Source organism: Lysinibacillus sp. RU7, from assembly GCF_057837305.1.
Window position 1 is genome coordinate 54,708 of record NZ_JBYQFK010000013.1, and the last position, 57,671, is coordinate 112,378.

General features: G+C 39.7%; 58 protein-coding genes and 1 pseudogene (2 of these 59 cut by a window edge). 55 read left to right on the top strand and 4 right to left on the bottom strand.

Annotation, left to right across the window (positions count from 1 at the left end; translation table 11 throughout):
* On the top strand, positions 1-20 hold the end of the coding sequence (locus AC3II9_RS11165; protein ID WP_489155466.1) for a hypothetical protein. 865 nt of this gene lie to the left of the window's left edge; only the last 20 of its 885 coding nucleotides appear in the window; its start codon lies beyond the left edge, outside the window; its stop codon occupies positions 18-20.
* A gap of 39 nt (positions 21-59) precedes the next feature.
* Here AC3II9_RS11165 and AC3II9_RS11170 read toward each other — a convergent pair whose 3' ends face one another.
* Positions 60-947: a DUF1385 domain-containing protein gene (locus tag AC3II9_RS11170; RefSeq protein ID WP_489155548.1), complete on the bottom strand. Its 888-nt coding sequence runs from the start codon at positions 945-947 to the stop codon at positions 60-62.
* A gap of 183 nt (positions 948-1,130) precedes the next feature.
* Here AC3II9_RS11170 and AC3II9_RS11175 point away from each other — a divergent pair, with 183 nt between their 5' ends.
* From AC3II9_RS11175 to glpK, 28 genes are all read left to right on the top strand, one after another.
* On the top strand, positions 1,131-1,574 hold the full coding sequence (locus AC3II9_RS11175) for a DNA helicase (RefSeq protein ID WP_489155467.1): 444 nt from the start codon (positions 1,131-1,133) through the stop codon (positions 1,572-1,574).
* Between the two features lie 29 nt (positions 1,575-1,603).
* A complete protein-coding gene (aroQ, locus tag AC3II9_RS11180) occupies positions 1,604-2,035 on the top strand; it encodes a type II 3-dehydroquinate dehydratase (RefSeq protein ID WP_489155469.1) in 432 nt (143 codons plus the stop codon).
* Between the two features lie 15 nt (positions 2,036-2,050).
* A complete protein-coding gene (locus AC3II9_RS11185) occupies positions 2,051-3,109 on the top strand; it encodes a M24 family metallopeptidase (protein ID WP_489155471.1) in 1,059 nt (352 codons plus the stop codon).
* Between the two features lie 17 nt (positions 3,110-3,126).
* Positions 3,127-3,684 (top strand): elongation factor P, encoded by a 558-nt coding sequence (efp, locus tag AC3II9_RS11190; RefSeq protein ID WP_431029850.1) that lies wholly within the window; start codon positions 3,127-3,129, stop codon positions 3,682-3,684.
* A 769-nt stretch (positions 3,685-4,453) separates the two neighbouring features.
* Positions 4,454-6,829 carry a DUF8725 domain-containing protein gene (locus AC3II9_RS11195; protein WP_489155472.1) on the top strand — a complete coding sequence of 792 codons (2,376 nt, stop codon included), beginning with the start codon at positions 4,454-4,456 and terminating at the stop codon, positions 6,827-6,829.
* Positions 6,826-7,776, top strand: a complete 951-nt coding sequence (locus tag AC3II9_RS11200; protein WP_489155474.1) for an ABC transporter ATP-binding protein — start codon at positions 6,826-6,828, stop codon at positions 7,774-7,776. The genes AC3II9_RS11195 and AC3II9_RS11200 overlap by 4 nt, the downstream gene beginning before the upstream one ends.
* Entirely contained in the window at positions 7,757-8,617 is an 861-nt protein-coding gene (locus AC3II9_RS11205) for an ABC transporter permease (protein WP_391371855.1), read from the top strand. Before AC3II9_RS11200 ends, AC3II9_RS11205 begins: the two co-directional genes overlap by 20 nt.
* Before the next feature lie 12 nt (positions 8,618-8,629).
* On the top strand, positions 8,630-10,036 hold the full coding sequence (locus AC3II9_RS11210; protein ID WP_489155476.1) for a DUF8809 domain-containing protein: 1,407 nt from the start codon (positions 8,630-8,632) through the stop codon (positions 10,034-10,036).
* A 10-nt stretch (positions 10,037-10,046) separates the two neighbouring features.
* The gene (locus tag AC3II9_RS11215; protein ID WP_489155477.1) at positions 10,047-11,042 is read left to right on the top strand and encodes an AAA family ATPase; all 996 of its coding nucleotides are present in this window, start codon (positions 10,047-10,049) and stop codon (positions 11,040-11,042) included.
* Positions 11,039-11,914 carry a DUF58 domain-containing protein gene (locus AC3II9_RS11220; RefSeq protein ID WP_489155479.1) on the top strand — a complete coding sequence of 292 codons (876 nt, stop codon included), beginning with the start codon at positions 11,039-11,041 and terminating at the stop codon, positions 11,912-11,914. Before AC3II9_RS11215 ends, AC3II9_RS11220 begins: the two co-directional genes overlap by 4 nt.
* A gap of 11 nt (positions 11,915-11,925) precedes the next feature.
* Complete coding sequence (locus AC3II9_RS11225) at positions 11,926-13,671, top strand: vWA domain-containing protein (RefSeq protein ID WP_489155480.1); 1,746 nt, start codon at positions 11,926-11,928, stop codon at positions 13,669-13,671.
* Positions 13,655-16,237, top strand: coding sequence for a VWA domain-containing protein (locus AC3II9_RS11230; RefSeq protein WP_489155482.1), 2,583 nt, complete (start codon positions 13,655-13,657; stop codon positions 16,235-16,237). The genes AC3II9_RS11225 and AC3II9_RS11230 overlap by 17 nt, the downstream gene beginning before the upstream one ends.
* Positions 16,238-16,290: 53 nt before the next feature.
* The gene (locus AC3II9_RS11235) at positions 16,291-16,623 is read left to right on the top strand and encodes a hypothetical protein (RefSeq protein WP_489155483.1); all 333 of its coding nucleotides are present in this window, start codon (positions 16,291-16,293) and stop codon (positions 16,621-16,623) included.
* A 341-nt stretch (positions 16,624-16,964) separates the two neighbouring features.
* Entirely contained in the window at positions 16,965-17,516 is a 552-nt protein-coding gene (locus AC3II9_RS11240; RefSeq protein WP_489155485.1) for a type II toxin-antitoxin system HicB family antitoxin, read from the top strand.
* 169 nt (positions 17,517-17,685) lie between these two features.
* Positions 17,686-18,690, top strand: a complete 1,005-nt coding sequence (locus tag AC3II9_RS11245) for an NAD(P)H-dependent flavin oxidoreductase (RefSeq protein ID WP_489155487.1) — start codon at positions 17,686-17,688, stop codon at positions 18,688-18,690.
* Positions 18,691-18,802: 112 nt separating this feature from the next.
* Positions 18,803-19,474: a DNA alkylation repair protein gene (locus AC3II9_RS11250; RefSeq protein WP_489155488.1), complete on the top strand. Its 672-nt coding sequence runs from the start codon at positions 18,803-18,805 to the stop codon at positions 19,472-19,474.
* Positions 19,475-20,605, top strand: a complete 1,131-nt coding sequence (locus tag AC3II9_RS11255) for a DUF4085 family protein (RefSeq protein ID WP_489155489.1) — start codon at positions 19,475-19,477, stop codon at positions 20,603-20,605.
* Position 20,606: 1 nt separating this feature from the next.
* Positions 20,607-21,098, top strand: a complete 492-nt coding sequence (locus AC3II9_RS11260; protein ID WP_489155490.1) for an HXXEE domain-containing protein — start codon at positions 20,607-20,609, stop codon at positions 21,096-21,098.
* 191 nt (positions 21,099-21,289) lie between these two features.
* Positions 21,290-21,499: a stage III sporulation protein AC gene (locus tag AC3II9_RS11265; protein WP_391371884.1), complete on the top strand. Its 210-nt coding sequence runs from the start codon at positions 21,290-21,292 to the stop codon at positions 21,497-21,499.
* Positions 21,496-21,873 carry a hypothetical protein gene (locus AC3II9_RS11270; protein ID WP_489155492.1) on the top strand — a complete coding sequence of 126 codons (378 nt, stop codon included), beginning with the start codon at positions 21,496-21,498 and terminating at the stop codon, positions 21,871-21,873. Before AC3II9_RS11265 ends, AC3II9_RS11270 begins: the two co-directional genes overlap by 4 nt.
* A gap of 10 nt (positions 21,874-21,883) precedes the next feature.
* Complete coding sequence (locus AC3II9_RS11275; protein ID WP_489155494.1) at positions 21,884-22,783, top strand: stage III sporulation protein AE; 900 nt, start codon at positions 21,884-21,886, stop codon at positions 22,781-22,783.
* Positions 22,780-22,941: a hypothetical protein gene (locus AC3II9_RS11280; protein ID WP_431029865.1), complete on the top strand. Its 162-nt coding sequence runs from the start codon at positions 22,780-22,782 to the stop codon at positions 22,939-22,941. The genes AC3II9_RS11275 and AC3II9_RS11280 overlap by 4 nt, the downstream gene beginning before the upstream one ends.
* Before the next feature lie 27 nt (positions 22,942-22,968).
* On the top strand, positions 22,969-23,343 hold the full coding sequence (locus tag AC3II9_RS11285) for a hypothetical protein (protein WP_391371895.1): 375 nt from the start codon (positions 22,969-22,971) through the stop codon (positions 23,341-23,343).
* A complete protein-coding gene (locus AC3II9_RS11290) occupies positions 23,333-23,869 on the top strand; it encodes a SpoIIIAH-like family protein (RefSeq protein WP_391371899.1) in 537 nt (178 codons plus the stop codon). Before AC3II9_RS11285 ends, AC3II9_RS11290 begins: the two co-directional genes overlap by 11 nt.
* 181 nt (positions 23,870-24,050) lie before the next feature.
* On the top strand, positions 24,051-24,545 hold the full coding sequence (gene accB / locus AC3II9_RS11295) for an acetyl-CoA carboxylase biotin carboxyl carrier protein (RefSeq protein WP_489155495.1): 495 nt from the start codon (positions 24,051-24,053) through the stop codon (positions 24,543-24,545).
* 14 nt (positions 24,546-24,559) lie between these two features.
* Entirely contained in the window at positions 24,560-25,927 is a 1,368-nt protein-coding gene (gene accC / locus AC3II9_RS11300; protein WP_489155497.1) for an acetyl-CoA carboxylase biotin carboxylase subunit, read from the top strand.
* Between the two features lie 367 nt (positions 25,928-26,294).
* On the top strand, positions 26,295-26,699 hold the full coding sequence (locus AC3II9_RS11305; RefSeq protein WP_391371908.1) for an Asp23/Gls24 family envelope stress response protein: 405 nt from the start codon (positions 26,295-26,297) through the stop codon (positions 26,697-26,699).
* A 144-nt stretch (positions 26,700-26,843) separates the two neighbouring features.
* Entirely contained in the window at positions 26,844-28,334 is a 1,491-nt protein-coding gene (glpK, locus tag AC3II9_RS11310; RefSeq protein ID WP_489155499.1) for a glycerol kinase GlpK, read from the top strand.
* 114 nt (positions 28,335-28,448) lie between these two features.
* Here the strand turns inward: glpK and AC3II9_RS11315 are convergent, their stop codons facing one another.
* Positions 28,449-29,102 carry a hypothetical protein gene (locus AC3II9_RS11315; RefSeq protein ID WP_489155501.1) on the bottom strand — a complete coding sequence of 218 codons (654 nt, stop codon included), beginning with the start codon at positions 29,100-29,102 and terminating at the stop codon, positions 28,449-28,451.
* Between the two features lie 194 nt (positions 29,103-29,296).
* On the opposite strand from AC3II9_RS11315, the gene nusB reads away from it, so the two are divergent.
* The 14 genes from nusB (at position 29,297) to AC3II9_RS11385 (ending at position 43,963) form a co-directional block, all read left to right on the top strand.
* Positions 29,297-29,680, top strand: coding sequence for a transcription antitermination factor NusB (nusB, locus tag AC3II9_RS11320; RefSeq protein WP_489155503.1), 384 nt, complete (start codon positions 29,297-29,299; stop codon positions 29,678-29,680).
* Between the two features lie 27 nt (positions 29,681-29,707).
* A complete protein-coding gene (folD, locus tag AC3II9_RS11325; protein ID WP_489155505.1) occupies positions 29,708-30,583 on the top strand; it encodes a bifunctional methylenetetrahydrofolate dehydrogenase/methenyltetrahydrofolate cyclohydrolase FolD in 876 nt (291 codons plus the stop codon).
* A 478-nt stretch (positions 30,584-31,061) separates the two neighbouring features.
* The gene (gene xseA, locus AC3II9_RS11330; RefSeq protein ID WP_489155507.1) at positions 31,062-32,411 is read left to right on the top strand and encodes an exodeoxyribonuclease VII large subunit; all 1,350 of its coding nucleotides are present in this window, start codon (positions 31,062-31,064) and stop codon (positions 32,409-32,411) included.
* Positions 32,411-32,638 carry an exodeoxyribonuclease VII small subunit gene (gene xseB / locus AC3II9_RS11335; RefSeq protein ID WP_489155509.1) on the top strand — a complete coding sequence of 76 codons (228 nt, stop codon included), beginning with the start codon at positions 32,411-32,413 and terminating at the stop codon, positions 32,636-32,638. Before xseA ends, xseB begins: the two co-directional genes overlap by 1 nt.
* 1 nt (position 32,639) lies before the next feature.
* On the top strand, positions 32,640-33,524 hold the full coding sequence (locus AC3II9_RS11340) for a polyprenyl synthetase family protein (protein ID WP_489155511.1): 885 nt from the start codon (positions 32,640-32,642) through the stop codon (positions 33,522-33,524).
* Between the two features lie 93 nt (positions 33,525-33,617).
* Positions 33,618-35,507: a 1-deoxy-D-xylulose-5-phosphate synthase gene (dxs, locus tag AC3II9_RS11345; RefSeq protein ID WP_489155513.1), complete on the top strand. Its 1,890-nt coding sequence runs from the start codon at positions 33,618-33,620 to the stop codon at positions 35,505-35,507.
* Positions 35,504-36,325 (top strand): TlyA family RNA methyltransferase, encoded by an 822-nt coding sequence (locus AC3II9_RS11350; protein ID WP_489155515.1) that lies wholly within the window; start codon positions 35,504-35,506, stop codon positions 36,323-36,325. Before dxs ends, AC3II9_RS11350 begins: the two co-directional genes overlap by 4 nt.
* A 224-nt stretch (positions 36,326-36,549) precedes the next feature.
* Positions 36,550-36,999: a transcriptional regulator AhrC/ArgR gene (gene ahrC / locus AC3II9_RS11355; protein WP_391371936.1), complete on the top strand. Its 450-nt coding sequence runs from the start codon at positions 36,550-36,552 to the stop codon at positions 36,997-36,999.
* 15 nt (positions 37,000-37,014) lie between these two features.
* Positions 37,015-38,706 carry a DNA repair protein RecN gene (recN, locus tag AC3II9_RS11360; protein WP_489155516.1) on the top strand — a complete coding sequence of 564 codons (1,692 nt, stop codon included), beginning with the start codon at positions 37,015-37,017 and terminating at the stop codon, positions 38,704-38,706.
* Between the two features lie 342 nt (positions 38,707-39,048).
* Positions 39,049-39,984: a SpoIVB peptidase S55 domain-containing protein gene (locus AC3II9_RS11365; RefSeq protein WP_489155518.1), complete on the top strand. Its 936-nt coding sequence runs from the start codon at positions 39,049-39,051 to the stop codon at positions 39,982-39,984.
* A gap of 243 nt (positions 39,985-40,227) precedes the next feature.
* A complete protein-coding gene (gene spo0A, locus AC3II9_RS11370; RefSeq protein ID WP_489155520.1) occupies positions 40,228-41,019 on the top strand; it encodes a sporulation transcription factor Spo0A in 792 nt (263 codons plus the stop codon).
* A 124-nt stretch (positions 41,020-41,143) separates the two neighbouring features.
* A complete protein-coding gene (locus tag AC3II9_RS11375) occupies positions 41,144-41,386 on the top strand; it encodes a hypothetical protein (protein ID WP_391371947.1) in 243 nt (80 codons plus the stop codon).
* Between the two features lie 289 nt (positions 41,387-41,675).
* On the top strand, positions 41,676-43,247 hold the full coding sequence (locus AC3II9_RS11380; RefSeq protein ID WP_489155522.1) for a flagellar assembly protein A: 1,572 nt from the start codon (positions 41,676-41,678) through the stop codon (positions 43,245-43,247).
* Entirely contained in the window at positions 43,247-43,963 is a 717-nt protein-coding gene (locus tag AC3II9_RS11385; RefSeq protein ID WP_489155523.1) for a glycerophosphodiester phosphodiesterase, read from the top strand. The genes AC3II9_RS11380 and AC3II9_RS11385 overlap by 1 nt, the downstream gene beginning before the upstream one ends.
* A 71-nt stretch (positions 43,964-44,034) precedes the next feature.
* Here AC3II9_RS11385 and AC3II9_RS11390 read toward each other — a convergent pair whose 3' ends face one another.
* A complete protein-coding gene (locus AC3II9_RS11390; RefSeq protein WP_391371955.1) occupies positions 44,035-44,286 on the bottom strand; it encodes a DUF2627 domain-containing protein in 252 nt (83 codons plus the stop codon).
* Between the two features lie 288 nt (positions 44,287-44,574).
* Here AC3II9_RS11390 and AC3II9_RS11395 point away from each other — a divergent pair, with 288 nt between their 5' ends.
* The 11 genes and pseudogenes from AC3II9_RS11395 to AC3II9_RS11445 all read left to right on the top strand — a co-directional run bounded on the left by AC3II9_RS11395 (position 44,575) and on the right by AC3II9_RS11445 (position 57,076).
* The gene (locus AC3II9_RS11395; RefSeq protein WP_489155524.1) at positions 44,575-45,669 is read left to right on the top strand and encodes a Glu/Leu/Phe/Val family dehydrogenase; all 1,095 of its coding nucleotides are present in this window, start codon (positions 44,575-44,577) and stop codon (positions 45,667-45,669) included.
* 53 nt (positions 45,670-45,722) lie between these two features.
* On the top strand, positions 45,723-47,138 hold the full coding sequence (lpdA, locus tag AC3II9_RS11400; RefSeq protein WP_489155526.1) for a dihydrolipoyl dehydrogenase: 1,416 nt from the start codon (positions 45,723-45,725) through the stop codon (positions 47,136-47,138).
* A gap of 29 nt (positions 47,139-47,167) precedes the next feature.
* Positions 47,168-48,166 carry a thiamine pyrophosphate-dependent dehydrogenase E1 component subunit alpha gene (locus tag AC3II9_RS11405; protein WP_489155550.1) on the top strand — a complete coding sequence of 333 codons (999 nt, stop codon included), beginning with the start codon at positions 47,168-47,170 and terminating at the stop codon, positions 48,164-48,166.
* Positions 48,166-49,149 (top strand): alpha-ketoacid dehydrogenase subunit beta, encoded by a 984-nt coding sequence (locus AC3II9_RS11410; RefSeq protein ID WP_489155527.1) that lies wholly within the window; start codon positions 48,166-48,168, stop codon positions 49,147-49,149. The genes AC3II9_RS11405 and AC3II9_RS11410 overlap by 1 nt, the downstream gene beginning before the upstream one ends.
* A 12-nt stretch (positions 49,150-49,161) precedes the next feature.
* Positions 49,162-49,648, top strand: a pseudogene (locus AC3II9_RS11415) (biotin/lipoyl-containing protein); the annotation flags it as partial.
* Entirely contained in the window at positions 49,627-50,469 is an 843-nt protein-coding gene (locus tag AC3II9_RS11420) for a dihydrolipoamide acetyltransferase family protein (protein ID WP_489155552.1), read from the top strand. The pseudogene AC3II9_RS11415 and the gene AC3II9_RS11420, both read left to right, overlap by 22 nt.
* 131 nt (positions 50,470-50,600) lie before the next feature.
* Positions 50,601-52,283, top strand: a complete 1,683-nt coding sequence (locus AC3II9_RS11425) for a methylmalonyl-CoA mutase family protein (protein ID WP_489155529.1) — start codon at positions 50,601-50,603, stop codon at positions 52,281-52,283.
* Positions 52,280-54,427, top strand: a complete 2,148-nt coding sequence (scpA, locus tag AC3II9_RS11430; RefSeq protein WP_489155531.1) for a methylmalonyl-CoA mutase — start codon at positions 52,280-52,282, stop codon at positions 54,425-54,427. Before AC3II9_RS11425 ends, scpA begins: the two co-directional genes overlap by 4 nt.
* Complete coding sequence (gene meaB / locus AC3II9_RS11435; RefSeq protein ID WP_489155532.1) at positions 54,427-55,512, top strand: methylmalonyl Co-A mutase-associated GTPase MeaB; 1,086 nt, start codon at positions 54,427-54,429, stop codon at positions 55,510-55,512. Before scpA ends, meaB begins: the two co-directional genes overlap by 1 nt.
* A gap of 103 nt (positions 55,513-55,615) precedes the next feature.
* Complete coding sequence (locus AC3II9_RS11440; protein WP_391371981.1) at positions 55,616-56,056, top strand: BrxA/BrxB family bacilliredoxin; 441 nt, start codon at positions 55,616-55,618, stop codon at positions 56,054-56,056.
* 66 nt (positions 56,057-56,122) lie between these two features.
* Complete coding sequence (locus AC3II9_RS11445) at positions 56,123-57,076, top strand: aromatic acid exporter family protein (RefSeq protein WP_489155534.1); 954 nt, start codon at positions 56,123-56,125, stop codon at positions 57,074-57,076.
* Between the two features lie 31 nt (positions 57,077-57,107).
* Here AC3II9_RS11445 and prli42 read toward each other — a convergent pair whose 3' ends face one another.
* A complete protein-coding gene (prli42, locus tag AC3II9_RS11450) occupies positions 57,108-57,203 on the bottom strand; it encodes a stressosome-associated protein Prli42 (protein ID WP_391371987.1) in 96 nt (31 codons plus the stop codon).
* 115 nt (positions 57,204-57,318) lie between these two features.
* Here prli42 and mce point away from each other — a divergent pair, with 115 nt between their 5' ends.
* Positions 57,319-57,671 carry the 5' portion of a methylmalonyl-CoA epimerase gene (gene mce / locus AC3II9_RS11455; protein WP_391371990.1) on the top strand. The gene runs 64 nt beyond the window's last position, so the window shows 353 of its 417 coding nt (coding positions 1-353); the start codon lies at positions 57,319-57,321; its stop codon lies off the right edge, out of view.

A 57,671-nucleotide genomic window follows, 5' to 3' on the forward strand; every position in this document is an offset into this window, starting at 1 on the left:
TGATCTTTTATTATCGATAATGCAAAAACAGGCCACCGCCTTGCGGTTAGCCTGTTTTATTAGTCATGATGCAATGTTGCTGCAATTTCTGGGTTTGTTTCAACTTCATGTAATTTACTGAAAGAAGCGATTGCGACTTCTACTTGGTCGTCTTTTGGCTCTTTTGTCGTTAATAGTTGTAGCCATAAGCCAGGATAGCCTAAATAGCGCAGTATAGGCACATTACGCACTTTATTTGTTGCTTGTAGTACTTCAAACGAAATCCCAATGACCACTGGAATTAATAAAATACGCGATACAAGACGTACCCAAAGCGGATCTGTTGGGACTAAGAAATAGACGAATAAACCAACGATGACTGTAAATAAAATAAAGCTTGAACCACAGCGATAGTGAAGGCGTGATTGCTTTTGGACATTTTCCACTGTTAATGGAAGACCTGCTTCGTAACAATTGATTACTTTATGCTCAGCCCCGTGATATTGGAAGACACGTTTAATAATAGGTGCCATCGAAATAATGTATAGGTAAGCAAGTAGTAAAGTTAACTTAAAGCCTGTCTCCAGTAAAATTTGAATGGTTTTTCCTGGGAACCACGGTTTTAATAATTCGGCCATAAACATGGGCACGAGCGTAAAAATGAATTTACCGAATAAGAAGGAGAGTACACCTACAACGGCAACACCAAGCCACATTTGTAGCTTGCTCATTTCTTCCTCTTCACCTTCATCCTCTTCACCAGGATTGACGTCATAGCGGGAGCTGGCAAACTCTAAATGGCGTGAACCAAATCCAGCAGATTCTATTAATGCTACAACGCCTCGAACGAATGGTATCTTCTTTAGTTTTTGATAAATCGGTTTTTTCTCTTTTTTCAAATGATAATAGTCGATTGAATCATCATTTCGTCGAATCGCCGTTACCATATGATCTTGCCCAGCAAACATCACGCCTTCAAGAAGTGCTTGTCCGCCGTAAACAGGTGTTTCTTTACTCAATATCGACACCACTCTCTACTAATCTCAAAATTTCTACCTTTCCATTGTACTAAATTTTTCGGAAAATCACTACCTGTCTGCATAGTTATGTGAAATAACGGATACGCTGAACACAGAAAGAGGTGATTTTTTATGATGAAAATTGCAGTGTCCACAAGTCTGATGAGCGCTTTTTATGTGACGGTCATGCTGAGGATATTAGACTTATTTAAATGGATTCATTGGAAGCCTACAAAATTTTTAAATACTATTATTTCGGATGGTTTAACACGTTGGATTGCGTTATTTGTGATTTTGTTTATTGTAGGCATCATTTTATTTATGATATTGCAATTTGTACAGTTGCTGCCTCCCGTTGTATGGGCCATCATCATTGGTTTACTAATTGCCTTTTTAACCGAGTGGCTCATTTATGATTTACCTATGGAGAGAGCATCTTTTAAACGTTTATCCATTCCTTTCTTTGTCGTTGTATTAACAGCATTTGTCTTTCTTACAGAGACCGCGGCATTCCATCGTAAAAGCTTAGAAAATCGAAATAAGTTGCCGTATGATACGTCTGCTATGGTAGAATAGTATGAGAATGAAAAAAGGGAGAATGACGAATGAAGCTTTTCGTATTAAACGGTCCAAATTTAAATCGTTTAGGTAAACGGGAGCCGGAAATTTACGGCTCCGAAACCTTAAACGATGTAAAAAATAACTGTATAGCATTAGCCCAACAATTTAATGCTACCATCGATTTTCGTCAATCTAATCATGAAGGCGAACTGATTGATTGGGTTCATGAAGCTGAGGATACTGGGATTGATGGGATTGTTTTTAATCCAGGTGCTTATACACATACGAGTATAGCGTTGCGCGATGCGATTGCAGCAGTGAATGTACCCGTCATTGAAGTACATATTTCTAATATCCATGCACGTGAATCATTCCGCCATGAATCAAAGCTTGCTGCAGAATGTGTTGGTCAAATTTGTGGCTTAGGTACGTTTGGTTATGAACTTGCACTGCGTAAGTTTTTACAAATGTCATAAGGGGGAATAATAAGCATGAAGTTAGCCAAATTAAGACAGCAATTAATTGATAAAAATATAGACGCTTTGCTCATTACGAATGAATTTAATCGTCGTTATATGACCGGTTTTACAGGTACAGCAGGGGTAGCGGTTGTTTCGCAAAGTGATGCGGTGTTTATTACGGATTTCCGCTATACAGCGCAAGCAACTGCCCAAGTAAAGGATTTTCGCGTTGTGCAACATAAGGGAACGATTTTTGAAGAAGTCGCAAACCAAGTCGCACAAATGAACATTAAAACGCTTGGTTTTGAAAAAGACGCTATGACTTATGGCATGTATGAATTATATAATAAGAGCGTAAAAGTGGATTTAGTGCCGATTTCAGGATTAATTGAAAAAATTCGCTTGATAAAGACTACTGAAGAGATTAATATTATTAAGGTTGCATGTGAAATTTCAGATCATGCATTTACACATATTTTAGATTTCATCAAGCCTGGTAAAACAGAGCTTGAGGTGTCGAATGAACTTGAATTTTTCATGCGTAAACAAGGTGCTACAAGCTCATCTTTTGACATCATTGTAGCGAGTGGCGTGCGATCAGCATTACCACACGGTGTTGCGACAGATAAGTTAATCGAAAAAGGTGATTTTGTAACGCTTGATTTCGGTGCATTATATAATGGTTATATTTCAGACATTACACGTACCATTGCTGTTGGCCAGCCTTCAGAAAAACTTGTGGAAATGTACAATGTTGTATTAGAATCGCAAATTTTAGCGCTCGAAAAAGTAGGGCCGGGCATGAACGGGATTGAAGCCGATGCCGTAGCGCGTGATTATTTAACAGCAAAAGGCTACGGTGAAGCATTCGGTCATTCCACAGGACACGGCATTGGCTTAGAAGTGCACGAAGGACCAGGGCTTTCGTTCCGCTCTGAAACGGTATTAGAACCGGGTATGACGGTAACAATTGAACCGGGTGTTTACTTACCTGGCATTGGTGGCGTTCGTATCGAGGATGATATTTTAATCACAGAAACGGGTAATGAAAGATTAACGCATTCGACGAAGGAATTAATTATTTTATAATATTTGGAGGAATAAAAATGATTTCAGTAAATGATTTCCGTACAGGCTTAACAATTATCGTTGATGGTAACTTATACCGCGTGTTAGATTTCCAACACGTAAAACCAGGTAAAGGTGCTGCGTTTGTACGCTCTAAATTACGTAACTTACGTAATGGTAACGTACAAGAAAAAACATTCCGCGCTGGTGAAAAAGTTGAAAAAGCGATGATTGAAAACCGTAAAATGCAATATCTTTATGCACAAGGTGACGAGCATGTATTCATGGATATGGAATCTTACGATCAAACAACGTTAGCTGCTTCTCAAATTGAAGAAGAGTTAAAATATTTACTTGAAAACATGGAAGTACACATTCAATCTTATCAAGGTGAAATGTTAGGTATCGAGTTACCGAACACTGTAACATTAACAGTTGCTGAAACGGAGCCAGGTATTAAAGGTGATACAGCTTCAGGTGGTTCTAAACCAGCAAAAATGGAAACAGGCTTAATCGTTAACGTACCATTCTTCGTCAACGAAGGCGACAAGTTAATTATCAACACAAGTGAAGGCTCTTACGTTTCACGTGCTTAATATAATACTCACACCCATTCTTTTTGAATGGGTGTTTTTTCTTTATGGAGATTTTAAATGGTATGCTAGATTTGATGGAGTAATTTTTAATAATAACTTGTAATGAGCAAAAATGTATCCTAAAAATACTAGTTGGATAGTGAAAGGTATGTATCATAGCCTCCGCGCTTTGCCACAGCCTACACAGGAGCTAAAACATTTGGATCTCCTGTTCCGGCTCCTGTGGCTATGGCGCGCTACGGCAAAGGTGAGTGCTTCTCTATGTTCTAAAAAGTATTTTTCTTAGTAGAAGTAATTATTTTCTTTAAGTTTATACATATTCTGCATAAGCCACCTTAGAATGGTTGTTCTCCAACATATTCTATCCTTGACTTATAGCAAAAATATTTTTAAAGCGAATAATTTATGTAGAAGTAGGTAGCACACGGAACGGAGAGCGGTGACTCCAGCGGGGCAGGCGAGCAAAGGCTAAAGTCGCCACGTCCTGTGGCAACGCCTTTGTGAGCAACATCATGTTGCCCCGAGCTGAAGGCCCCGCAGGAAATTTATTTGCGACGAAAGCGCAGCGTCAGGAGCACTGAGGTACGAACGACGAGGAGACTGAAGCCATGCCCGCGGAAAGCATCCGCTTGGAGTGTAGTGTGCCATGTATATAAGGCAACCCCGACTTTTGGTGATGAACCCACCATTTTCAAAAATACCAATTTTTTCAGGAACTTCTTGAAGCTGTATTCGTACTAATTATAGAGAGGGAAAAGGAGATGAGATTGTGAATAAGAAAATTGCGCTATTGTTTAGCTTACTTATGTTTTTCATTATAAGCTTTCCGTACAGTGAAGCATTTGCTAGTGCACAGCTAGATGTACAAGCAGAAATTGGCATAAACAATAAAATTAAACAAGAACGGGCAACCCCGCTCACTGTCACGATTACAAATAACGGAGATAGCTTTTCCGGTGACTTTGTGATTGACGCGGAAGTGAGCTATAGTTTAGGGTCTGCACTCGTTTTTCCATTAGACATCGGGAGTGGGGAAAGTAAAACATTCCAAATTTATTTAGATGGCTATTCGGATAACTTAATGTATACAATGCCGAGGGAAGATTATTTCCACTTCTATGAGGGTGGCATTGAAAAAGGTAAGAAAATAGACTACTCCGGTGATCATTATGTGACACCAAGAATGTTAGACTATGATTCTAAATTGTTATTTGTCGTGACAAACAATGAGGATCGACTTAGCGGCGTGAAACGGCTCAATCAGTTTACGGCTATGAATACGGAAATCATCTTTATTAATAATCCGAGTAATGTGTATTTAGCTGAAGAGCCACGTGCACTTCAAATGGTCGATTACATTTTATTTGATGAGATGGCCATTAGTGATCTAAGCGATAAGCAACAGCAAGCGTTATATAGCTGGGTGCAACAAGGTGGTACGGTATTAGTCGGTGCAAATGATTTTGGCGCGGGCGCAGCAGGCGTATTTGAAGAGAGCTTACCGCTTGTTTTAGGCAATACAACGGCCACTATAACAGCAGATGAATTGGCTGGAATCACAAACAACGGTGTGTTTACAGCAGATATAGAAGTAAACAATGCTACATTAAAGGATGATGCCGCGAATCACCTCCTAGTAAATGGTAAAATGTTGATGGCCGAAACACAAATTGGTAAAGGTCGTATTATGCAAACGACATTTTCTTTAGGAGATGAACCGCTTTCGAGTATGGCAGGTTATGGTAAATTGTTGGCGGAAATATTAGCGTTAACAAATTACAATCATCAATTTAACGGATATCAAAGTGCTGCTGGCTATGGAGCGAACTGGACGTACGTAAATGAATTATTCCCATCATTCAAATTTACTTCGGGTTGGGTTATTGCGATTATTATTATTTATATTATAGTTATTGGTCCTGTTCTTTACTTTATATTAAAGCGTTTTGATAAACGTGAAAAAATGTGGATATACGTCCCTATTGCAGCAGTAGTAACATCGCTATTGTTCTTCGTATTCGGTGCAAAAGACCGGCTATTAAACCCTCAAATACAGCAAATGGCCCTTTACGAAGTCCAAGAAGATGGCACGTTAATCGGCTCTTATACCAATGCCCTTTTATCTAACAAAGGCGGTGATTTTGTATTTGAAACCGATGCACAAACGACAGCGGTCGCTTATGGTGCTCACAGTAATCTAACATCTAGTGAACTACACAAAAAATCATACATTCAACAAACAGCTAATGGACAACGATTAACGTTAAATAATATGGATTATTGGTCTGTTCAATCAATTGTTGGGAAAACCACGATTAGCCAAGCAGGAAAGCTCGATGTAAAACTGACATTATCGAACGGTATTTTATCTGGTACAGTCACGAATAACTTACCGGTGGATTTAAAGCAAGTGAAAGTATTAAGCGGCGTAAAGGAATATGAACTCGGGGATATTAAAGCAAATGAAACGCTTGAGGTGAAGGAAGATATTAAATCTCAAACGTTATCAACACCCATTCATAACTACTCGTATCAACACAATTTTTCTTCGGATGAAGAACTATTCAATACAAAGTTAGACAATATGAAAGGGTCTGCAATCGAATCTGTGTTGAATCAAAACAAACCTGTGATTGTTGGTTGGTCCGATGTCTCGCTAGTCCCAGTGCAGCTAGTAGGAAATGCTGAAACGACAGCGATGAGCTATTTTGTACAATCGATTTCCCCTGAGGTGATTTTAGACGGGAATGTAACGTTTACAGTAGATGATACGATGGCAAATCTTGAACCGCTTGGTATGGCGCAACACGGCTATATTGAAAACAATGATATTTACAATGCGTATATAAGTGACGGCGAGTTCCGCGTAATATATGAGTTACTAGCAGATATTGATTTAGCAAATATTGCATGGGATTCATTGCAAATCAAATATAAAGACAGTGTGCTTTATACAGAAATTTATAATCATACAACGGATTCTTATGAGCCACTTGATAGCGCTAAAGTGACGTTAACGGAAAATGTACAAAACTACATCAATGCTGAACGTCAACTTATATTAAAGGTGTCACGCGTCGGTATGGATGATGGCATGCCCGTACAGCTTCCTACGTTTGAACTGAAGGGAGTAGTGAAAAAATGATTGAAATTAAAGGACTCACAAAGAAATATGGACAGTTTACTGCGCTCGATCAGTTAGATTTGGTCATTCCAGAAGGCGTTGTGTTCGGCTTTGTTGGGGCAAACGGGGCAGGGAAATCCACAACATTTTCGATTCTTTCTACCCTTTTAGCCCCGACGAGTGGAACGGCACATGTAAATGGGATCAATGTCGTGGAAAATCCAGTCGAAGTGCGGAGACAGCTCGGGTATATGCCAGACTTTTTCGGTGTTTATGACCAATTAAAAGCTGAGGAATATTTAGATTTTTACGGTGCAAGCTACGGGCTTTCTGCAAAAGAGCGAGAAAAGCTAATTCCAGAACTATTGGAACTTGTCAATTTAACCGATAAACGGTACGACTATGTGGATTTATTGTCCCGAGGGATGAAACAACGATTGTGTTTAGCTCGGACGCTTATTCATGACCCAAAAGTGCTCATATTAGATGAGCCAGCATCTGGTTTAGACCCACGAGCTCGCAGTGAAATGCGTGATATTTTAAAGCATTTAAAAACACTCGGCAAAACGATTTTAATTTCGTCGCATATTTTACCTGAACTGGCGGAGATGTGTGATGAGCTCGGTGTGCTGGATAAAGGACGTTTAATTGCGCAGGGAAATGTAGCAACGATTCACGCGCAGTTAACAGGGGATAAAGAAATGACCATTAAAGTGATGGGCGATGTAGCATGTGCAGTTCGACATTTCGAAGAGGACCCGAATATTAGTGCGATTGAAGCAAATGCAGAAGAAGGTATCATTACGTTTTTATACCGTGGTACGAAAGAAGAACAGGTGGAAATGTTGAAAAAGGCGCTGTTATCGGATATTGCTATTTATAGTGCCAATGAAGTCGAAAAAGATTTAGAGGACATTTTTATGGCGATTACGAAGGAGGCGCAAAACAATGATGCAAAAACTGTATAATCCTGTATTAATGAAGGAATTGAAATTGCGCTTTCGTTTCTTTAAAAGTATTACGGGTCTCATGTTTTATTTATTGGCGCTATGTATCGTAGTCATTGGCTTTTTCATGATTGTGACACAATTTTCAGGCACGGGTTATTTTAGACCGTCTGAAAGTCTTTACTTATTTATGATGATTTCTGTGTTACAAATGGGGCTCGTGATGTTTATCACGCCTGGTTTAACAGCTGGTGCAATTAGTACAGAGCGTGAAAAGCAGACATTGAATATGTTACTCATGACAACACAAAGCTCGTGGCAAATTATTTTTGGGAAATTAACATCTTCTATTGCCTTTTTAGGGTTATTGTTAATGGCGGGTTTACCGATTTATAGTATCGTCTTTTTATTCGGTGGTGTTTCACCGACACAGCTATTAACAATTTTCTTCTTTTATTTTGTCACAATGGTAGCAATCGGCAGTATCGGGATCTTTTTCTCGACAGTGATTAAACGTACGATTACGTCGATGATTGCCACATATGGCGCGATGATTTTTTTAGGCGGCTTTACAGCATTTTTCTTCTTTATTGGTATCGTCATTGATCAGTCGGCGATGGCAACAATGAGCTCAAGTCAAACTTACACACCGTTCTCACCGATTACGTATTTTTGGGCGAGTATTAATCCAGGCGCACTCATGTTAACGATTTTATCGAGTGATATGCAAGAAGGTCTTTATTCGACTGTCGGTGTTCGACTTCCTATTTGGATTCCGTATTTAATTTTCTATGTAGGTGTAACCGTGACAATGCTTGTGCTGTCAGTGAAAAAACTTCGTGTCAATATGAAACGAGGATAAGGAGGAGCTAGCATGGAGGAAAAGAACAGGCTATGGCAAGCTGTATTTGCTGCGCGCCGTAGTCTACTCCTTGAAAAATTGATACTGGGTGCTCAAAAAGGACTGCTTTACGCGGTCCTTTCGGCTACTATCGTGTATATCATTTCACGTCTATTTGTTTTACCGTATTATAGCCGTGTAGCGATAGGTGCGGCGGTCCTCGCGTTTTTATGGCAACTGATGCGTGTTATGACGAATCGGCTGACGAAGAAAGATGCGTTAATTTTATTGGATGCCTATTTTACGCATAATGAGCTACTGACGGCTTTAACAGCGAAAGAAGAAAATGGGCTCGTTCAATCTTTAGTGAAACAAGCGTCTATGCAAAAAGAGCAAGCGTTACAGGCGTTTAAAAAGCGACCAAAAAAATTGTTTCAATCAAAAGTACTTGCGACGACATTTGGTCTGTTCGTTTTACTGCTCGGCTTAATTGCATTACCTGCTAATACACAGCAAGAAGCAAAAGTAGTAGAAGCGGATCGGACGATTACGGAAAAAATCGACAAAGAGGTCGAGGAACAGTTAAAGAAAGAGTTGTCAGAGAAGACGAAGAAAGAATTGGAAGAACTAAAGCAAGCGTTGGAGGAAGTTGAAACGAGCGAGCAGGCGCTAAAAGAGCTCGTCAAAAAGCAAAAAGAATTGATGAAGCAAGAACAACAACTTGCTGAACAACAGCAAAAGAACGAATTATCAGCAGGTGAGTTGCAGCAGTTAAATGAGCTTGCTTCTTTAAATAAAGAACTAGCTTCTGCAGCAGGTGAGGCGCAAAGTTCATTGAGTAAGCTTGGAAAGCCAATTGATTTAAATTTACAAAAAACAATTGCCAATATGAATCCATCATCTTCTTTAAGCCAAAGTACCGGTCAACCAGGCACGACAAGCTCAAGCGGACAGCAAAATACGAATAATAATAGCTCACAAAGTAATGGAAGTGGGCAAAGTGGAGGGTCAGGTCAAGGGACAAATCAAGGCCAATCATCCACGAATAATAACAACAGCTCAGGGCAATCTGGCGGTAGTGGGCAAGGGCAAGGGGCTGGTAGTGGAAGTGGTGCTGGTTCCGGCAGTGGTTCGGGAAGTGGTAGCGGTGGCAAAGGTGGTTTAATGGGCGGCACAGGTTCTGGCGGTCGCGATTTATTAGCGGTTCCGCATCGTATTGGTGGATCAAGCGATATGACAGTGGATTCTGGCAAAATAGGTGAAGGCGATACGATTGAAGAAAAAGGTTACGTTCCTGCGACAAGAGGTGACGTGCGCCCATACGAAGAGGTAGTTGGCACATACAAAGATAGCTATATGCAATCTACTGAACGATTGCAGCTACCGAGTGATTTACAACAAATGGTGCAACATTATTTTACATCAATAGAAACAGACTAGGGGGATGAGCATGGCTTTTCATGAACAACAATACGAACAAATGAGTAAACATTTACTCGCAGTAAGAGAGGAAATCGGCAAGTTTATTGTCGGGCAAGAAGAAGCAGTCGAGTTTACACTCTATGGGATTTTAGCAGATGGACATGTGCTGTTAGAAGGGTTGCCTGGACTTGGGAAAACGATGCTCGTTCGTACGATTGCTAACGTACTGGAGCTGAGCTTTTCCCGGATTCAATTTACACCCGATTTAATGCCAGCAGATATTACAGGAACGAGCATGATTGAACGTTTAGAAAATGGCAAGCAGCAGTTTACATTTCAAAAAGGACCGGTTTTCAGTCAGATTGTGCTAGCCGATGAAATTAACCGGGCAACACCGAAAACGCAAAGTGCATTACTTGAAGCGATGGGCGAAAAAACGGTAACGGTACTTGGCGATACGAGGTCAATGGAACGACCATTTTTTGTGTTAGCCACACAAAACCCAATTGAAATGGAAGGGACGTACCCACTGCCAGAAGCACAGCTTGACCGTTTCTTATGTAAAGTATTGCTTCCATATCCTTCTAAGCAACATTTGTTAACGATTATGGAACGGACAACAGGTGCTGTATCGGCGGAGCTGTCAAAAGTAATGGATACCGAACAGTTATTACAGGCACAGCAGATGGCAAAAGAAGTCATGATTGCACAGGATATTCTTGCGTATGCGGTGGATATTGTCACAGCGACGAACCCATTTGATGCGAGTGCCCTTGATGAAGTGAAGCAATTTGTGCAATATGGTAGCGGTCCACGCGGAGTGCAAAGTGTCATTAAACTGGCAAAGGCACGCGCGCTGATGCATGGGCGTTTCCATGTGTCGATAGCAGATATTAAAGCGGTAGCAAAACCTGCCCTTCGTCACCGCATTTTACTCAATTATGAAGGAGAAGCGTCGGAGAAAACAACGGATGATATAGTGGAAATCATTTTAACAAAAGTACAGCAAGGAGCATCCGTATGACGAAGGAGCTACTGTTACAAAGTGAGTGGCAGAAAAGAATTGGGTCATCGAAGCTTGCAACTAAATCTAAGCTGCGTGGTCAACATAAAGGCTCACACCGTTCCAATCGCTTTGGCTCCTCGATGGATTTTAGTGATTTCCGTGAATACCATCCGGGTGATGATGTACGTCAAGTAGACTGGAATGTATACGCTCGTACAGAAAAGTATTTTATTAAACGTTTTTTAGACGAGCAAGAAATGAGAGTACATATTTTACTTGATGCATCGAAATCGATGGTTCATCCAGAAAAATGGTTGCTTGCAAGGCAGTTAGCGCTCGCACTTGGTCAGCTCGTATTACAAAATGATGACCGGCTTTCTTTTTCCGTTATTTCAGCACAACAGGTCATACCGTTTCGTAAAAAAGGTGCAACGTATAAGCAAGCGTTTGCGCATACAATGGCTAGTTTGCAACCACCATCCTTAAAGGATTCATTTGTACAGCATGCCATGAAACAGCTGGCAAAAGGGCAAACGGTGCTCATACTGATTACAGATGGACTTGAGCCGATTGCTGAGTGGGAGGCGCTTATTAAACGATTACCACGCTATGCTGGCGATATTCGGATTATTCAAATTGAAACACAGGAAGAAATGAAACCGAACTTTACTGGGGATGTAGAGCTTTATGATGTTGAAACAGATGAGAAATTAAATATTTCTGTGTCCAATCAAATGATCCAACAGTATATCAATAAAAAAACAGAGCACGAAAAAAAATTCCAGCTTCTTTGCGCTAAATATGGTGTAGCAACAATTCAACTCGTTGCGGAAGAAGGGTTTTCCAACGCTTTTTTCCACCGCCTAAAAAAAGAGAATTGGATTATGTGAGGTGACGATGAATGGGCTTTATGAATTTCGCTTTTATCGGGATGATTATTTTTCCAATCATCGTCCTGCTGTATTATTTTTTCCGAAAGAAATATACGAAACAAACCGTTTCCTCCACCCTTTTTTGGGAAGAACTTATGCAGGAAACAAAAGCTTCTCCGTATTTAAAAAAGCTACAAAAAAACATCCTATTATTTTTACAACTGGCGGCGCTTCTTTTGCTTGTTTTCGCATTGATGAAGCCTTACTTGCCTAGTACGAAAATAGCAGGCGAGCAAGTCATTTTTGTAGTGGACACTTCTGCTACAATGCTTGCTGGGAAAGAGGCCACAACGTTTGAACAGCATAAATATAAGATGAAGCAATTATTAAAAGACATGGATGGGAAAAGTATCACGCTTGTGACGACAGGACGCCAGCCGACTGTTGTGCTACGTGAAGAAACAAATACTGCTGAAGTTGAAAAGGCAGTAGATACTTTAGAAGTTACATATGAACAGGAACATATGGATAAAGCGGTTGAAGTCGTACAAGCATTTATTGGTCAACGGACGACGGCGATCTATGTTTTTACGGATTCCTTAGAAAAGCAACAACTACCCGTTGAAAGTGCTTTTGTAGAATGGCATGTATATGGACAAACCGAGGAGTTAAATAATGTAGCGATTACGAAGTTTGCAGCAACTGCTCAAGGGGAACAGACGACAGCACTGGTGCAGCTAACAAATGAAACCGATCAAACACAAAACATCACGATTGATTTATATAGTAAGGATCAGCGTCTTGTTTCAGAGCAGCTCACACTGGAGCAGCATGACACAATAAGCCATTTATTTGATCAATTACCACTGACGCCGACGATTACAGCGAAAATTGAAGTCAATGATGATTATGCATTAGATAATGAATGGGTTACAACTATCCAGCAGGAGACAATGGAGGTCATGCTCGATCCATCAACACACGCCCTTGTTCAAAAAGGCTTTGCTGCTGTTTATGATCACGTCACATTTTTTGATGAAGCGACATTGAAGCAAGCAAACGAGCAGTCTTTACTCATTTCAAATGATGTTACTTTATTAGATGGACAAAGCCCGGTTATATTAATTGGTCGCAATGATGAAAGTAGTAAAGAGATGAATGCATTTGCTAGTCAGTCATCCGATGCGTTATTTAGTTTTAGTCCATTGCAAGATGTGTATGTCCAATCGATGTATCCGCCCTTTGAACAGTTTGACACGATTGCAACGGTCGATGAAGAGCCATTTATTCAATTGTCACCAAAAGGAGATATTATTGTATTAGCCGATTTACAGGCGACAGATTGGCCGCTGCATCCTTCATTCCCGTTGTTCCTATGGAGTGCCGTGCAGCAAATTTCAGCGGCAGGTGACAGCATGGGGACGTTTACACCGAAACAAGCCGCATCTATTGCGTTGCGTGAAACAGAATGGTCGATTTATAACGAAGAAGGAAAATACGTGTCATCGTTTACGAGTGGCAAACAATTTATCGCCCCGGAAAAGCCTGGTTTATACGAGCTATCATCTGAGGATGAATCAAGACTATTTTCAACCGTGCTTGCCGCAAGTGAGCGCCATATTCAATCCGGTAAAAATTTTACACTGGGGCAATTAACAAACGAAAATGAGGAAGTGGAAACGTCTACTTCTTTCGTCCCTTATATCGTATTGATAATTTTGCTGCTCATTTTAGCAGAATGGGAGGTGCAACGTAGACGTGGATTTACGAATTGATATTCCGTTCGCGCTTTTATTATTTATTCCTGTCGTGCTGTATTTTGGATTTGTATGGAAACGGCATAAGGCACAGTGGAAAAAGCTTCATTATATTGTGTATGTATTGCGTATAGCAACGGTTAGCTGCTTAATTTTTGCTTTAGCGAATCCGTATATTTTATTGCCAATTGACAAGGAGCAAGTTTTATTTCTAATCGATCATTCGGCTTCTACAAGTGCAGAAGAGGATACAGCAACGCAGTTTATACAAGAGGCTTTAACGAGTAAAGAGGATAAGCATGAAGTCGGTATTTATTCATTTGCCAGTGCGGTGCAAACAGAAGCGCTACTATCCGATGAGGTAGAAGCAGTGCCGCAATTATCGGCCATGTCAGCTGTCAGCGATACAAATATTGAGGAAGCGCTAAAAATGGTGACGAGTATTGCGGATCAGCAAAAAGCAACCCGTATCGTGTTGTTAACAGATGGGAATGAAACAGAGGGAGAGGCGTTGCTAGAAGTAAATAAATTAACAAATAGCAATGTATCAATCGATGTTGTCCCGCTTGCTAAAAGTGCAGATGAGGATATTATTTTAGAAAGCTTTGAAACACCACAAATTGCTTATGAGGGGGAACAACAACAGCTTGTCACAAACATTTATGCAGAAAACGAAAAGCAGGTCGAGCTGATCTTATATGAAAATGATGAGAAAATAGTACAGCAATCAGTCACATTGCAGGCGGGTCATAACCGCTTTACATTTAATCATATGAGCAGTGCAACAGGTTTAGTAAAGTATGAAGCTCTTGTGCAAACGGCCAATGATGCTTTTTTAGAAAATAACAAGTTAACGAGCGTGACGACTGTACAAGCAGCACCGCGTTTATTAATTGTACAAGATGATGAGGCGACCTCTAAAATTCCAGCGATTATCGGAAACAGTACGATTGATTATGCCGTGATGAGTGCATCTATGTTACCATCGTCATTATCGAGTTATTTAGCTTATAATGCGATTATTTTTGATAATGTATCAGCTCATACAGTAGGCGAAGCGAAAATGGAAGTCATTGAGCAAGCGGTAAAGCATTTTGGGGTTGGTTTTATGATGGTTGGTGGTGACCAAGCGTTCGGTTTAGGAGGCTATTTCAAAACACCGATTGAAGCGCTATTACCTGTAGAAATGGACGTGCAAGGAAAGCACGAAATGCCGTCGCTAGGGCTTGTTCTCGTCATTGACCGCTCAGGTAGTATGATGGGGAATAAGTTGGAGCTTGCAAAAGAGGCTGCGGCACGTTCCATTGAACTACTACGTGATGATGATACACTTGGTGTGATTGCCTTTGATGATCGACCGTGGCCGATTATCGAAACGGCGAAGCTGGCCGATAAAGAGGAAGCAACAGATGCAGTGTTATCGATTCCAGCGGGTGGCGGAACGGAAATTTATAGCTCACTTGCATTAGCCTATGAGGGGCTACAAGATTTAAAGCTACAACGGAAACATATTATTTTACTAACAGATGGTTATTCATCTACAAATATGTCATATGACGATTTAATTGCTGCTGGATTAGAAAAAAATGTCACACTGTCAACAGTTGCGATTGGGCAAGATGCTGACCGAAATTTACTGGAGTCTTTAAGTGACATGGGGAGCGGGCGTTTTTATGATGTAGTAGATGAAACAACGATTCCTTCTATTTTATCAAGGGAAACGTCTATGATGACACGAACGTATATTGAAGACAATCCGTTTTACCCGACTGTGTACAATGCAGATAAATGGAATCATTTATTTGCAGATGGTGTGGCACAAATGAATGCCTACATCGGTACAACGGCTAAACCGCTTGCTACCGTTGTTGCAGAGAGTGAAAAGGAAGATCCTGTTTTAGCCACATGGCAATATGGATTAGGGACAACAATTGCCTTTACTTCTGATGCAGCTGGTGCGTGGGCTGGCGGCTGGGCAACTTGGGTGAAATGGCGTGAATTTTGGCAAACGGCAATTGCCGAGCTTTTACCAAGCTACCACGATGTAACGTATTCCGTAACATCAGATGGCAACGGTCAATTCACCATTACAGATGTATCAAACGAAGCGGCATTTTTATCAGTAACAGCGATTAATGAGGCAGGGGAAGAGTTGCCGATTGAAACTGATGTATTATCCGCTAGTAAAATAAAAGTGTTTGCCGATGGAGAGCCTGGCCTTGTGTTCTTTAGTATTGTCAACAAAGACGGAGAAATGGTCAAAGTTGGGGTACAAATGCCGTATAGTGATGAGTATAAGCAAAGTACAACGAATACAGCACTATTAGAAACGATAGCGAATAGTAGCGGTGGTCAAGTCATTGAAAAAGCTAGTGATGTATTCCGACCGTTTCAACAAAAAGGGACAGAAAGCCGCTCGATTACAACATGGCTTCTAGTCATTGCCTTGTTATTATTCTTTGTGGATATTACACTCCGACGATTTGGCTTCTCCTTTAAAAAGAAACAAGTCGTGGGTTCTAATATAATAGAAGAAACTCCAACGAATGTTAGCGAGTTATTAAAACAACTAAAACGAAAATAATAAGCGGGAGGGATCATTCCCTCTCGTTTTTTATGAGTGGGAAGGGGATCAAAATGTATTGGGAAACGCTACCTGGATGGTTTTGGCTAATATATTACTTCTTTTTATTTACAACGTTAGTAACGGCAGGGGTTAGCATTAAGCAAAAGAAAATAAAAGGTTTGTCTATTTTAACTATTGTTTTTACTGTGACAGTTCCAGTAATAAGTATAATAAATTGTATAGGAAGAGCAGCAGGCATGAATGAATTTGAACATTTGATTAGTGAATTACAACAAGGTAAAAATTGGTCTATTTATTCCATGCTAGGATACTTCTTTTTATTCGTCTGGTGGATGTTGTTTTTGCGCAAGCGTAAGAAACAACGTGTAACGGACGATTATTAATTTGAAGAAAACCAATAATCATTCAAAATAGTGGAATTGAATTTTATACCCAATTTTATCTTTAATAGTGGTTCAATACTAAAATATGTTCTGGATTAAAAACAGAGATTGATATAAAAGCATATGGAGTGAAGGGCGGTGACTCCTGCGGGAACAGCACGCGCGGAAAATCCACTTGTATCGGGACGTGTCCCGATACAAGTTAGTTGGAGCCGTGCCCGCGGAAAGCGTCCGCCCGTAACGGAATATGCGGTCAAGTACATATTTTAGCGAAGAGCCTTAATAGTATAATAAAATATTTCGATATTCATCTTATTGTTATGTGGGAAGGTGTAGTTAATATGAAATTTGAGCACATAGCTTATCCAGCATTTATTGAGAAAGAAGCTGGTGAATACGGCGTTTATTTTCCAACATTGCTTCCTGATACGGGGTGGGAATATCCTTTAAGCACAGGCTCTACAAAAAAGGAAGCAATTAAACAAGCAAAGAAGCGTTTAGCTTATTTTCTAGCAGGTGTTTTATATGATAATGAGGATTTACCAAGTAATGCACCGATTCCTCAGGAGCTTGTGACGAAGCATATGGAAGTTATTTCCCTGAAACCGACTTATACCGATTATGCCAAGGAAATTGAAGAACATTTGACTGGGCGTCATTGGCATATTTCTTTCAATCAGGATTGGAGCAGTGATTTCAATGCTGTTGCCTACAAGAATAAGGATGGGTTATGGGATGTGAAGGCAGATGGTTTATTTATTGAAATAGAACATGACAAGTTGATGCAGATTTGTCCGACTTATCCGTTAATTTGTACGGTGCGACTACAATCTGAAGCCCAGGAAGCGTTTGATTGTTTTGTGAGAAAGATACGAGAAGGGGAAGTGTTTTGAAATAAAGGTGAGAGAAAATAATATTACCTTCTTAATTGTGCCTTTGGAAATCAATTTGGTTGTTGCTTATATCGAGTTATGATGAGTGAAAAAACTTTCTACACAATTGCATACGCTAGGTAGATTATTTAAGTTAAAAGGTTTACAATTTTTGTATGAGGTGATAAATATGCTAAAAAATTTCAATATACACAAACCGATTATTCAAGCACCGATGGCAGGTGTCACAACGCCTGCGTTTGTTGCAGCTTGTTGTGAGGCAGGTGTGCTTGGTTCTATCGGAGCCGGTTACTTAAATGGCGAGGAAACACGCGCGTTTATTCAAGAAGTAAAGCAACTAACGACTAAACCATTCAGCATTAATTTATTTGTACAGGAAGAGCCTAAGATTGATGTTCATGTATTACAAGAAGCGCGTATGGCGTTACAACCTATTTACGATGAACTTGGCATTACAGATATACCGAAAGTCATGTCGAATGAAGTATTTGAAGGGCAAATTCAAGCCGTTTTAGATGAAGAAGTGCCGATTGTGTCATTTACGTTTGGCTTGCCAAATGGAGACGTGGTTCATCGTTTAAAAGACAAAGGTATTTTTGTGATCGGTACAGCAACTACGAAAGAAGAGGCAATAGCGGTTGAAGAAGCTGGTTTTGATGCGGTTGTTTTACAAGGAGGCGAAGCAGGTGGGCATCGTGGTTCTTTCCAAGAGCCTATGCAACTTATACCAATTCGTGAGTTAGTGAAGCAAGTTGTAGGAAACGTAACGATTCCAGTGATCGCTACAGGTGGCATTATGACGCGACAACATGTGGACGAAATGCTATCGCTAGGCGTAGAGGCTGTGCAAATTGGTACAGCACTCATTACGTCAGATGAATGTGGTGTGAACGAATATCATAAAGAGGCCATTTTACATTCAAAAGAAGTGGGTACATGTGTGACGGTTGCGTTTACGGGAAAACCTGCGCGCGGTCTGATTAATAAGTTTACAGAGCAATTAAAAGACAAAATCGTTGCACCGTATCCATTGCAGCACCATTTAACGACGAAAATTCGCCAAGTCAGTGCGAAAACAGGGCATCCTGAATACTTATCCCTTTGGATGGGGGAAAATAGCTATATGGCGAGACGTGCCTCTGTCAAAGCCATCATCGACTCACTATGGGATTAATCATGTGATCAGTGGAAGCATAGGAACAGGTTTCACGTAAACTTGAACTATGCTTTTATTTGTTTATAGTAGCAATTCAATATTTTAGTTGAAAAGTAAGGAAGGTGATTGTATGCGCACGCAATTAGAAAAATTAGCTGAACCTACGTATAAAGCATTTACAGAAAAATTAGTTGAGACAAAGTATGAGATTTTAGGAGTACGGATTCCGACACTCAGGCAGCTTGCGAAGGACATTGTACGAGCAGACTGGCAGGCATTTATTGAACAGCCGAAAACAACTTTTGAAGAAATGATGCTTGAAGGGTTTGTCATTGCATCCGTAAATATCCCCGTAGAGGAACGCTTCATTTTCATTGAAGCTTTTATTAAAAAAATTGATAATTGGTCGCTTTGTGATAGTTTTTGTTCAAGCTTAAAAATAACGAAAAAGTATCCACGAGAGATGTGGAACTTTTTAATGACTCTTCGACATGAGTCGCATCCATTTGTGCTGCGATTTATCATTGTCATGATGCTCATGTATTATTTATCGGATGAATGGATTGAGCGTGTTTTTCAGGAGTTACAGCGAATTCAGCACGATGATTATTATGTGAAGATGGCTGTTGCATGGGCCATTTCCATTGCTTTTATAAAGCAAGAGGAAAAAACGCGTCAATTTTTACAAACAGCTGTACTGGATAATTTTACATTTCATAAAGCATTGCAAAAAATTAGGGAGTCTAAGAAAGTAAGTAGCGACGTGAAAGAAGAACTCAAACAATGGAAGCGAGTGAAGTAAGTGTGGCATTTAACCTTACAAAAGAAAAAAGAAAGTGAACCTGCTCATTTATTATCTATTAGGGAAACAGATGATGAGTGGGAAAGCGATTTACAAACAGCTAAGGAGGAGGGGATTGATTTAGCGGCTGAACTTCAAGAGCGTTTAGACGAAGTACGTGAACGATTATTACAAGTATTGCCGGAAAAATTTCATCTGTATATACATAACGATACGTTAAATACACCCAATTTACCGAAAGCTGTGCGTGAGGAGTATGTAGCTTGGCAAGTAGCTTTAGAGCAAACATTTACAGAGGTGTTAGATCATGCACATACAATGAAGCAACAAGCGATTCCGTATTTGCCAAAAAGCACACAAGAGGTTTTCGGTGACTCTTTGCATGATGCTGTTATTGTCAATATAGAACGGGTAGGGAATGACGTAACTATCATGCTCAATACAGATGGCGGGTTTACACCAAAGGCAATTGTAATATTAAAATTCGTCAATGTGCTTGCTGAAATAGGAGAGATTGAGGCAGGTAGCTACTATATTTATGATGAGCTTCAAAAGACAGCACGCGGTTTTGCATTACGTGTTATTTGGGAGTGTCCGGAAGTGGAGTGGACGATTACATGTGAAACAATTGAAGCCGCATTTTATTTTCGCCCAGTAGCTTATTTTGAGCAGAAAAAAGCCGATTTTGAAACGTTTGTCCATCAACTGGCACCACATATGCAGTACTTCTTTATTACCGATACGGTGATTCCATGGGATCGGGGGAAACTGGAAGTAAGTGCGGATGGTGTGTACGTGCGAGGGATGAAAGTAGCCGAATCGTTAGAAGCTTGTAAATCGCTTGTTTATTGTGACACATATGAGGATCCGTATGCCATTTTTAGTGTCCCTGTACCGGTGGAAGAGCTAGAGGAGGCAGCGCTCAGTAATGATTTAGAATGGCAAGTACGAGCGTTCAATACATTGTATGACAATCCTATGCCACACCGCGAAACCATCAATCATATTTTACAAAACATTCACATACAAGAGAATAATGAAATGATGATTTATGCGGTAGCCACACATTTTAAAGCACTGCAGTTATTAGATGAAAAGACAACAGAAAAATTGAAAGAGTGGTGGGATTAAATTGGAAGCATCTATTGTCTTTTTTTGTTTAGCGATTACATTACATAATCTCGAGGAAGCGATTTGGTTACCGAAATGGTCTCAGCAGGCGTCAAAGTTTCAAAAGCCAGTTACGACAAGTGAATTTTATTTTGCGGTCATTATCATCACAGCACTTGCTTATTTATCGGCATTTATTTATATGAATTTCCCGGATTTTCAACTAGGGAAATGGTTATTTATTGGCTTTTTAAGTTCGATGGTATTAAATGCTATTTTTCCCCATCTTCTTGCAACGATTGCAACGAAAACCTATGCACCTGGACTTATCACAGGGCTAATATTAAATATTCCGATTAATTCTTTCATTCTTTATCAAATGTTTCAACAAGGTGTCATGACGTGGGGAGAATTGATAGTATCAACGGTTGTCGTAGGTCCCTGTTTAATTGCGCTCATACCATTGCTATTTTGGAGTGGGCGTCAGTTATCGCCTTTTTCACATCATGCATAAAAGTTATCGAACGAAACTAGTATGATTCAAGGCAGTGCATCTTTTTGCGCTGTCTTTTTTAGCTTTCACACTCTAAAGCTTTGAAAATGAGAGATGAACGAAGCTATTGATGCGAAATATTTGAATAAAAACGGTGTTCTGCCACTTCCCCCTACTTCATATACTACGTTACGAGAGGAGGGAGGAGGCGCGTGGAACTTCAAGATGTATTACGTGTAGCAGCCGTCGGATTAGTCATTGCACTACTTCATATATTTTTCGAGCAGACTGGGAAAAAAGAATTTTCATTCTTTTTATTCTTTATTGCCTATTTGTATATGACCGTGGAGCTTATTCGATTTTTGCGTTTGTTTTTTGAGGAAGTGGCGCAATTTCTACGATGGCTCTCCTTTTCAATATGAAGTATTTAATTTTTGCGACGTTATGCATGCTACTACTTAGCTTTATTAAAGGGGCGATTGGTAAGCTACATCCTATTATTAGCATTATTTTTTTCTTTTTATTTTTCGCACAAATATTTGCACTCGTCTTATATCCTCTTTTTTCAGAGCTAGTGACCCTTACTCAAGTCATTCCGTATAGTAAGTTGCTTGCGTATACAGCACTCCTGTTATTGTTAAGTCATCTTGTGAAATCGATATTGGAAGAGCAGGATTATGATGCTTTTGCTCAAGGAGTAGATATCGCTATACGTGGATCACTTGTACTCATCTGGTTGCAGCAGCTAAAGCCCGCAATGACACAACTAACAGATTTGCTACACAGATTTAGTTAGAGGGACTGACATGGCACAATTACTACACCCGATCACAGAATCGATTACGTTGCTCGCGACATTGTTGTTATTGTTTTTGCTTCTTTTACTAATTGAAGGTGTATCCATTCATTCACGTCAATTGTTATCTACTGTTTTTCTATTTCTCGTACTTATCATTGTTGCACAACAGTTATTTGATGCTTTCGTATTAATGAAAGAAATCGCTGCTATCTTTTCGGCCTTTTTTTTAGCATTCATTCCACTTGTCAGCACGGTCTTAGTTATTATGCAGTCACTGATTTCATTAGTAGCATGGAGCCCGGCCATTATTTTTGTTTTGCAACTGCTCGTGTATTGTTGTGACAAGCTATTGATTCCCTCTCTGTTTATGGCACTCATATTTGATATATGTACAAGGCTTTATCCGCAAGTATCTTTTTCAAAAATAGCAGAATTAATTCGAAAAACGATTTTTAGTATAATCGCAGCATCTATTGTGTTGCTATCCTCATTTTTAACATTTTCAAGCGTTGCCTTTTTCTCGATTCAAGAGACATTTGCAACTCCATTAAAAAAAGTCATTGAACAAAACGTGCCGATTATTGGGTCGCTGCTTGTAGAGGGGATGTCACTGTTAAAAAAGTTTCAATCAACCGCCACAACAGTTACGGGGTTTACAACGATCACAGCACTGCTAATCCTATCATTTTATCCAGCGGTGACATTGCTCATTAAAGCTTTTACATTTAAATTAGCGGGGGCGATTGCAGAACCTTTTGTAAATAGTCGAATTAGTAATTTACTTGATGATATTGGCAAGACCTTGTTTATGCTATGTGCGATTGCATTGTTATTAGCGATTGGGTTTATTGTCATTTGGTTGATTCTATTTTTTATCGTGCAGATTGGGACTGGGAAATCACTATGATTCAATTACTTTATTTAATTGTCTTTTCTGTTATTTTACAAACGATTATAGGAGACGAAGATTTTTCTACATTCGTAAAGCTGGCCGTATTTTTATGGTTAATTCAATTTATTGCACAGAATGTTAAGTATATTGGCTCCATTTTTCTCATAGGATAAGGTGACAGAAAGGAGGGCAAGTAATATGTGGCAACAAAAAAGGCGAACATAATCGCGTTGATTGTCATCGCCCTCGTTGGATTTCTGCTGTTTAGGCAAGACGTGAGTCCATCAATAGAAGAAACGGTAGAAGTAAAACTAGCGGCAACACTCTCACAAATTGAGGGGGTAGGACAAGTATCGGTATATTTTCATACAGAGGCATCAGCGGAATCTACACTATTTTCATTTAGTGCAAGTGAGAATAAAGCGACGTATACAGGCGTATTAATCGTTTCGGAGGGGGCTCAATCACCGATTATTAGGCGGCAATTGCAAGAAGCTGTAAGTGCTGTACTCCAATTGCCAGCACACCAAATTATTATTTTACCAATGAAAAAGGAGGATCATCATGAAAGTTAAAAAAAGAACAGTTTGGTTTTTAACACTTGTATGTTTAACAGCTGTAATATCTGTGTATTATTTATTTGAACGACCAAGTAATTTTGACTTCACAGCGATTTTTACAGATGATTCATTAGAGGGAGCTATTTTAACAGGCGTAGATGAAGCAGAGAAGGCGGTACAAACAGATAGCTATGTGTTCGAGGAGATTCGCATGGAAATAGATAATGAACGAAGTGAGCTACGTACGCAATTAACAACGAAAATGGCTTCTGATCAGTCTACAGCAGAGGAAAAAAATGAGGCATACAATGAGATAAATGCGCTAATTGAATTAGAATCATCAGAGGCGATGCTTGAAATGATGATTGAGGGACTTGGTTATACAGATGCACTAGTGCGTTTAGAGGGAGACAAAGCAAATGTCACGGTGTTAACAGAAGAAATCTCGACAGAACAAGCAAATGAAATCGTGTATCTCGTAAAAAATGAGATGGATAAAATGATCCATGTGACCGTAAATCCACAAACTTCTTACTATTAATGGAAGAAAATAGTGGGACATGTGTTATATAGCAGGTAAATACAATTTTGCGCCCGAAATGTAAGCGTTTGTAGTATTTTATGTGAAATTTTTTTAATTTTTAAAATAACTATTTCAAAATGGCTGAAATAATTATAAAATAGTGTTCGTAGTTTAAATTACATACAAGGGAGAGTTATTAATGTTCAAAATTCAAGAAATCCGTGAAATTATTAAATTAGTAGATGCTTCTACAATCGACGAATTCGTATACGAAGCAGACGGCTCAAAAGTTAAACTTAAGAAAAACGGTGGCGCAGTTGAAGTTGTAGCTCCTAAAGCAGTAGCGGCAGCTCCAGCACCTGTTGTAGAACAACCGAAAGCAGCAGCTCCAGTAGCGGCTCCAGCTAAAGAAGAAGCACCAGCAGCGGCTCCAGCAGCAGCTAACGATGCTGATTTACACAAAATCACATCACCAATGGTTGGTACATTCTACCAAGCTCCAAACCCAGAATCACCTGCATATGTAAAAGTTGGTGACAAAGTAGGCGACGAAACAATCGTATGTATCGTTGAAGCAATGAAATTATTCAACGAAATCGAAGCTGAAATTAAAGGTGAAATCGTAGAAGTATTAGTTAAAGATGGCCAATTAGTAGAATACGGTCAACCATTATTCTTAGTGAAACCTGAGTAAGGAGCGCTGCTAACATGAAAAAAGTATTAATTGCTAATCGCGGTGAAATTGCAGTACGTATTATTCGTGCATGTAAAGAACTAGGTATTTCAACAGTTGCAGTATATTCTGAAGCAGACGCGGATGCACTTCACGTAAAGCTTGCAGACGAGGCATATTGCATTGGTCCAAAATTATCAAAAGACTCTTATTTAAGTTTCCCAGCTGTATTAGGCGTAGCACAAAAAACGGGTGCTGACGGCATTCACCCAGGCTACGGCTTCTTAGCAGAAAACGCTGATTTTGCTGAAGCTTGTGAAAACGCTGGTATTAAATTTATCGGTCCATCATCACATTCAATCAAAATCATGGGTATTAAAGACGTAGCGCGTGCTGAAATGGAAAAAGCGAACGTACCTTTAGTTCCTGGTACAGGTATTGTACCTGATATCGAAACAGGTAAAAAGTGGGCTGCTGAAATCGGTTACCCAGTCATCATCAAAGCAACAGCTGGTGGTGGTGGTAAAGGTATCCGTGTAGCTCGCACTGAAGAAGAGCTTGTAAAAGGTATCGAAATTACACAAAAAGAGGCTGCTGCAGCATTCGGCAACCCAGGTGTATATTTAGAGAAGTTCATCGAGTTCTTCCGTCACTGTGAAATTCAAGTATTAGCCGATGGTCATGGTAACGTCGTTCACCTTGGTGAGCGTGACTGTACGGTACAACGCCGTATGCAAAAGCTTGTTGAGGAAGCGCCATCTCCAGCATTATCTGAAGAGCGTCGTGCTGAAATGGGTGAAGCAGCTGTAAAAGCAGCGATTGCTTGTAACTATGAAGGTGCTGGTACAATCGAATTCATCTATGACTACCAAGAAGATAAATTCTACTTCATGGAAATGAACACTCGTATCCAAGTAGAACACCCAGTAACTGAAATGATTACTGGTGTTGACTTAGTGCAACAACAATTAAAAATTGCTGGTGGTGCTGAGCTACCATTCAAGCAAGAAGATATTAAAATTAATGGTTGGGCAATTGAGTGTCGTATTAACGCAGAGAATGCGTACAAAAACTTCATGCCATCAGCTGGTACTGTAGATACTTACGTAACGCCAGGTGGTTACGGTGTACGTATTGACTCTGCTGTATATGCAGGCTATACAATCCCACCATACTACGATTCAATGGTTGCGAAGCTAATCGTTCATGCGGATACGCGTGAAGAAGCAATCGCAAAAATGAACCGTGCACTTTCTGAGTTCGAAGTTTCTGGTCCTGGAATCAACACAACAATTCCATTCCATCAAGCTTTAATGAACAATGATGTATTCAAATCTGCTAAGTTCAATACGAAGTTCCTAGAAGAGAACGACGTATTAGGTGTAGCTGAAAAAGCGAAGTAATCACTTAGGGAATAGATAGAGAAATAGAACGCTTATCAAAGTTTTTAAATTTATGACCTTCTAACTTTTCGGAGTTAGGAGGTTTTTTATGTTTAAAAGGAGAGGGCGTAAAGAGGGGGGGAAGTATGTATGATCTTGTAGGTATATAATCAACCGCTCCCTCTAATTTATACACGAAATGATGGTATGGTACGAATCGATCAATGGGGAGTATTTCTAGTTGCTCTCGTTCGTTGGTTTGATTTTTCATCGAGACAGTGGCTTTTCATCTCACATTGCTTGTGAAATGTAGTATAATGGCTATATAACCAATTAGTTTACGTATTGCTAGCGTTAAGTTAGTGACTATAAAGAGAGGATGTTAATAATGGCTGATAAACAACCAACATCATTTGTACAACCTACGCCAACAGGGAAAGAAGAGCTTGGTCAAATTGAAGTAGCATCAGAAGTGCTAGAAGTAATTGCAGGTATTGCGACGACTGAAGTGGAAGGGGTCGCAGCAACGCGCGGTAATTTTGCTTCTGGCGTGGTAGAGCGTTTCGGGAAGAAAGTACATTCAAAAGGCATTAAGGCTTCTATGACATCGGATGGGTTGATTGCGGTTGATGTATTTTGCTCGGTGAAATACGGATACTCTATTCCAAAAGTAGCAAAAGAAGTGCAATCAGCAATTCGCCAAGCGATTTTAAATATGACATCAATTGAAACAAACGAAGTGAATGTACATATTACTGGCATTCAATTTGAAAAAGAAGAAATGCAAGCATAAAACAGGGGAGTGGGGAATGTTCAAAGTGAATGTTCCCTACTCTTTTTCTGTTGAAGCGATATTTTGCGAACTTTGCCATGGCATTGTGACACATAGCGCATTAAAATCTTCTTAAGACATATAAACATGAGGAGGGGGTATAGGATGAAGGAATTTATCATGGCCATAGATCAAGGAACAACAAGTAGTCGAGCAATTTTATTTGACCAAAAAGGGAATCCCGTTCATATGGCGCAACAAGAATTTAAGCAATATTTCCCGAAATCGGGATGGGTAGAGCATAATCCAAAGGAAATTTGGAGCTCCATTTTATCTGTGATTGCACAAGTATTATCAGAAAATGATATTAAAGCCGAGCAAGTCAAAGGGATTGGTATTACTAATCAACGAGAAACAACGGTCGTATGGGATAAACAGACGGGGGAGCCGGTATATAATGCTATCGTTTGGCAATCTCGTCAAACAGCTGACATTTGTGAGGAGCTAAAGCAGGCTGGTCATGAACAGTTATTTCGCGATAAAACAGGTTTACTCATTGATGCGTACTTTTCAGGGACAAAGGTAAAGTGGATTTTAGATCATGTAGAAGGCGCGCGTGACAAAGCTGAAAAGGGGCATCTCTTATTTGGCACAATTGATACATGGATTATTTGGAAGCTCACAGAAGGGGCAGTCCATGTTACTGATTATTCGAACGCTTCTCGGACACTAATGTACAATATTTACGACTTAAAATGGGATCAAGAGCTATTAGATATTTTAGGTGTACCCGCTTCTATGCTGCCAGACGTGCGCCCATCATCTGAAATTTATGGTGAAGTAGTAGGCAAGCATTTCTTCGGTTCTGAGGTTCCTATTGCGGGGATTGCAGGAGATCAGCAAGCAGCGCTATTTGGGCAAGCGTGCTTTGAACAAGGAATGGTGAAAAATACGTATGGTACGGGTTGTTTCATGTTACTTAACACAGGGGAACAAGCAGTTCAATCACAACATGGATTGCTAACGACCATTGCGTGGGGGCTTGACGGCAAAGTATATTATGCCCTTGAAGGGAGTATATTTGTAGCTGGTTCTGCTATTCAATGGCTTCGTGATGGTCTTCGTATGTTCCGTCGTTCTGCTGATAGTGAACAATATGCAACAAGCGTGAGTGATACAGAGGGTGTTTATGTTGTACCTGCATTTGTAGGGCTTGGCACACCGTACTGGGATAGTGATGTTCGTGGAGCAGTATTTGGGTTAACACGGGGGACAAGTAAGGAACATTTTATACGTGCTACATTAGAATCGTTAGCTTATCAAACACGCGATGTATTAGCTGCAATGGAGTCTGATTCGGGTATTGAGATGAAAACATTGCGCGTTGACGGCGGAGCGGTGATGAACAGTTTTTTAATGCAATTTCAAGCAGATATTTTAAACGTCCCGGTAGAGCGTCCCGCAGTTAATGAAACAACAGCTTTAGGAGCAGCTTATTTAGCGGGGCTAGCTGTAGGTTTTTGGGACACGAAAGAGGCCGTACAAGCGCATTGGCAACTGGATCGGAAATTTGAGCCGGAGATGGAGGAAGAACGCCGTGAACAATTGTTTACGGGCTGGCATAAAGCGGTAAAGGCCGCGCAGATGTTCAAATAATAGGTGACGCTAAACTTGGCGAATAGGAAAGTATAGGTTTCATGATAAGTAATGGAGTGTAATCATTAAAACAAGCATAGACAAAATCGGGAATGCGACTTTGTCTATGCTTCATTAGCTTGATTTTTTAATTTTCTTATTTGCTTTTGATGCTTTTACATTTTCGTGTATACGTTCAAAGTAGTAATAGTTGGTGAAATACTGAATACCACGAGAATACTGTAATGCTTGTGTTTTATATTTTTCGTATTCATCCGTTTGCCCTTTTTTATAATGAAGTACAGCGGCAATCAGTGATGTCATCCAAGGCTTTGTGAGAATATAGTTTTCTGCTTTAGCATTCCCTTGTGTGGCATCAATTAGAGCGAGACTATAATTGCGCATCATATCGTTGGGGATTTGTTCAGCAAAATCTTTGGCTGCACTATAATTATGATCCATCATTGCCCGGTTCGCTCGATAAGTTCCTTGCATAATAGGCGACTTGTATGTAGCTAAAATATGGTCAATGGCTTGCTTTTGAATAGCTGGCGAACTTTCTTTTAGCGATAATGTGTAGTTGTACAATGGATTTTTTATTGAAGATTGTAAAAAACGTTCAATCTTTTGTACATTTTGGCTTCTGTATAAAATATAGATAACATAGCCTGCACGTAATAAAGAAATACTAATGATTGTTACGACCAAAATCCAAAATGGGATTTTGAATATTACCGCGACGATTCCGGCAATAATGGCAAATAGAATTAAACTAATTGTATAGCTCATTTGAACACCTCCATAGATTTTCCCCTTAGCTATCATTTTATCAAATTATTCACATAATTTCCTAGCTTGTCTATTAAGAAAGAATTTTGTTAAAATGAGACGTTATCCGTAGGAAAATTTCATGGTAGCGGTGTGATAATATAGAAAATATGCTATCATAAAAAGTAATGTATAAAAAGAAGGAGCAATATTGAATGAAACGACATGAAGCGCGTGAAAAAGCGTTGCAAGCTTTGTTTCAATTAGACAGCACGGAGCTACCGATTGAACAAGCAATCGAGCACGTTTTAGAAGAGCAAAAGTCAACTGCTTTTTTAGAGCAACTAGTCCGTGGCACAATTGAACATAAAGAAGCAATCGACGCAGCGTTAGAAGAAAAACTAGAGAACTGGACGCTAAGTCGTCTGCCTAAAATTGAAAGAACTGTTTTACGTTTATCTGTTTACGAACTTTTATATATGTCAGATACACCACAGCGCGTAGTACTGAACGAAGCGATTGAGCTTTGTAAAGTATTCGGTGATGAAAAATCTTCAAAGTTCGTCAATGGTGTACTTTCTAAATTTACACAACAATAACCCGTGAACATTGGAAGGAGTAACAACATGTCAAGTGCAATTATTAATGGTAAAGAAATTGGTCAAGAAATTCGAAAAAGTGTCGAAGTGCGTGTAGGCGCATTAAAGGAACAAGGTGTAACACCAGGTTTAGCTGTTATTTTAGTTGGGGATAACCCAGCAAGTAAAACATACGTTGCCAACAAGCAAAAATCTTGTGAGGCAATTGGTATGTATTCAGAGCTTATTAAGTTACCAGCAGAAACAACGCAAGAAGCTTTACTCGACCAAATCCGTGATTTAAATGATCGTGAAGATATTCACGGTATTCTTGTGCAACTCCCATTACCAAAACATATTGATGAGGATGCTGTCATTGCAACCATTTCTCCTGAAAAGGATGTAGATGGCTTTTCACCAATCAGCGTTGGGAAAATGATGTTAGGACAGGAAACGTACTTGCCATGTACTCCTTTCGGTGTGATGAAGCTTCTAGAACATTCAGGTATTGAAGTGGCAGGTAAGCACGCGGTCATCGTTGGGCGTAGCCACATCGTAGGGAAACCAATGGGGCAACTATTACTTCAAAAAGATGCAACAGTAACGTATACACATTCTAAAACACCAGATTTACCATCGTTCACAAAACAGGCAGATATTATCATCGCCGCGGTGGGGCGTGCGAATTTTATTACAAAAGAGCATATCAAACCAGGTGCTGTTGTTATTGATGTAGGGATTAATCGTGACGAAAACAACAAGCTTTGTGGTGATGTAAACTTTGCGGATGTAGACGGAGTTGCGTCACATATTACACCAGTACCAGGTGGTGTTGGTCCGATGACAATTACGATGTTATTAGAAAACACAGTGCAAGCGGCTGAAAAAAAGCTAGCACAGGACAAAGCTATTAAAAATATGTAAAATAAGAATAGTGTTAATAAGGGTGTCTAAAGGTAGGTGCAGACACCCTTTTCTTTTGCCATTGTAGGCTAAGTACATAAGAAAGGCGTATTTGCACCCGTGCTCCTGCCACTTACGCTTTCGTCGCAAAGTAAATTTTGGCGCGAATGCCTAGGCACTTTTTCAATTTGAAAAATTTTATACTTTCTTAGGTGTGTTGATTATCAAAATATTTCCTTTATAGAAGCGTATTTTTTCAGAAAGACGTAATCAAAAAGGACTTGCCAGTTGATTGAAGCGGAATCGGCGAGACTCCTACGGGAATAGCATGAGCTGAAGACCCCGCAGGAGCGAGGTACGAGCGACGAGGAGGCTGAGGCCATGCCCGTGGAAAGCGAGCCGAATGAAGCGGAAATCAACGTTTCACAAGATTTCATTAACAATAAAAGGTAAATCAACACGCTTGATACTTTCTTACTCTTTTAAAAAAGGGGGCGAAATGATGTCGTCTTCGTATTTATCCGTAAAAGCATTAACGAAATATATTAAACGGAAATTTGAATCAGACCCACATCTGAGAGAAGTGTATGTAAAAGGCGAGCTATCAAATGTAAAGATCCACACATCAGGTCATATTTATTTTACGCTAAAAGATGATGGGGCACGTATTAATGCGACAATGTTCCGAAACCAAGCAGCCAAATTAGCCTTTCGACCGGAAGAAGGTATGCAAGTATTTATTCGGGGAGATGTCAATGTATATGAAGTAGGTGGAACGTATCAGTTATATGCTCAAACGATGGAACCAGATGGAGTAGGTGGTTTATTTGTTGCGTTTAATCAATTAAAAGAACGCTTACAAAAGGAAGGGCTATTTAATCCTAACTTTAAGCAACCGATTCCAATGTATCCTAAAACAGTCGGTGTACTAACGGCTACAACAGGAGCAGCGATACGTGATATTTGTACAACGATTGGGAGACGCTATCCACAAGCGGAAGTTTGTATTTATCCAACGCTTGTACAAGGGGCAAATGCAGCAGCGAATATTGCAAAAAATATTATGTTAGCTAATCAGCAAGCAATGTGCGATGTGCTGATTGTTGGACGTGGCGGCGGTTCCATTGAAGATTTATGGGCGTTTAATGAAGAAGTTGTAGCCCGTGCTATTTTTGAGAGTCGCATCCCAATCATTAGTGCGGTAGGGCATGAGACTGATACAACGATAGCAGATTTTGTAGCTGATTTACGTGCACCAACCCCTACAGCTGCAGCAGAACTCGCGGTGCCCAATCAGCAAGAGCTCTATCAACGCGTATTAAAAAATCAGTCTCAGCTACATCAGATGATGACGGCGCGTCTCACATTTGAACGCAGTCGTTTGACAAAGCTACAAAATGCCTATCCACTTGCGATGCCTGAGCGATTATATCGCCCGTTTACGGAAAAGCTGATACAAATGGATACGCAGCTTCAGCATGCCACTTCACTGTATATGATGAAACAACGAAATGCTTTAGAGCGCATGCAGGCGTCTTTACAAATGCAGTCACCGAAGCAAACATTAGATTATACAAAACGGCAATTAGATCAGATCACGCAGCAATTAACACGGGCCGCTTATACAAATGTGGAACAACGTAAACATCAATTTAGTAGTGTTATCCGTACGCTTGAGGCGTTAAATCCACTAGCGATTATGCACAAAGGATTTAATGTGTCATACAAAGATGGGAAAGTGGTCAAGTCGATTGACCAATTAGCGAAGGATGATACGATTCAAATTGCGCTCCATGACGGCACAGCGCAGGCTAAAATACTGTCAACGGAGAAAAAGGAGGAATACTAATGTCACAACAATCATTTGCCGTAGCGATGACAGACTTAGAAGAAATTGTGCGCAAACTCGAGCAAGGGGATGTTCCTCTTGAAGAAGCGATTGATTTATATAAAAAGGGCATGGAACTTTCTCAGTTTTGCCATGAAAAATTATCGAATGCAGAACAACAACTAATTTCAATTGTTGGTGAAGACGGCGAGAAACAACCGTTTTCATCTAATACAGGAGAGATGTAAAATGAGTGAACGTTTACAACAATTTATAGCACAACATGTGCCGACAATTGAGTCGCATATGTATGAGCTTGTAAAAGAAATTCGTGGACCAGAAATGCTAAAAGAATCGATGCTTTATTCACTTGAAGCAGGAGGCAAGCGTATTCGTCCATTGTTTGTAGTCGCTGTTTGCGATATGTTTAACGGTCTACAGCCAGCATCCTATACGGTTGGGGCAACAATCGAAATGATTCATACGTATTCTCTCATCCATGACGATTTACCGTGCATGGATGATGATGATATGCGCCGCGGGAAGCCAACAAATCATATTGTGTATGGTGAAGCACTCGCTGTACTTGCAGGTGATGCATTAAATTCATTATGCTTTGGTGTATTAGCACGGATGCCAAATGTATCAGCCGAACAGCGCTTAGAACTTGTTCATATGTTAAGTGAAGGTGCCGGGGCTGAAGGGATGGTTGGTGGACAAGTCCTTGATATGGAAGGGGAAAAACGTCAGCTAAATTTAGCAGAGTTGGAAAATATTCATATCAATAAAACTGGTGCTTTACTCCGATTTAGTATTGAAGCAGGTGCTGTCTTATGCAATGCTTCGAAGGAAGAGCGTGAGGCATTAGTGGACTATGCACACCATATTGGGTTAGCGTTCCAAATCCAAGATGATATTTTAGATATTGAGGGAACGAGCGAGCAGTTAGGAAAAACGGCAGGGAAAGATGTAGAAAGCGATAAAAGTACGTATCCAGCGCTGTTAACGATAGATGGAGCAAAGCAAAAGCTAGAGGAACATTATAAACTGGCACTTGCGGCATTAGATTGTCTAACAGTGGATAGCACATTGTTACGAGAATTTGCTAATTATATTATTTCTCGCAGTAATTAAAGTGTTAAACGTTTTATTCTCACGTTTAACACTGTTATAATAGAACAATATCGCAAACACGGTGAATAAATAGATGAAAAGGTGTGTGTAGAGATGGATTTAAACACGATTTCTAGTCCATCCTTTTTAAAAGGCTTGAATAATAAGCAATTAGAGGCGCTTGCAAAAGATATTCGTGCATTTCTAATTGAAAAGTGTTCTGTCACTGGAGGTCACATCGGTCCAAATTTAGGTGTAGTCGAACTGACAATCGCTTTACATAAAGCGTTTAATAGTCCAGCAGATAAATTTTTATGGGACGTAGGGCATCAAGCCTATGTGCATAAAATTTTAACAGGACGTGCCAATCAGTTTGATACATTGCGTCAGTATAAAGGACTGTGTGGATTCCCGAAGCTTGTCGAAAGCGAGCATGATGAATGGGAAACAGGACATAGTTCAACGTCTTTATCCGCTGCAATGGGGATGGCAGCAGCTCGTGACATCCGAAAGGAAAAAAATTATGTTGTGCCAATTATTGGGGATGGTGCACTGACAGGTGGGATGGCACTTGAAGCACTAAACCATATTGGTCATGAAAAAACGAATATGATTGTCATTTTAAATGACAATGAAATGTCTATTGCTCCTAACGTTGGTGCATTACATGGCGTATTAGGTCGCTTGCGTACGGCAAGAGAATACTCTAAAGCAAAAGAGGAACTGGAGCGCTTAATGTATAAAATTCCAGTTGTCGGTGATAAATTAGCGGCAACAGCGGAACGTGTAAAAGATAGCTTGAAATATTTAGTTGTTTCTGGTGTGTTCTTTGAGGAAATGGGCTTTAAATATTTAGGGCCAATTGACGGACACGATTTTGAAGTGTTAGAAGAGACGTTAGAATATGCTAAAAAAGTCGAAGGTCCAGTCCTTGTTCACGTCATTACGAAAAAAGGAAAAGGGTACAAACCCGCAGAAGAAGATACAGTTGGTACATGGCATGGAACGGGTCCATATAAAATGGAGAACGGTGAGTTTGTGAAGTCAGCTGTAAAGGGTCCGGCTTGGAGTAGCTTAGTGGCAGAGTCCGTTCGTAAATGTATGAAGAACGATGAACGAATCGTAGCGATTACACCGGCAATGCCAGTGGGCTCTAAACTGGAAGGCATTCAAAAAGATTTTCCAAATCGATTCTTTGATGTGGGGATTGCAGAACAGCACGCTGCAACAATGGCTGCAGGTCTTGCAACACAAAAGATGAAACCGTTTTTAGCGATTTACTCGACGTTTTTACAACGCGCATATGATCAAGTACTTCATGATATCGCACGTCCAAACTTAAATGTCTTTATCGGCATTGACCGTGCAGGCTTAGTTGGGGCAGATGGAGAAACGCATCAAGGGGTATTTGATATTTCCTTCTTGCGTCATATTCCGAATATCGTGCTGATGATGCCAAAAGATGAAAATGAAGGGCAACATATGGTGAAAACAGCGCTTGAGTATGACAATGGCCCGATCGCGCTGCGCTATCCGCGCGGTAATGGATTAGGTGTTCCAATGGATGCTGAAATGAAAGCATTGCCGATTGGTTCATGGGAAGTGCTACGTGAAGGAAAAGATGCAACGATTCTTACATTTGGTACAACGATTCCAATGGCAATGGAAGCGGCGGAAAAACTAGCTTCACAAGGTGTGCAAGTAAAGGTTGTCAATGCGCGCTTTATTAAGCCAATGGATGAGGAAATGCTACATGGATTAATGCAACATGGTGCACCAATCTTAACGATAGAAGAAGCCGTTTTGCAAGGTGGATTCGGTAGTGCAGTATTAGAGTTTGCGGCAGATTATCAATACAAAGTTGATATTGATCGTATCGGTATTCCCGACAAATTTATTGAACACGGCAGTGTCGATCAATTACTTGAAGAAATTAATGTCACAACAGAAGAAACAGTACAACGTATTAATACGTTACTTAAAAAGCGGGTAGGAACAGTATGACGAAACAACCAAAAGAACGTGTAGACGTTCTATTAGTGGAGCGAGGGCTTTGTGAAACACGTGAAAAAGCAAAGCGCTCCATTATGGCAGGGCTCGTCTATTCCAATGAAACGCGCATCGATAAAGCAGGTGAAAAAATTGCTATTGATGCACCGCTTCAAGTGAAGGGTTCTGACCTAAAATATGTGAGCCGTGGTGGGTTGAAGCTTGAAAAAGCATTACAAATTTTCAATATGTCAGTCGAAGGAAAGTTAATGCTTGATATCGGCTCATCTACAGGTGGCTTTACAGACTGTGCCTTACAAAACGGGGCAAGACACTGTTATGCCCTTGATGTAGGTTCCAATCAACTAGCATGGAAAATTCGTTCAGATGAGCGTGTAACGGTGATGGAAAAAACAAATTTCCGCTACACAAAGCCGGAAGACTTAGTAGAAGGTTTACCGGATTTTGCAACGATTGATGTGTCATTTATTTCACTGTCACTTATTTTGCCGGTATTAAAAACGGTATTAATGCCTGGTGGCGATGTGATGGCACTTGTGAAGCCACAATTTGAAGCAGGGAAAGAAAATGTCGGTAAAAAAGGCATCGTCCGCGAGCCTAAAATCCATTTAGCTGTGCTTGAGCAAACAGCTACAATGGCAACAGAAGTAGGCTTTGTCGTAGTAGACGCCTCTTTTTCACCTATTACAGGTGGCGAAGGAAATATCGAATTTTTATTCCATTTAAAAAATCCAAAAGACGGTGAAGAATTGACACCGTTTACGGATTTTACACGTGTTGTAAATGAAGCACATGCACAACTAAAATCATGAAGAAATACAGCTCACTCTTAAATAGAGTGAGCTGTTATTGTATGCTCATACGTATGGCTAAAAAGACAAAATCTTATACGTAGGATTTTGTCTTTTTGAATTTTCTCAAAACTCACAAAGTATTGAAATAAACGCTTTTCCACCTACTATATTCAATTTTTCTTGTTTTTTTTTTATGCAAATGTTAGTGTAAATATACAATTAATTTTTTATGAGGTGAAGATATGAACAAAGGTCAACGTCATATTCGAATTCGCGATATTATTACAAATAATGAAATTGAAACACAAGATGATTTAGTTGAGCATTTAAAAAATGCAGGCTACAATGTGACACAAGCAACGGTATCACGTGATATTAAAGAGCTGCATTTAGTGAAAGTGCCACTACAAGACGGTCGTTATAAATACAGTTTACCGGCAGATCAACGCTTTAATCCAATTCAAAAATTACAGCGTGCATTAGCAGATGCATTTGTTTCCATTGACGGAGCATCGCATTTTCTAGTAGTGAAAGCTTTACCTGGAAATGCTAATGCTATTGCAGTATTACTAGACCATTTAGATTGGAATGAAATTTTAGGCACGATTTCAGGAGACGATACGATTTTAATTATTTGTCGAACGGAAGAAGACCGGGAAGAAATTAAAAACAAGCTATTAGACATGCTTTAATTTGGGGTGGTATTTTTGTTACGAGAGCTGAGTATTCGAAACTTTGCCATCATAGATGACTTGACTGTTAGTTTCTTTGATGGCTTAACTGTGCTTACAGGGGAAACGGGCGCAGGAAAGTCTATTATTATCGATGCTGTTCATCTGTTAGCCGGTGGACGAGGATCGTTAGAGTTTATCCGTCACGGGGCGCGAAAAGCGGAGCTAGGCGGTTTATTTCAAATTTCAAATGATGATCATCCGATTTATGCAAAGTTAGAAGAGGCAGGCATTGAAGCAGAGGAAGGAACCATTATTTTACGACGCGATTTAAACGATAACGGGAAGAGTGTTTGTCGTGTAAATGGTAAATTAGTGCCACTTTCTGTGCTTCGTGATATTGGTGGCAGTTTAATTGATATTCATGGACAACATGAAAACCAAGAGTTGATGGATGAGAAGCGTCATATTAATTTACTTGATCATTTTGCACAGGATGAGTTGCAAGAAGTAAAAGCGCAGTATCAAGCACTTTACGAATCGTATCGTGAATTGAAAAGAGAAGTACAAGCACTTAATTTAGACGAGCAGCGTACAGCACAGCGTATCGATTTATATCAATTTCAAATTAATGAATTAGAAGAAGCGGCATTGAAAGTGGACGAGGAAGAACAGTTAATGGAAGAACGTCGCCGATTAATGAACTTCCATAAAATTTTTGAACGCGCAAATGTTGCCTATCAAGCTATTTTGGGTGAAGCGCAAGGGCTTGATTTTATCGGCAATGCGATGCGCGCGCTTGAAGATATTGCAAGTCTCGATACGAATTTTAAAGAAGCATCAGAAGCAGTCACATCAAGCTTTTATGCATTGCAAGATGCGGCGTATCAAATTCAACATGTACTAGATGATTTAGAATTTGACCCAGAGCGTATGAATGAAGTGGAGCAACGTTTGGCACAATACCAAGCAATGAAGCGTAAATACGGTACGACGGTAGAAGAAATTTTAGCATATCAAGCGAAAATAGAAGAAGAATTAATGCAACTCATTAATCGTGATGAAACGATTCAACAAAGTGAAAAGCGCCTTCGTGACATGGAAGAGCAATTAAACCGCCTGGCTGAACAGTTAACGGCTATTCGAAAAGACAGTGCGATCGTTTTAAGTGAAGCCATTATGAGTGAACTACGAGTGCTTCATATGGAAAAAGCGAAGTTTATCGTTAATTTTGAAACGTTAGAGCAATTTGATGTCAACGGGAAGGACGACATTGCTTTTTATATTTCAACAAATGTCGGTGAGCCGCCAAAATCTTTACCAAAAATTGCGTCAGGTGGAGAACTTTCACGTATGATGCTTGCATTAAAAACTATTTTTTCATCGTCAAATGGCATTACATCCATTATTTTTGACGAAGTGGATACAGGCGTAAGTGGACGAGTTGCCCAAGCGATCGCTGAGAAAATTGTAGATATTTCCGTTAACTCGCAAGTACTATGTATTTCCCATCTCCCACAAGTGGCGGCGATGGCAGATCATCATTATTACATTAAAAAACAAGTCGAACACGATCGTACATTTACGACTGTTACAGAAATTAAAGGCCAAGCACGTATTGAAGAAGTGAGCCGCATGATGAGCGGAGCTGAAATTACCGATTTAACACTTCAACATGCAACAGAGCTGATTGAAATGGCGAAAGAACGAAAACAAGTGATAAATTAATGAACTAAGGCAAAGTCGAATTTTCGGTTTTGCCTTTTTTTATGGATAGAAAAAGGAAATATTTTATGTCGTATGTATTGATTATACAAATAGCAGTAGATAAAAAGCGAGTCAATCATAGCGAAAATAAACGTATTTTAAAGCATTCATTAACAATAGAAGGTAAACGAACACGCATGGCTTTATGTCTTCTAACGTACATCATTTTACCTTGTTAACTGCGTGATATCTGCTTTTTTGTTAATGAACTGATGTAAAGGATACGACTTTGACATGTGACCTTATTTTTCCGTTCATAAACGATTAAAAGTGCTACAAGCTAATGAAAAAAGGAGGTGGATTATGAAGCGACTTTTCCATTCATTGTTACTTGTTTGGTTAACTTTATTTACGTTTGTCATGCCGATTGAGGCGAAAAAGCTTATACCGATGGGACACACAATCAGTGTTCAATTACAAATGCCGCATTACTATGTAATAAATGACGTTCTTCTTAATAGTGGTGATTGGTTACGCAAAAGTGATCAGTTACTAAAAGTTGATGGGCAAGACATACAGGCGTTAAAAGATCAAAAAATTTCATCGAATAAAAGTGTTAAGCTTGTATTGCAACGAGGAGAAAAACAACATACCGTTCAAGTAACGGGAAATGAATTTCAACAATTAGTAAGCTTTATGAAAAATCAAACAGATGGAGTTGGCACCTTAACCTATATCGACCCCGAACGTTTAGAGTATGGTGCGCTAGGACATCAAATTTTTGATCATTCTATAGATGTTACCCCCAAAGTATTAAAAGGGTCACTTTATTTAGCAAACATTGCCCAAATAAAAAAAAGCCGCCCTGGAGAGCCTGGCTACAAAATCTCAAGTAACGAGCGGCATGAAGGAGAAGTTGGCAATGTGTTATCAAATGAAGCGTACGGCATTTTTGGCAAATGGCAACAACCTCTACAACAAAGTCTGTATCCACCACTAGAAATTATACATGGAAATGAAATTAAAATAGGTCCGGCGAAAATGCTCACTTCTATTGAGGGTTCTAAAATTGAAAGTTTTTCTATTAATATCCACAAAGTTACAGATGAAACATTTCAATTTACTGTAACCGATGAGCGACTCTTGCAAAAAACGGGTGGCATTATACAAGGGATGAGTGGTAGCCCAATTATACAAAATGATCAATTTATCGGTGCAGTAACGCATATGTTTGTGGAAGAACCACAAAAAGGTGCAGCAATCACCATTGTTGAAATGATAAAAAAATCCCCTAATTAATGTCGGAATGACTACACTTTAAATAAAAGTGTAGTCATTTTTACTTTTTTTTAATAAAATATTTGTGACGAAAGTTTGACGGGTGAAAGATAAAACAATTTTTCTGTCGTTTTTAGAGGAATCTATAATACTACATAATCATTTTGCTCTATTTAGAAAGGTTTTTTGTAGAGGTTGTCGAATTAGAAAAAATGTGTCAAATTAACAATGTTTTTTATGGAAAAATCACTAGGGGGAAATATTATGTCAAAAATTAAAATTGCCATTGCAGATGACAATCGAGATCTGATTAAAATGATGGAGGCCTATTTTGATAATCATGAAGAAATTGAAGTGATTTTTACTGCATCAAACGGAAAAGTTTGCATTAAGATGTTAGAACAGTATCGGCCAGATGTGTTGCTCCTAGATATCATTATGCCTCATTTAGATGGGATGGGTGTACTAGAGGCGATGTATAATGACGAAAAGCTAGCTAATATCCCCGTTATTATGCTCACTGCGTTTGGACAAGATGATGTGATGAAGATGGCTGTAAATTACGGAGCTTCTTATTTTATGTTGAAGCCATTTGAATTTGAGCAATTGGTACAAAAAATTACCCATGTTGCAGGGGTGAAAGTAGAGTCCGAAAAACGAAAGAGCGTTTTACAACCAACACAAAATAAAAAGATGAATCAACGCCAGCTCGATACAACGATTACAGCCATTATTAAAGAAATAGGTGTGCCAGCACATATTAAGGGCTATGCTTATTTACGAGAAGCTATTCAAATGGTTTATTATGATATCGAGTTATTAGGTTCTGTAACCAAAATTTTGTATCCAGAAATTGCGAAAAAGTTTGGAACAACTTCATCAAGGGTAGAACGTGCTATTCGCCATGCAATCGAGGTAGCATGGAACAGAGGAAGCTATGAAACCATTTCAGAAATGTTTGGTTATACAGTGCATCATATGAAATCAAAGCCTACCAATAGTGAATTTATCGCCATGATCGCAGATAAAATTCGCATTGAAATGGTCGCGAGTTAAGAAATCAAGAGGCTATGCTCTTCATCAGAGGGACATGCACTTTTACAACATCATCCAGTTTTAACGATGCTCAATGAAGGTAATAAATGTTAAATCTTGTCATAATATCGCAGGAGGGATCCGATTGATTACAGACGGCTTACTACGTGCATTTGATTTAGCAGCACTTCATAAAATAGACGTTCGAACACTCAAAAATATTCAACGGATAGTAGAAAATGAAGTAAACTGTAATGGCATGGTAGCAGATGATATTACAATTCAAATTGTGATGTATTTGAAATATTGCAAAGAGGCGGTAACAAATACTATGACTGTACAAGATTTAAAACGGGAAATTACCATTATTGAGAAAAAGTGCATTTAAAAAGTAATGTTTAAAATGTTTTTTTAGGTGAAAAGTTGTTAGTGATTTGTGCTTTTTTAAAATTATCCTTTGCCTCTAGGCACTCTAAGTTAAGAGTGCTTATTTTTGTGCCTTTTTTACTAAAAAATTGATTTTTTTGGAATTTTAAACTACAGTGAATAGTTATAAAGGGGTAGTTGTAAAGGTGTTTATGTGAGGTAAAAGAAGCTTGTTGAATAATTTGCTATTTCTTGCTAAACAAAACTTTTGAGATTGTATATACTAGTTTACAAGGGAAAGGAGGATTTACGTGATCGTCTTTATAAATGATTTTTTTGAAATTACCGAACAGAACGGGAAGGTATATTTAAAGACTATGAAGTCGGGATTCCCTTTAAAAGATTTTGACGCTATTTTACGTAGTTTTCCTCGTATTAAGTTAACGAATTTTGCTGTATTAAAAAATGTTTTATCAAAAGAAAATGCAACACCTGCTGAGGTTGGTCAATGGTTACCAAACCTTGAAATTGAAGTATCTCGCGATAAAATGTATGTTTCCTTATTCATACATGAAACACCCGATTTTATTCGCAGGAATCAACAGCAATTACATGCACAAATCAATCAATTATTAGAAGAAAAGCGTATTGTTCATGGTATTTTGCCTATACATATGGAAAATATTATGCCAGGAAAGGCGATATTGATTGCACAAGGAACACCACCTGTGAAAGGTGAAGATGCCAAAATTACTTATTTAGAAATACCTGAACGCAAGCCTGTCATACGAGAAGATGGAACAGCAGATTACTATGATATGAATTTTATTTTTGAAATTCAAGAAGGCTCTTGGTTAGGAGAAAAAATTCCACCGCAGTCAGGGCAGGAAGGGACAAATGTATATGGAGAGCTGCTACCTGCAGTATCAGGACGAGATGCACCTCTAAAATATGACCACAAATCTGCATATGAATGTGACGAGGATGGGAAAGTAGTTCTCCGTTCGCGTATATCTGGCGTATTAGAGCATCTACAAGGTCAAATTTCTGTCAATCATCATTTACCGATTAACGGGGATGTAGGGATTGAAACAGGGAATTTACAGTTTGATGGTTCGATTACGATTCGTGGAACAGTTCAAAATAGTTTTTCTGTTACTGCAAAAGGGGATATTTCCATTGAAGGACCAGAAGGTGTATCAGGTGCGAAGTTAATTAAATCCATTGATGGTGACATTTTTATTCGCGGTGGTATTTTTGGTTTAGGTGAAACGCGGATAGAAGCAGGTGGCAGTATTTTCGTTAAGCATGTGAATGAAGCAAACTTAATAGCAGGCAATGAGATTCATATAGGTTTTTATGCGATTGGTTCGTACTTAAGAGCACATTCTATTTTAGTAGATGAGCGTAAAGGTAAAATAATCGGTGGTACCGCAATAGCTAATAGCCAAATTGTTACAGCGATTTCTGGTAATCGTTTAGAGCGTCGTACGGAATTGATTATCCATAGCATCAATAAACAAGAAGCCTATGCCATTATTCAAGAAAAGGCAGCATATTTAAAGACCTTACAGGAAGAAGTTTTATCCCTTGAAGAACAAGTAGGTCGTCTAAGTGCTATTGCAAACCGACTAAATACGCAACAAATCGCCGCTTTTGAACAAGCGAAATTGAAGTTAAAACAGTATAATGAAGAAGCATTAGAAATTGACCATGAAATTAAAAAAATGATGAATGGCTTACGTAACGTAGGAAAAGAAGAAATTTATGTAACAAAAGAAGCCTATGCGGGAACTTATATCCAAATTGGTAAAAAGTCATCCATTCTTTCAAAAATGACAAAGGGAAAATTTGCTTTAGAGTTTGGAGAGTTGAACGTTTAATGACAAAATATATCCCTGTTTATGCGCATCGAGGGGCGTCTGGGTACGCTCTTGAAAATACGTTTGAAGCGTTTGACAAGGCACGTATATTAAAAGCAGATGGTATTGAATTGGATATTCAACGTTCGAAAGATGATGTATTATTTGTCTTTCATGATTTACATTTAAAGAGGCTGACCGGTGTTAACCAATTGATAAATGAGTGTACAGCTGCGGAAGTAAGTGAGCTTAAGTTAGGGCGACGTTTTCTTCGTCTGTTTGCTAAACAGAGAATCCCGAATTTAGAAAAAGTATTCCACTGGGCTAATGAGCATCATATTCCGTTAAATATTGAACTAAAAGAATCTTTAATGGAGAATATCATGCCGTTCATTCGTCTGTTAAAAGCAGTTGATTTGCCTAATGGGAGCCACGTATCTTCCTTTCATGACGAACTGTTGCGTGCGGTAAAGGTGCATTGCCTTCATATAGAGACGGCCATCATCGTGACGAAGAAGTTTGAGTGGGACCGATTGCACGAGATGCATCATATTAATGCCGTGCACGCGCATAAAAAATATTATCAACCGCGCTTTTTAGACGTCTGTCAAAAGGCAAATAAGCGGATGCGTTTTTATAGTATTCGAGGAAATGAACATTTTTTAGCATCTCCTCATCCGATTGTCGGAGGGTGGATTACGGACTATCCTGATCGGGTAGTAAAGCGCCAGGCTTAGCGGAGAGCATAGTATAAATTTTATGAATAGGTGTATAAGAAAAAGACACATCTCGGTCGAGATGTGTCTTTTTAATCTTGAGATGTAGGTTTACGTTGCCAACGTGGTGCTACTTTACCTTTTTTACGATCACGGTGAAGTAGGAATCCGGCAAAGAACCCGAAGCCGGCTAAGAAGAAAATAATCCCGACAACGAATTGTAACCAAAGCCAAGGAAATGGGGAAATTAAATTACTGAATAACGTATCACGCATGAATTTAATTCCAGCAGCAGCCATTAAGCCGGGAATTAATAGAACGATAAACGCTGCCATACGAGCCATACAAAAAACCCTCCTAATCATAATCTCATTGTACAATGGTCATACTGAAAGTCAAGAATCGACCACTTTCTCTTTCTACTAAAATAACATCTAATAAGTTTTGAAAAATTAGAATATTCTTAATAAAAGACTTTTGTGCATTTTTATTTGCGTTCATTCCCAATAGAAAGTATTGTAAATTTATAAGGCAAATTATTATTGCTTTATAAGTATGTCCTCTACATAAAGTAGAAAAAATAATTTAATTCGAGTAAGTTTTGAAGATTTTATTAAGGAGGGTATAAGTATATGGAAATTTTTAAGTACATGGAAAAATACGATTATGAGCAGCTTGTAATTTGTCAAGATCAGGCATCAGGCTTAAAAGCAATTATCGCCATTCATGATACAACGTTAGGTCCGGCACTAGGTGGCTGTCGTATGTGGACATATGCGTCTGAAGAAGAAGCGATTGAAGATGCATTACGTCTTGCACGGGGCATGACGTATAAAAATGCCGCAGCCGGGTTAAATCTTGGTGGTGGGAAAACGGTCATTATCGGTGATCCATTTAAAGATAAAAATGAAGAAATGTTTCGTGCATTAGGGCGATTTATTCAAGGATTGAATGGTCGTTATATCACAGCGGAAGATGTAGGGACAACGGTTTCTGATATGGATATCATTCATGAAGAAACAAATTATGTCACAGGGATTTCACCAGCATTTGGTTCATCTGGAAATCCATCTCCTGTAACGGCATATGGTGTGTATTTAGGGATGAAAGCAGCTGCACTAGAAGCGTTTGGTAGTGAAAGTTTAAGCGGGAGAAAAATTGCGGTACAAGGTTTAGGAAATGTTGCGTATACATTATGTGAGTATTTATACAATGATGGTGCCGAACTTATTGTAACCGATATTAATGAAAAAGCGATTGATCGCGTAGTAGACAAGTTTGGTGCAACACGAGTAGCGCCACATGAAATTTATGAACAAGATGTAGATATTTTTGCACCGTGTGCATTAGGTGGAATTATTAATGATGAAACGATTCCGCAACTGAAAGTGAAAATCATTGCTGGCTCTGCGAATAATCAATTAAAAGAATCACGCCATGGCGATATTTTACATGAGCAAGGTATTCTCTATGCACCTGATTATGTAATTAATGCTGGCGGGGTGATTAACGTAGCGGATGAGCTTTACGGTTATAACCGTGACCGTGCGATGAAACGTGTAGAAACGATTTATGACAGTTTAATAAAAATCTTTGCTATTTCAAAAGAAGAAAATATTCCAACATATATTGCAGCAAACCGTTTAGCTGAACAACGCATTGCCAGGGTTGCAAAGTCACGTAGTCAGTTTTTACGAAATGAGAAAAGCATTCTAGGTGATAGATAGTTCATAGTGGGAGTGAAGTATACTTCACTTCCCCTGTCTTAAGGGGGATGTATATGGCAAAAGAATATGATGTGGTTATTTTAGGTGGCGGGACAGGTGGATATGTGGCAGCTATTCGTGCTTCGCAGTTAGGGCTAAAAGCAGCGATTGTGGAACGTGATAAGCTTGGTGGTACGTGCCTTCACAAAGGATGTATTCCAAGTAAAGCGCTATTAAGAAGCGCAGAAATTTATAGCCAATCGAAAAAAGCACATAGTTACGGGGTTGATGTGGCAGGGGTTACATTAAACTTTGAAAAGGTACAACATCGAAAACAACAAATCGTTGAGCAACTTTATACTGGTGTTCAGCATTTAATACAGAAGGGGAAAATAGACGTTTATCACGGAACAGGACGTATTTTAGGACCATCCATTTTTTCACCATTGCCAGGGACGATTAGTGTGGAAATGCAGGACGGTACAGACAATGAAATGCTTATACCGAAAAACGTCATCGTTGCAACGGGATCACGCCCGCGCATGTTGGATGGGGTAGATATTGACGGACAAACGATTATCACATCAGATGAGGCATTACAATTAGAGGCGTTACCGAAATCAATCATCATTGTCGGTGGGGGTGTAATCGGCATTGAATGGGCATCGTTGCTTGCTGATTTTGACGTAGCAGTAACGATTGTAGAATATGGAGAGCGTATTTTACCTACGGAGGACGTAGATATTTCCTCGGAAATGACAAAACTACTAAAAAGACGCAATATTCGTATTTTTACTAGTGCAATCATCGATACGAGCACAATCGAAGTTTCAACTAAAGAAGTTACATGTTCGCTAAAAACAGGAGAAGTATTGACAGCTGAAAAAATGTTGCTATCCATTGGTCGTACAGCAAATATTGAAAACATTGGCTTAGAAAATACTGAAATCGAAATTGAAAACGCTTGCATAAAAGTCGATGCACATTTTCAAACGAAAGAGCACCATATTTATGCGATCGGAGATGTAATCGGTGGCATGCAACTCGCACATGTTGCCTCATATGAAGGGATGCGAGCGGTAGAGCATATAGCTGGATTAAAAAATGAAACATTAAATTATTCCAATATAGCTCGCTGTGTGTATGGGAACCCAGAGATTGCGAGTGTGGGCTTAACAGAAATGCAGGCACAGGAGCAAGGGTTTGAAACGAAAGTGGCTAAATTCCCATTTAAAGCAATTGGGAAGGCGCTTGTCTATGGAGAAGCAGAAGGATTTGCAAAGGTAATCGCGGATCGTCACACAAATGATTTGTTAGGTGTTCATCTAATTGGTCCTCATGCGACGGATTTAATTTCAGAAGCGGCACTAAGTTTATTTTTAAACGCAACACCTTGGGAGATGGGGGCGACTATTCATCCACATCCATCACTGAGTGAAGTGTTAGGTGAAGCAGCACTTGCTATTGAAGGGAAGGCTATTCATTTTTAAATACGAGAGGGGATATTCGTATGACAGAAATGTTACATCATAGTAGTTTAGGTTTGACAAATGAGGATGTATGTAAAATGTACGAAACGATGCTATTAGCAAGGCGATTAGACGAGCGGATGTGGCTATTGAACCGTGCAGGAAAAATTCCGTTTGTTATTTCATGTCAAGGTCAAGAGGCAGCGCAGGTAGGGGCAGCATTTGCACTAGATTATACAAAAGACTATATTGCACCGTATTATCGCGATATGGGCGTTGTGCTTCACTTTGGGATGACAGCAAGGGATTTAATGCTTTCGGCTTTTGCCAAAGCCGAAGACCCAAACTCTGGGGGACGTCAAATGCCCGGGCACTTTGGCCAAAAGAAAAATCGTATTTTAACAGGTTCTTCACCTGTTACGACGCAAGTACCACATGCTGTAGGGGTAGCGCTTGCAGGGAAAATGCAACGTGAAGATTTTATCACATTTGTCACACTTGGAGAAGGCTCGTCCAATCAAGGCGATTTCCACGAAGGTGCAAACTTTGCAGGTGTTCATAAATTACCTGTCATTATTATGGTTGAAAATAATCAATATGCTATTTCGGTACCTGTTGAACGGCAATTAGCATGTAAGAAAGTATCTGATCGTGCGATTGGTTATGGGATGCCTGGGGTCACAGTAGATGGGAAAAACCCGTTAGAAGTGTATAAAGTAGTAAAAGAGGCGGCAGATAGAGCTAGAAAAGGCGAAGGACCGAGTTTAATCGAAACCGTCACATTTCGCTTAACAGCCCACTCTTCTGATGACGATCATCGTCAATATCGTACGGCAGAGGATATTGAAGAAGGGCGTGCACAAGACCCGATTCTGTTATTCGAAAAGTATTTAATGGAAACAGGTGTAGCAACAGCTGAAAGCTTGCAGGAGATAAATGAAAGAATACTAGAAATCGTGAATGATGCGACAGATTATGCGGAAGCTGCACCGTATGCAACACCAGAACATGCACTCAGATTTGTGTATGCAGAAGGGAGTGACGTCTAATGCCAGTAATGTCTTTTATTGAAGCCATTAATTTAGCGATGAAAGAGGAGATGGCGTCTGATGAGCGCGTCTTTATTTTAGGGGAAGATGTCGGACGCAAGGGTGGCGTATTTAAAGCAACGGTAGGATTATATGAACAGTTTGGTGAGGCACGTGTGTTAGATACACCACTTGCTGAAAGTGCAATTGCAGGTGTAGCCATTGGTGCAGCGATGTATGGGATGCGCCCGATTGCAGAAATGCAGTTTGCTGATTTTATAATGCCAGCTGTCAATCAAATTGTGTCAGAAGCGGCGAAAATTAGATATCGTTCGAATAATGATTGGTCGTGTCCACTTGTCGTCCGTGCTCCATTTGGAGGGGGAATCCATGGTGCACTTTACCATTCACAGTCAGTAGAAGCGCTATTTGCTGGTACACCAGGTTTGAAAATTGTCATTCCATCAACCCCTTATGATGCAAAAGGGTTACTAAAGGCAGCCATTCGAGATGAGGACCCGGTGTTGTTTTTTGAGCATAAAAAAGCATACCGATTAATTAAAGGTGAAGTCCCGCTAGAAGATTATACGCTACCAATTGGCAAAGCAGATGTAAAACGTGACGGAGATGACATCACGGTTATTACTTATGGGCTAGCTGTTCATTTTGCGATGCAGGCAGCAGAAAGGCTAGCAACCGATGGAATAGAAGCACATATTCTCGATTTGCGAACGGTTTATCCACTCGATCAAGCAGCGATTATTGAAGCAGCAGCTAAAACAGGAAAAGTACTGCTAGTCACAGAAGATAATAAGGAAGGAAGCATTATGAGTGAGGTTGCGGCTATTATTGCAGAACATTGTTTGTTTGAACTAGACGCACCGATTCAACGCTTAGCTGGACCCGATGTACCAGCAATGCCATATGCGCCAACGATGGAGAAATTTTATATGATTAGTCCAGAAAAAATTGAGCGAGCAATGCGTCAACTTGCTGCATTTTAGGAGGAGAGCGTTATGATTCAAAACATTACGATGCCTCAGCTTGGGGAAAGTGTCACAGAAGGTACGATTGAACGTTGGCTTGTAAAAGTGGGAGACCGCGTAAATAAATACGATCCATTGGCAGAAGTCCTGACAGATAAGGTGCAAGCAGAAATTCCCTCGTCCTTTAGTGGCATTATTCAAGAGTTAATTGCTGTTGAAGGCGAGACACTTCCAGTAGGGGCGGTTGTTTGTACCGTTCAAATCGAAAGTAGCAATGAACTACCAGCTGCGCCGGAAACCAAAAAATCTAATGTTTCTGCCGCTATTTTAAATGCAGGTGTGCATAAACCCTTATCTAAAAAAGAAGATCCCTCATCAAAAAGAGAGCTACGTGAGCCGAAAGCAAAGGCACGTTATTCACCAGCCGTATTGAAGCTTGCCGCAGAATATGCGGTTGATTTAGAAAAGATGGAAGGTACAGGGTTTGAAGGGCGGATTACACGAAAAGATGTATTAGCAATGATCAATACTGGCCAACAACAAAGTGAACCTGTGTCAACACCAGTTGCGCTTGAAGTGCAGCAAGAGGTGCAGCAAAACGTACCATTACGAAAAGAACAAACAGCTTTAAAAAGTGGAGATATCGAACTACCGATTACAAGCGTACGACGAGCGATTGCAAATAATATGGTGCGCAGTAAGCAAGAGATTCCTCATGCATGGATGATGATCGAAGTAGATGTAACAGAGTTAGTTGCATATCGTGATGCCATGAAAGAGGAGTTTAAGCGGCAAGAAGGCTACAATTTAACGTATTTTGCGTTTTTCATCAAAGCGGTGGCACAGGCATTAAAGGAATTCCCGATGATCAATTCCACATGGGCAGGAGACAAAATCATTCAAAAAAAGGATATTCATATGTCCATTGCGGTCGCAGCAGATGACCAATTATTTGTCCCTGTTATAAAACACGCTGATGAAAAGTCAATAAAAGGAATAGCGCGTGAAATTCATGAACTTTCACAGCTGGCAAGAACTAAAAACCTACGTCCTGAGCATGTTTCGGACGGAACTTTCACCATCAATAATACAGGTTCGTTTGGCTCGATTCAGTCAGCAGGTATTATTAATTATCCGCAAGCTGCTATACTACAGGTGGAAAGTATTGTAAAAAAACCGGTAGTAATTGGTGGAAATATGCTTGCTATACGTGATATAGTCAATCTTTGTTTATCATTAGATCATCGAGTACTCGATGGACTTATTTGCGGTAATTTTCTGAAAAGAGTAAAAGAAATACTCGAAAACACGGATAAAAATAAGATGTCAGTCTACTGACAACTCCAAGGAAGCCTATAAATATAGGCTTCCTTTAATTTTTATACTTTATTGTAAGCACTTTCTCATGTAAAATACATTGTAGAATATAGTAAGGGGGGAAGCTAATTAGCGTCCACATGTCAACTAACATGAAAGAAATACAATTTCCGGCAGCTAGTTATGAACAATGGAAAGAGCAGGCAATCGCTGCTTTAAAAGGAAAACCATTTGAGTCATTGTTCACAAAAACAATCGAAGGGGTTACACTTGAGCCACTTTATACACAAGAAATGCTTGTAGAAAAATTAGGCGATCAGCTTGAGAAACAAGTAGCGACAATCCGTACGTTATCGGCAACGAATGGATTACAAATCGCACAACAAATCACAGGCGATTCACCAGAGAAGTTTTTCGCGCATTTAGAAGATAGTTTAGCACGCGGCAACAAAGTAATTACAATTGATAGCCGTCTACCATTCGCATTAGATGAGCAAATAATTGCTAAATTGTCGAGTTATTTAACAGAATATTCGTTTAAATTTATTGTTGAAAACGCAAATGACCCAATTTTAGCCGTGTTCAACGCAATCGAAGAAGGCAAACGTACGAATGTCGAAGGCTATATCCTAAGCAACGATGTAATTGATTTAGCAGACTATCCAAATGTACGAACTTCGGTAGCAAACACAGTACCATATCATAACGATGGTGCAAATGCTGTACAAGAGTTAGCAATTGCATTAGCACTTGCGGCAAAACAAGTAAAAGCAGCTGCATCTTATGAAGCATTTGCTTCTAAGTTTTTCGTCAACTTTGCTATTGATACACAATTCTTTGCAGAAATCGCTAAACTTCGCGCTTTTAAAGTGCTATGGAAAGCGTTTGCAAATGGGGTTGGTGCAGAAGCAATCGCTGTACCAATTGTCGCTGAAACATCCGTACGTAGCTTCTCAAAAGTAGACGTTTATGTAAACTTATTACGTGCTGGAAACGAGGCATTTGCTGGCGCAATTGGTGGTGCTGATGTATTTACAGTGCATCCACATGATGTGTTATCAAAACCAACTACTACATCAACACGTATTGCACAAAATGTACTATTAGTCATTAATGAAGAATCGCAAGTATTGAATGTATTAGATCCAGCAGGCGGTTCATATTTCATCGAATCATTAACAGCGGATTACGTAAAAGCGGCTTGGGCGCTATTCTTAGAAATTGAAGAAGCAGGCGGTATTGATGCATATGCAGATACGTTAGCAGCACAAATTGCAGACGTTTATGCACAACGTATTAAAGCAGTTGAAACACGTAAGCATTCACTAATCGGTACGAACATCTACGCAAATCCAGCAGATGAACTACCAACAGAAGAGAATGTACAATTTGCAAATGTAAAACGCTTAGCGATTCCATTCGAAAACTTACGTAAAGAATTTGCAGCAGCGAATGCTAAAATTGCCATTTTAACATTCGGTGAATTAAAGAACTTCAAGCCACGTGCAGACTTTGTAGCAGGCTTCTTTAATACAGCGGGTATTACACCAGAGCAATCAGGTGCAATCGATACAATCGATGCAGCAAAAGCTTGGTTAGCACAAGCAGACTTCAATTACGTATGTATAGCAGCAACAGATGATGATACAAAAGCGTTAGTCCCTGCATTACTGGAAGACAAGCCAGCTCATATCGTGTTAGATGCAGCAGGTAAGTTTAAAGAAGAAGCAGATACTTGGACAGCACAAGGCTTAAACGGCTTTATCTTCGCTGGTCAAAACATCATTGAAAAATTAAATGCTGTAACTGCTAGCATGAAGGAGGTACAACGATGAGCGCAAACTTTAAATCAGTTGTGATCGAGGACGTGCTAAAGGCAGAACAAGTAGAAGCAAACGGCACATTTTTAACGAATGAAGGCATCGAAGTAAAATCTGTATACAATGCAGAAGACATTAAAGATGTAAAACATACACAAGACGTAGCGGGTATTGCACCAAATACACGTGGACCTTACCCAACAATGTACGTAGCTCGTCCTTGGACAGTACGTCAATATGCAGGTTTCTCAACGGCAGAGGAATCGAATGCATTTTACCGTCGTAACTTAGCGATGGGGCAAAAAGGTCTTTCAGTAGCATTCGATTTAGCCACACACCGTGGCTATGACTCAGATCACCCACGTGTAACAGGTGATGTTGGGAAAGCCGGCGTTGCGATTGACTCTGTAGAAGATGCAAAGATTTTATTTGATGGGATTCCACTTGATCAAATGTCTGTATCGATGACAATGAACGGTGCAGTATTACCAGTTCTTGCATTCTATATTATTGCAGCAGAAGAGCAAGGAGTAACACCAGATAAACTTGCTGGTACAATCCAAAATGACATTTTAAAAGAGTATATGGTACGTAATACGTACATTTACCCACCAGCAATGTCGATGAAAATTATTGCTGACATTTTTGAATATACATCAAAATTTATGCCAAAATTCAATTCGATTTCCATTTCGGGTTACCATATCCAAGAAGCAGGGGCGACAAACGACATCGAGCTTGGTTACACGCTTGCAGATGGTCTTGAGTATGTACGTACAGGTCTTAAAGCGGGTATCGACATCGACAAGTTTGCACCGCGTTTATCATTCTTCTGGGCAATCGGCATGAACTACTACATGGAAGTGGCAAAAATGCGTGCAGGTCGTCGTATTTGGGCGCAAATGATGTCGACATTCGAGCCGAAGAGTTCAAAATCTTTAGCATTACGTACGCACTCTCAAACGTCTGGATGGTCTTTAACAGAGCAAGATCCATTCAACAACGTAGCGCGTACATTAATCGAAGCAAATGCAGCTGCGATGGGCCATACACAGTCACTTCACACAAACGCATTAGACGAAGCAATTGCTTTACCAACAGACTTCTCAGCGCGTATTGCTCGTAATACACAGTTATTCTTACAAGAAGAAACAGGTATGACGAAAGTAATCGATCCATGGGGTGGTTCTTACTACGTGGAGAAATTAACAGAAGAATTACAAGAAAAAGCATGGGAATTAATCGAAGAAATCGAAGAGCTTGGCGGAATGGCAAAAGCGATCGATACAGGTTTACCGAAAATGAAAGTTGAAGAAGCTGCGGCGAAACGCCAAGCGAAAATCGACTCAAAAGCAGAAACGATTGTTGGTGTAAACCAATACCGTTTAGCAGAAGAAGAGCCAATCGATATTCTTGACATTGACAACACAGTTGTACGTCAAAAACAAATCGAGCGTTTAGAAAAAATGAAAGCAGAACGTAACGAAGAAGAAGTACAAAAGCATTTAGCTCGTTTAACAAAAGCAGCTGAAGATGGATCTGAAAACTTACTTGCTGTAGCAGTAGATGCTGCACGTGCTCGCGCATCTTTAGGGGAAATTTCAGATGCAATCGAAAAAGTATCAGGTCGTCATAAAGCGGTAATCCGTTCAATTTCTGGTGTTTACTCGTCGAACTTTGCAGATGATGAGGTAATCAAAGAAGTAAAACAAATGACGGAAGAGTTCTTAGAAAACGAAGGGCGTCGTCCACGTATTTTAGTAGCCAAAATGGGACAAGACGGTCATGACCGTGGTGCAAAAGTTGTTGCAACAGCGTATGCGGATCTTGGTTTCGATGTGGACATTTCTCCACTATTCATGACGCCAGCTGAAACAGCTCAAATGGCTGTAGAAAATGACGTACACTGTGTAGGTGTATCTTCACTTGCAGCGGGTCATAAAACATTAGTACCAGAATTAGTCGCTGAACTGAAAAAATTAGGCCGTGAAGATATCATTGTCATTTGTGGTGGTGTAATCCCAGCACAAGATTATGACTTCCTATACGAAGCTGGGGCAAAAGCAATCTTCGGTCCTGGTACAGTTCTTCCAGTAGCAGCTCAAAAATTAATTGAGGAAATCTACAAACAGTTAGGCTACGAGGAAGTGGCAAACTAATGGAATACTTTAAAGGGATGGAAGATAAAGGCTTAATTGTCATGGAAGGCGTGAAAGGTGGTCATGATGGTATGAGTCACTCAGCCCCGAAACGATTCCGTAAAAAAAAGCAAGAACCGCTTGATATCCCTGCCTTAGCAAGTGAAGTACGTGCCGGTTCACGTACTTCGCTTTCCAAGGCGATTACGCTTGTCGAAAGTTCCAATGCTGAGCATAAGGAGCAGGGGCAAACATTACTGCAAGAGCTACTACCGTTTACGGGTAACAGTATTCGTATTGGCATTACAGGTGTACCAGGTGCAGGTAAATCTTCGTTTATCGAGGCATTTGGGACGATGCTCTGTAAAATGGGCAAAAAAGTAGCGGTACTTGCAATTGATCCAAGTTCCTCATTATCTGGCGGGAGTATTTTAGGCGATAAAACGCGTATGGAAGAGCTTGTTCGTCAAGAAAATGCATTCGTTCGTCCATCACCTTCCGCAGGTACATTAGGTGGCGTCCATAAGAAAACGCGTGAAACGATGCTCATTTGTGAAGCAGCTGGCTATGATGTCATTTTAATTGAAACGGTTGGCGTTGGACAAAGTGAGACGTATGTACGCGGCATGGTCGACTTCTTCTTGCTACTTGTATTAACAGGAGCGGGAGACGAGCTACAAGGCATGAAAAAAGGAATTATGGAATTAGCGGACGGGATTTTAGTGCATAAAGCCGATGGTGATAATGTACGTCCAGCACGAAGAACGGTGCAAGAGTATAAGCAAATTTTACACTTTCTACAGCCGTCCACACCAGGGTGGGTTAGTACATCACTTGCTGCGTCCTCAATGGAAAAAACGGGTTTGGAAGATGTATGGAATATGCTGTTGACTTTTGAGGAAACGATTAAAAAATCAAATTATTGGACAGTACGCCGTCATGAACAAACACGTGATTGGTTCCATACGATGATTACGGATCACTTAATCGATTCCTTTTACCAAAATCCGTCACGTAAAGTGCAAGTTCGCGAGTTAGAGGATGCCATTTTAAATGGTCGACTAACTGTGACACAAGGGGTTAATCAATTATTTGATGAAAAATAAGGATAATTGGTTATTAAACAATCGATTCTGCAACTGAAGTCCTTTGCAACGCCCGAACGAACTTGCTATGATAAAATGGTATTGTGAAAGGAGCGATGAATCGATGAATATGGACTACGATTTATTTATGCAGCAAATTACAACGACAGCACGTGCTGAAATGGAAGCAGCGGGCTACGAACAATTACGTACACCTGAAGAGGTGGAAGCGGCGTTTGAACGTCCTGGTACAACCCTTGTTCTGGTGAACTCTGTATGTGGATGTGCAGGGGGAATTGCTCGCCCAGCAGCTGGTGCAGCGATTCACTATGATAAGCGTCCAGATCATTTAGTAACAGTATTTGCAGGTCAAGACAAAGAGGCGACTGCAGCAGCTCGTTATCTTTTTGGTGAAGATCACTTACCATCATCGCCATCATTTGTTTTATTAAAAGATGGTCAAGTAGTGGCAGAAGTGGGACGTTACGAGATTGAAGGACATGATCCTGTTAGTGTTGTTACGAACTTACAAGGTTACTTTGAAGAATACTGCGAGGAAGTATAAAAAAGCCGGTGCAGTCCCGTTATTGATGGGACTTGCACTTCCTATTAAAAAAAGGGAGAGCGCTCGATGAAAAAATTTTCAATCGGCTATCGTACATTAAAGACGGCGCTTGGTGCTTCTGTTGCGATAGCAATCGCGCAGTACTGTAACTTAGATTTTTTTACTGCCGCAGGAATTTTAACCGTTTTGAGCGTACAGCCGACGAAAAAGAAATCGCTTCATGCCGTGTACACACGTGTGGTAGCAAGTGCTATCGCAATGATACTTGCATACGTATTTTTCGAAATATTTGGATATAACCCCGTTATTCTCGGAATAATGCTTGTCGTTTTTATACCAACAATTGTATCGGTTGGTGTAATCGCAGGTTTTATCTCCAGTGCAGTCATTATTATGCACATTTATGCGGAAGCCCATTTTACATTAGCACTTTTCTATAATGAATTAGCATTAATGGCAATTGGCTATACAGTAGGTTTAGTAGTGAATATGTACATGCCAGATATTCAAAAGGAACTTGACTGGTACCGAAGAGAAATTGAATCCTTATACAAAAAAATATTTTCTGAAATTGCGAAATATTTAAAGGAAGGGGATATGCTTTGGGATGGTCATGAACTTGTAAAAGCTGTCGAAATATTAAATAAGGCAAAAGCACTTGCTTTCCAGGATGTTGAAAATCATCTTACACGTAAGAAAAATGCATATTATGTCTATTTTGATATGCGGGAACAACAACTGGAGATCATTGAACGTGTTTTGCCGAAAATTACTGCCCTACCTGTTATAGTACAACAATCGGAATTAGTCGCTGTTTTTATGGAAGAGCTAAGTGAACATGTTCATTCAGGCAATACAGCTAGTCATTTTAGAGAAAAACTAAATGAAGTAAAAGTAGAGTTCGCCAATATGCCATTACCAAATGACCATCAAACATTTAGAGCTATGGCAGCATTGTATCAGTTTATTGAGGAAATGGATGCGTATTTAGCAATCAAGCAATCTTTTAAGGGGTTGTAATAAAAAAGATGGATGCAACATCGCATCCACCTTACATAATAGCAGCTAAACCTAGTCCAATCGTTGAAATTAACATAATGACAATCATTGTATAGACAACGATTTTTTGAAATTTCTTATTGCTCATACGTATTCGCTCCTTCTTTTCTCTTTATTTAGTGTATCAAATTTAAAGAAATTCTCAAGTAGTTATCGCTTAATACAAAGCGGCAATATAGCCATTTATAAGGGGAGTTTACACAATGGAAAAAGTAGACCACATTGGAATCGCAGTACGCAATATCGATGAACGTATTACATATTATACGGAAACACTTGGTTTAAAACTTTTAAAATTAGAAGAAGTAGAATCTCAACAAGTGAAAGTAGCTTTCATCGATGCTGGAAACGTAAAAATTGAGCTTTTAGAACCAATGAGTGAAAAAAGTGCAATTCATGGTTTCTTAGAAAAACGCGGTGAAGGCATTCATCACGTAGCATTTGGTGTTACAGGTATCCGTGAGCGCATGGCTGAACTTCGTGAAAAAGGTGTACGCCTTCTTTCAGATGAACCAGGTCCTGGTGCAGGCGGCGCTGAAGTAGCGTTCTTACATCC

Bases quoted from the DNA above. Each gene is read 5' to 3' on its own strand.
- AC3II9_RS11170 (WP_489155548.1), bottom strand. From the start codon at position 947: ATGTTTGCTGGGCAAGATCATATGGTAACGGCGATTCGACGAAATGAT.
- AC3II9_RS11175 (WP_489155467.1), top strand. From the start codon at position 1,131: ATGATGAAAATTGCAGTGTCCACAAGTCTGATGAGCGCTTTTTATGTG.
- aroQ (WP_489155469.1), top strand. From the start codon at position 1,604: ATGAAGCTTTTCGTATTAAACGGTCCAAATTTAAATCGTTTAGGTAAA.
- AC3II9_RS11185 (WP_489155471.1), top strand. From the start codon at position 2,051: ATGAAGTTAGCCAAATTAAGACAGCAATTAATTGATAAAAATATAGAC.
- efp (WP_431029850.1), top strand. From the start codon at position 3,127: ATGATTTCAGTAAATGATTTCCGTACAGGCTTAACAATTATCGTTGAT.
- AC3II9_RS11200 (WP_489155474.1), top strand. From the start codon at position 6,826: ATGATTGAAATTAAAGGACTCACAAAGAAATATGGACAGTTTACTGCG.
- AC3II9_RS11205 (WP_391371855.1), top strand. From the start codon at position 7,757: ATGATGCAAAAACTGTATAATCCTGTATTAATGAAGGAATTGAAATTG.
- AC3II9_RS11210 (WP_489155476.1), top strand. From the start codon at position 8,630: ATGGAGGAAAAGAACAGGCTATGGCAAGCTGTATTTGCTGCGCGCCGT.
- AC3II9_RS11215 (WP_489155477.1), top strand. From the start codon at position 10,047: ATGGCTTTTCATGAACAACAATACGAACAAATGAGTAAACATTTACTC.
- AC3II9_RS11220 (WP_489155479.1), top strand. From the start codon at position 11,039: ATGACGAAGGAGCTACTGTTACAAAGTGAGTGGCAGAAAAGAATTGGG.
- AC3II9_RS11225 (WP_489155480.1), top strand. From the start codon at position 11,926: ATGGGCTTTATGAATTTCGCTTTTATCGGGATGATTATTTTTCCAATC.
- AC3II9_RS11235 (WP_489155483.1), top strand. From the start codon at position 16,291: ATGTATTGGGAAACGCTACCTGGATGGTTTTGGCTAATATATTACTTC.
- AC3II9_RS11240 (WP_489155485.1), top strand. From the start codon at position 16,965: ATGAAATTTGAGCACATAGCTTATCCAGCATTTATTGAGAAAGAAGCT.
- AC3II9_RS11245 (WP_489155487.1), top strand. From the start codon at position 17,686: ATGCTAAAAAATTTCAATATACACAAACCGATTATTCAAGCACCGATG.
- AC3II9_RS11250 (WP_489155488.1), top strand. From the start codon at position 18,803: ATGCGCACGCAATTAGAAAAATTAGCTGAACCTACGTATAAAGCATTT.
- AC3II9_RS11270 (WP_489155492.1), top strand. From the start codon at position 21,496: ATGAAGTATTTAATTTTTGCGACGTTATGCATGCTACTACTTAGCTTT.
- AC3II9_RS11275 (WP_489155494.1), top strand. From the start codon at position 21,884: ATGGCACAATTACTACACCCGATCACAGAATCGATTACGTTGCTCGCG.
- AC3II9_RS11280 (WP_431029865.1), top strand. From the start codon at position 22,780: ATGATTCAATTACTTTATTTAATTGTCTTTTCTGTTATTTTACAAACG.
- AC3II9_RS11290 (WP_391371899.1), top strand. From the start codon at position 23,333: ATGAAAGTTAAAAAAAGAACAGTTTGGTTTTTAACACTTGTATGTTTA.
- accB (WP_489155495.1), top strand. From the start codon at position 24,051: ATGTTCAAAATTCAAGAAATCCGTGAAATTATTAAATTAGTAGATGCT.
- accC (WP_489155497.1), top strand. From the start codon at position 24,560: ATGAAAAAAGTATTAATTGCTAATCGCGGTGAAATTGCAGTACGTATT.
- AC3II9_RS11305 (WP_391371908.1), top strand. From the start codon at position 26,295: ATGGCTGATAAACAACCAACATCATTTGTACAACCTACGCCAACAGGG.
- glpK (WP_489155499.1), top strand. From the start codon at position 26,844: ATGAAGGAATTTATCATGGCCATAGATCAAGGAACAACAAGTAGTCGA.
- AC3II9_RS11315 (WP_489155501.1), bottom strand. From the start codon at position 29,102: ATGAGCTATACAATTAGTTTAATTCTATTTGCCATTATTGCCGGAATC.
- nusB (WP_489155503.1), top strand. From the start codon at position 29,297: ATGAAACGACATGAAGCGCGTGAAAAAGCGTTGCAAGCTTTGTTTCAA.
- folD (WP_489155505.1), top strand. From the start codon at position 29,708: ATGTCAAGTGCAATTATTAATGGTAAAGAAATTGGTCAAGAAATTCGA.
- xseA (WP_489155507.1), top strand. From the start codon at position 31,062: ATGATGTCGTCTTCGTATTTATCCGTAAAAGCATTAACGAAATATATT.
- xseB (WP_489155509.1), top strand. From the start codon at position 32,411: ATGTCACAACAATCATTTGCCGTAGCGATGACAGACTTAGAAGAAATT.
- AC3II9_RS11340 (WP_489155511.1), top strand. From the start codon at position 32,640: ATGAGTGAACGTTTACAACAATTTATAGCACAACATGTGCCGACAATT.
- dxs (WP_489155513.1), top strand. From the start codon at position 33,618: ATGGATTTAAACACGATTTCTAGTCCATCCTTTTTAAAAGGCTTGAAT.
- AC3II9_RS11350 (WP_489155515.1), top strand. From the start codon at position 35,504: ATGACGAAACAACCAAAAGAACGTGTAGACGTTCTATTAGTGGAGCGA.
- ahrC (WP_391371936.1), top strand. From the start codon at position 36,550: ATGAACAAAGGTCAACGTCATATTCGAATTCGCGATATTATTACAAAT.
- AC3II9_RS11365 (WP_489155518.1), top strand. From the start codon at position 39,049: ATGAAGCGACTTTTCCATTCATTGTTACTTGTTTGGTTAACTTTATTT.
- spo0A (WP_489155520.1), top strand. From the start codon at position 40,228: ATGTCAAAAATTAAAATTGCCATTGCAGATGACAATCGAGATCTGATT.
- AC3II9_RS11385 (WP_489155523.1), top strand. From the start codon at position 43,247: ATGACAAAATATATCCCTGTTTATGCGCATCGAGGGGCGTCTGGGTAC.
- AC3II9_RS11390 (WP_391371955.1), bottom strand. From the start codon at position 44,286: ATGGCTCGTATGGCAGCGTTTATCGTTCTATTAATTCCCGGCTTAATG.
- AC3II9_RS11395 (WP_489155524.1), top strand. From the start codon at position 44,575: ATGGAAATTTTTAAGTACATGGAAAAATACGATTATGAGCAGCTTGTA.
- lpdA (WP_489155526.1), top strand. From the start codon at position 45,723: ATGGCAAAAGAATATGATGTGGTTATTTTAGGTGGCGGGACAGGTGGA.
- AC3II9_RS11405 (WP_489155550.1), top strand. From the start codon at position 47,168: ATGTTACATCATAGTAGTTTAGGTTTGACAAATGAGGATGTATGTAAA.
- AC3II9_RS11410 (WP_489155527.1), top strand. From the start codon at position 48,166: ATGCCAGTAATGTCTTTTATTGAAGCCATTAATTTAGCGATGAAAGAG.
- AC3II9_RS11425 (WP_489155529.1), top strand. From the start codon at position 50,601: ATGAAAGAAATACAATTTCCGGCAGCTAGTTATGAACAATGGAAAGAG.
- scpA (WP_489155531.1), top strand. From the start codon at position 52,280: ATGAGCGCAAACTTTAAATCAGTTGTGATCGAGGACGTGCTAAAGGCA.
- meaB (WP_489155532.1), top strand. From the start codon at position 54,427: ATGGAATACTTTAAAGGGATGGAAGATAAAGGCTTAATTGTCATGGAA.
- AC3II9_RS11440 (WP_391371981.1), top strand. From the start codon at position 55,616: ATGAATATGGACTACGATTTATTTATGCAGCAAATTACAACGACAGCA.
- AC3II9_RS11445 (WP_489155534.1), top strand. From the start codon at position 56,123: ATGAAAAAATTTTCAATCGGCTATCGTACATTAAAGACGGCGCTTGGT.
- prli42 (WP_391371987.1), bottom strand. From the start codon at position 57,203: ATGAGCAATAAGAAATTTCAAAAAATCGTTGTCTATACAATGATTGTC.